We start from the raw sequence: 48,776 nt of genomic DNA, 5'->3' as shown, positions 1-48,776 counted from the left end.
CCTACGACATCTTTGCCGCCCACTGGCCGCATGCCGGCGACGAGCCGCTGGCCCGCACGATCAACAAGGTGACAAAATACGTGGCGACGTCGCGTCCCGAGGGGCTCGACTGGCACAATACGGTGAGCCTTGGCGAGGATGCGGCCTGCGCGCTGAAACCGGGGCTGGCGAGCGAGGGGCCGGGCCTGCTGCTGCAGGGCAGCAGTGTGCTGGCGCAAACCCTGCTGGCCCAGAACATGATCGACGAACTCAGCCTCTGGACCTTCCCGGTTTCCGTCGGGGGCGGCAAGCGCTTCTTCGGCAGCGGGGCGATGCCGGCGAGCTTCCGCGTGGTCGCGTCGGAGCAATCGGAGAGCGGCGTGCTGATGACGACCTACCGGCCGGCCGGAGAGATCGTGACGGGATCCTTCGCGGTCGATCCGCCAAGCGCTGAGGAACTGGCGCGGCGGCAGGTTCACGCAGCCGGCGACTGACCTTCCGGAAGGATCAGCGGGAACGGCCCGCAGGACAAGCCCGCAAGCGGGCAAGACGAACACCGATGCAGTGCAGGACGCCGGGGCGGGTTCGCCGCCGGCACGGGGAGGGCCGTGCCCGGGATCAAGCCGGCGGCGTTCCCGTTCAACGAGGAGGAGCGAGAGATGAACACGCATGTGACCCCGAATGCGGCGGAGGCCGAGATCCGGTCGCTGGTCGCGGAATGGTCGGCCGCCCTTGAGGCCCGGGACACGGAAAGGCTGACGGCCGCCTATACGGATGAGACCGTGCTTTATGACGCGATCCCGCCGTGGCGCACCGTCGGCCGCGCGGCGATCAAGGCTGCCTGGGACGCCTGCATGCCGCATCTGCCGGAGCGCTTCACATCCCGGCATGATGAGCTTGAGGTCAAGGTTTTCGGCGACGTGGCGCTGATCCACGGGCTGCACAGGATGGTGCCGGAGGACGGCGAGCACCCTTGCGGCATGACCCATATCCGCATCACCTCGGTGCTCCGCCGGGCGGGCGGGCGCTGGCAGGTGGAACACGAGCATGTGTCGGTGCCCTTCGACCCGATGACCGGCCAGGTCGCCGCCATCACCGAAGTCTGACAACGGCCGAGAACTCCCGCCGAAACCGGCGGGACGGAGAAACGAGGAGAGAAAAGATGACAAGCGTGATTGAGAAGGCAGCCGAAAAGGGTGTCCACAGCCTCAGCCCGCATCTGGTCTGCAAGGGGGCGGCCGATGCAATGGAGTTCTACAAGACGGCCTTCGGAGCGACGGAGCTGATGCGGCTTGCCGGCGATGACGGGCGCATCCTGCATGGTTGCATGTCGATCAACGGCTCTTCGGTGATGCTGGTTGACGAGATGCCGGACTGGGGCGTTTTCGGTCCGAAAACGCTTGGCGGCACGCCGGTGACCATGCATCTCGTCGTCGAGGACGCGGATGCGGCGGCGCAGCGCGCGATCGATGCGGGCGCGACGCTGGTCATGCCGGTCGCCGACGCTTTCTGGGGCGACCGTTACGGCCTTGTCGAAGACCCGTTCGGCCATCGGTGGTCGGTCTCCACTCCCTTGCGCGAAATGACCGCCGAGGAGATCCGGGCGGCGGCCAAGGATGCCATGTGCGGCGAGGCGAGCGCACCCGCGTGACGCCCGGATCGCCTGAGACCTGACGACCCGAGGGGCGGGCGGTGCGCCATCCGCCCCTCGGGCCTCCGTTCTTTATTTTCAACACTGCCTTGTTTTGACCATGCTTGCGGTCTATATGTCTCTCATCGATCTTGCATGTCGAACTTTGTTCCTGGCGCCAAACGCGCCTTCGGCGATCTTCCTCTATCAAAATCGATCTGAACCGTTCGCCGTGTCCTATGCGCGGCGAGCACCTATCCGTTCGCGATTCGAAAAGGAAATCGTCATGAACACTGGTACCGTCAAGTTCTTCAATTCGGCCAAGGGCTTCGGCTTCATCGAGCAGGGCAATGGCCAGCCGGACGTCTTCGTCCACATCTCCGCTGTCGAGCGCGCTGGCATGCACAGCCTCGTCGAAGGCCAGAAGGTCAGCTTCGAGATCGTCAAGGACAGCCGCAGCGGCAAGAGCGCTGCCGAGAACCTTCAGGACGCATAAGGCGCAAGCCGCGTTTTGAAATCGCGCTTCTGATACCTGACCACGGATGTACTGGCAGGGATCATCGAGGCGCAGGAGAAGGCCGGGTTCGCCCGGCCTTTTTGCGTTTGGCGGACAGCTTTTCCGGGTCGTGACCTTCGTCACTGCCGGGACGGAAGCCGTCAGGCGGCAAGCGCCTCGGCATCGCTGCCAGCCGGCAGGCGGAGCGGACAGCCCGGATCGGTGACAGCGCGCCAGATGGCGTGAACCACATCGCCGGTCCTTGTGGGTTCCTCCGAGGCACTTTCCATGAAAGCGCTCATGACGGTCCCGATGAAAGGCCCGTAGGCCTCCGGTGCGTCAAGTGCCTCGGCCATCAAGGCCTTCGCGTTGCTGCCAAAGCTCGTCGAGGGGGCGCGTCCCGGCAAGACCAGTGTGGTGCGGATGCCAAGTGGCGCAAGTTCGAGAGCCAGGCACTCGGTATAAGCATTCACGGCCGCCTTGCTGGCCGTATAGACCGGCAGAAGCGGCAAGGGCTTCAACGTGACGCTGGACGAGACGTTGACGATGACGCCCGTGCCCCTTGTTCGCATTTGCGGCAGCACGGCACGGATCATCTCGAACGTGCCGAATGTGTTGGTCTCGAAGATCCGTCGGACAGATTGTTCCGACGTGCTTTCGAAGGCGGACAACCAGCCGACCCCTGCATTGTTGACCAGCGCGTCGATCTCGCCGGCAGATTCCACGGCGCGGGCGATGCTCCGGGTGTCGGTCACGTCCAGCGGCAGGATGCGCAAACGCTCCGAGGCGGGCAGAAGCGTCTCGTCGGGCTTGCGCATCGTGGCGAGGACGGACCAGCCCCGATCGAGAAAATGGCGCGCGGTTTCAAGACCGAAGCCCGAGGAACATCCTGTGATCATCACGGTCGTCATGGCGAAGTCTCCTGTTGTTGGATGGCTTTGATATCGACCAGATGAACCGGATGTTCTATGGATTATAGTCCTTGTTTGTTTATCGAAAGTCCGAAATGGCTGATCCGCTCTCCGAAGTCATCTCGCTTTTGCGACCGCAGGCGCCCCGTTCGAAGCTCGCTGAGGCGTCGGGGCCCTTCCGGGTGCGACGGGATGATGTCGACGAGGTGTTCTATTGCATGGTGCTGGCCGGGAGGCTTCGCCTCCAGGTGGATGGCAGGCCGCCGCAGGATCTTTGTGCCGGTGACTTTGTCCTCGTTCCGGCGGTCGCTGCCTTCACGGTATCAAGCCTCGATCCGCCTCCGCCACCGGGTCTCGTCAGCCGTCCCGTCGCCGGTGATGACGGGATTGTCCGGATCGGGGCTTCCCGGGGCCACGCCGAGGTCGTGCAACTGATCGGTCATTGCCGTTTTGCGAGCCCTGATGCCGGGCTTCTGGTTTCGCTTCTGCCGGACATGGTCATGGTGCGCGGCGAAGGTCGTCTCGCCACCCTGGCCTCGCTGGTCCGCGACGAGGCGCGCGCCGACCGGCCCGCCCGCGATGTCGTCCTGGAGCATCTTCTGCAGGTCCTGCTGATCGAGGCCTTTCGCGCGTCCACCCGCTCCGATGCGCCCCCCGGGCTGCTGAGCGGGCTTGCCGATGCCCGTGTCGGGCGGGCGCTGCGGGCGCTGCATGCCGCGCCGGATCATGGCTGGACGGTGACGGATCTCGCCAGCGAGGCGGGGCTGTCCCGGTCCTCCTTCTTCACGCGGTTCACCCGGATCGTCGGCACAGCGCCAATGGGCTATCTGCTGAACTGGCGAATGACCCTGGCAAAGCACATGCTGCGCTCGGGATCGCACGGCATCGGCGAAATCGCCGAGAGGGTCGGGTACGGCTCCGTCAGTGCATTCAGCACGGCGTTTTCGCGCCATGTCGGATGCCCTCCGGCACGCTTTGCAAAGACCCTGGCTGCCGCCGAGTGAGCGGAGACAGGTGCCGGAGGGCGCAGGTGCGTCAGCTGCTTACCGCCAACCAGCCCTTTCATGCGACAGGGCCGCAATGACGCCGCGCAGTTCTGCAAGGCCGCGCATGCGGCCGATCAGCGGGTAGCCGGGATGGGTGTCGCGGCCAAGGTCCGACAGCAGCGCATGGCCATGGTCGGGACGGAAGGGGATCTGCGCATCACGCCGGCCCGTCTCCCGCCGCCGGCGTTCCTCGGCCAGAAGCACGGCGACAAGCGCCACCATGTCGGTGTCGCCGGAAAGATGCGCGGCCTCTTCGAAACTGCCGTCCGGATCCTTCGTCACATTGCGCAGGTGGGCGAAATGGATGCGGTCCGCGAAGCGCGCGGCGATCGCCGGCACGTCGTTTTCCGGGTTGGCGCCGAGCGAGCCGGAACACAGCGTCAGGCCGTTCTCCGGCACCGGCAGGCAGTCGAGGATCCAGGCGACGTCGTCTTCGTCCGAGACGATGCGCGGCAGGCCGAGAATGTCGCGCGGCGGATCGTCGGGATGGACGCAAAGCCGCATGCCGAGCTCCTGTGCGGCCGGCACCACCTCCTTCAGGAAGCGGGCGTAATTGGCGCGGAGGGCGCCGGCGTCGATGCCGTCGTAAAGGGTCAGTGCCGCGCGCAGGGCCGGAATGTCGTAGCGCTCATAGGCACCGGGCAGGCCCGCCATGATCGCATGGGTCAGCCGGGTGCGGGTGGCTTCGTCCGAGGCGTCGAGCCAGGCGCGGGCGCGGGCGCGCAGTTCCGGCGGGTGGTCGTGTTCGGCGCCCTCCCGCTCCAGCATGAAGAGATCGAGCGCGCAGATATGAACCGCCTCGAAGCGCAGGCATGTGCCGCCGCCCCGAACCGGGCTTTCGAGCTCGGTGCGGGTCCAGTCGAGCAGCGGCATGAAATTGTAGCAGATGGTGGTGATCCCCTCGGCCGCCAGATTGGCGAGCGACTGCCGGTAGTTGGCGAAAAGGGCGGAGAGATCGCCGTCGCCGCGCTTGATCCGCTCGTGCACAGGCAGGCTTTCCACCACGTTCCAGGCAAGGTCGAGACCGGAGGAGGCGATCAGCCCCTTGCGCGCGGCGATTGCCTCGCGTGTCCAGACCTCGCCATAGGGCACTTCGTGCAAGGCGGTGACGATGCCGCGTGCCCCCGTCTGCGCGATCTCGTCGAGCCCGATGCGGTCGAGCGGTCCGTACCAGCGCCAGCTTTCAAGCATGTGCGGCCTCGACCATGTGGCGCGCGCCGTGGCGGGCAAGCCCGGCATGGGCCTCCACCAGGGACGCGCGGAAGGCTTCGTTGCCGGCAAGGCTCGCGGGGAAGATTTCCCTGAAGGCGAGAAGTGCGGAGACCTTTGCGGCGCTGTCAGGCGCGCCGTCCAGCGCGGCGCGCAACCGGGGGGCGAGCGGATCGCGCACGTCGACGGGCTTGCCGAAAAGATCCGTGCCGCCGACATAGGTCATCCAGGCGGCGACGGCGAGGATGAGGCCGGACATGGGCCGGCCGGCGGCAAGGCCTTCGGCAAGCTGGGACAGGATGCGTTGCGGCAGCTTCTGCGAACCGTCCATGGCGATCTGCCAGGTGCGGTGGCGGATCGCCGGGTTGGCATAGCGGGTCTTCAGTGCGGTGGTGTAGGCGGCAAGGTCGGTGCCGGGGGGCGGTGTCAGGCCGGGGATGATCTCGTCGGTCCAGATCCTGTCGGCAAAGCGCGAGAAGGCGGGGTCGGCGATCGTGTCGGCGATGGTCTGGTGGCCCGCGAGATAGCCCAGATAGGCAAGCGCCGAATGGGTGCCGTTGAGGCAGCGCAGTTTCATCAGCTCGTAAGGCGCGACATCGACGACAAGCTCGACCCCGGCGGCGGCAAGATCCGGCCGCTCGCCGCGCACGAAATCGTCTTCCACCACCCATTGGCGAAACGGCTCGTGCAGCACCGGGCTTTCGTCCCGCCGACCGGTGATTTCGGCGACGCGGTCGAGGTCCTCCGGTGTCGTTGCCGGGACGATGCGGTCGACCATGGTCGACGGGAAACGGGCCTCTTCCGCGATCCATTCGGCAAGGGCCGGGTCGATGAGGCCTGCAAGCTCCAGAACGACGCCCTTCACCAGATGGCCGTTGTCGGGAAGGTTGTCGCAGGTGAGCACCGTGAAGGGCGGGATGCCGGCGGCACGGCGGCGGGCCAGCGCCGCGACGAGGAAGCCGACGGCCGAGACCGGGCGATCGGGATCGGCGAGGTCGGCGAGAATGTCGGGATGGGTACGGTCGAGCCGGCCGGTTGCCGGCTGGTGGCAGTAGCCCTTCTCGGTGACGGTCAGCGTGACGATCTTCACGCCCGCATCGGCCATCAGGGCGATGACGCCCTGCGGGTCTTCCGGCGCCACGAGCATGTCGGCCAGCACCTCGACGGTGCGGGCGGCGGGACGATCAGAGCCAAGCTCGAGCGCGGTATAGGCAAAGCCCTGCGGGGCGAGCCGGTCGCGCTGGTCGGGCCGCTTGAGCGACACGCCGGCAATGCCCCAGTCGCCGCCCGAGGCGGCCATCGCCTCGGCGATGTAGAGGGCGCCATGGGCGCGGAAGAAGGCGCCGAGGCCGAGATGGACGATGCCGGTCCCGGGCTTCGGCGCGCCGGACCGGGCAAGGCGGAGCAGGTCAGCGGGCAAGCCAGCCTCCGTCGACGGGGATCACCGCTCCGTGGATGTAGCGGGCGGCGGCGGAGGCGAGGAAGACGGCGGTTCCGGCGATGTCCTGCGGATCGCCCCAGCGGCCGGCGGGAATGCGCTCCAGGATGGCGGCGTTGCGGGCCGCGTCCTGGCGCAGGGCAGCGGTGTTGGCGGTGGCGATATAGCCGGGCGCGATGGCGTTGACGTTGATGTTCTTCGCCGCCCATTCGTTGGCGAGAATCTTGGTGACGCCGGCAACGCCGTGCTTGGCGGCGGTGTAGGAGGGCACGCGGATGCCCCCCTGGAAGGACAGCAGCGAGGCGATGTTGACGACGGAGCCGGCCTCGTCCCTGGCGAGAAGCTCGCGGCCGAAGGCCTGGGCGGTGAAGAACAATGCCTTCAGGTTGGTGTCCATCACCGCGTCCCAGTCGGCCTCGGTGAAGTCGGCACTGTCGGCGCGGCGGATGATGCCGGCATTGTTGACGAGGATCGTGTAGCCGGCACCGGTGAAGGTGTCGGTTGCCGCCATCGGGTCGGCGAAGTCGAGGATCACGCTGTCGGCTGATCCGCCGGCGGCCGCGATGGCGGCCACCGTTTCGTCGCAGGCGCGGCGGCCGGCGCAGGTGACGCTGGCGCCGGCAGCGGCGAGCGCCACGGCGATCGCCTGGCCGATGCCGGCATTGGCGCCGGTGACCAGCGCCTTGCGGCCGGCAAGCGAGAAGGGGGAGGCGGGCTGTGCGGCGGTCATTTCATGTCCGCCATGCTGACGAAGTCCATGTCGGTGTAGTCGACATTGTCGCCGGCCATCGCCCAGATAAACGTATAAGAGCCGGTTCCCGCGCCCGAATGGATCGACCAGGGCGGCGACAGCGCGCCTTCCTCGTTGGCGACGACGAGATGGCGGGTCTCCTGCGGCTCGCCCATCAGGTGCAGCACGCGCTGCTCCTCGGACATGTCGAAATAGAGATAGGCCTCCATCCGCCGGTCGTGGACATGGGCGGGCATGGTGTTCCAGACGGAGCCGTCCTCAAGCGTGGTGTAGCCGAGCACGAGCTGGCAGCTTTCCATCACAAGCGGATGGACGAACTGGTTGATGGTGCGCTTGTTGGACGTCTCGACGGCGCCGAGCTTGACGCAGTTGGAGTCCGACAGGCGGATGAGCCGCGCCGGCAGGGCCCGGTGCGCCGGGGCCGAGGTGATGTAGAAGCGGCCCGCGCCCGAGAAACTGACGGCACCGGTGCCCATGCCGAGATAGAGCACGTCGCCGCGCTCCAGCGTCCAGCTGTTGCCGTCCGTCGAAACCGTGCCGGGCTCGCCGATATTGACGATCGCCATCTCGCGGCGTTCCAGGAAGGTCGCGGTGCGGGTCTCCTCGACCTTGTCCAGCGTCAGCGTGCCGGTGCCCGGCACCGCGCCGCCCATGACGAAGCGGTCGTAGTGGGTGTAGACGAGACGGATCTCGCCCTCGCGGAACAGGCCGCCGACATGGAAGTGGCGGCGCAACTCGTCCGTGCCCATGGTCTTTGCATGGTCCTGGTGGATGGCGTGGCGGGTTTCAACGCTGAGCATGACGGGTCCTTGAAACAGGGGGCATGGCCCGCGAGATGCGCGGGCCACGAAACAGGGATGCGGGCGATCAGAGAAAATCGTCGCGACGGGGGGTGAAGCCGTCGATCAGACGGCCGCCTTCCAGACAGCGGCAGCCATGCACCGCGTCGGAAGGGATGACGAAACTGTCGCCGGGACCGACCTCGAACTCGTTGCCGTCCAGCGAGAAGACGAACCGGCCGCTTTCGACATAGGTCGACTGGATGTGCGGATGGTTGTGCAGTTTGCCTTCGGCGCCGGCTTCGAAGTCGAAGGCGACGACCATCAGTTGCGGGCTGTCGGAAAGGACCCGGCGAGTGACGCCCTTGTCGGGGGAAAAGGCGGGAAAGGTCTGAAGGGGTTGCATGGTCGATACTCCGGGGATCAGCGGAACAGGGCCGGCAGCCACAGCGACAGGCCCGGCACATAGGTGACGAGCAGCAGCGTGCCGACGGCGGCGAAGTAGAACGGCCAGATGGTGCGCACGGCCTGCCAGACGGTGATGCGGCCGACGGCGCAGCCGACGAAGAGCACTGCGCCGACCGGCGGCGTGCACAGGCCGATGCCGAGGTTGAGGATCAGGATGACGCCGAAATGGACGGGGTCGACGCCGAAGGCCTGGGCGACGGGCAGGAAGATCGGCGTGGTGATGACGATCAGCGGGCTCATGTCCATGAAGGTGCCAAGCAGCAGCAACAGCACGTTGATCAGGAGCAGCACCATGATCGGGTTTTGCGAGACGTCCTGCATGAAGGCGACGAGGGTTGCCGGCACCCTCAGATAGGCGAGCAGCCAGCCGAAGGCGGCGGCGCAGCCGATGACGAGCAGCACCATGGCGGTGGTGCGCACGGCGGCCGTGGTGGCGGCGACGAAGCCGGTCCAGCTCATCGTGCGATAGGCGATCGCCGTGACGAAGAGCGCGTAGACGACGGCGATGCAGGAGCTTTCCGAGGCTGTGAAGACGCCGGAGCGGACGCCGCCGAAGATGATGGCGATCAGGAGGATGCCGGGGATGGCGTTGACGAAGAGATAGCCGATGGCGCCCCAGCCCTGGAACCTGTCGATCGGATAGCCGCGCTTCCTGGCCACGTACCAGGCCGCGACCATCAGCGCGAGGGCGAGCAGCAGGCCCGGAATGATGCCGGCGGTGAACAGGTCTGCGATGGAGATGCGTCCGCCGGCGGAGATCGAGTAGATGATCATGTTGTGCGAGGGCGGCAGCATCAGGGCGATGATCGAGGAGACGACGGTGACGTTGACGCCGTAGTCGACGTCGTAGCCGCGCTCCTTCATCTGCGGGATCATCAACCCGCCGATGGCTGATGCGTCGGCGGCTGCAGATCCTGAAATGCCGCCGAAAAGGACCGAGGCGGTGATGTTGACCTGGCCGAGGCCGCCGCGCAGGTGACCGACAAGCGCGCCCGCCAGCGCCACCAGGCGGCGGGCGATGTCGCCGCGCACCATCAGCTCGCCGGCGAAGATGAAGAAGGGGATCGCCATCAGGGCGAAGACCGAGACGCCCGAGTTCAACCGCTGGAAGACGACGACAGGAGGCAGTCCCAGGGACAGGATGGTGGCGAAGGAGGCGACGCCGAGGCAGAAGGCGACAGGCGTGCCGATCAACAACAGGAAAGTGAAGGTTCCGAAGAGGATCCAGAGCTCCATCGGGGTCAATCCTCCAGTTCGGTTTCGCCGAAGCGGGCGGTCGGCAGGCCGGCGGCCCGGCGCGCCAGGCGCTCCAGCGAGAAGAGCACGACGAGCACGCCGCCGGCGACGAGGGGTAGGAAGTCGAAGGCGCCGGAAATGCCGAGCGAGGGCAGCTTGTTGGCGGCGGTCTTCTCGGCGAGTTGCGCCCCGAACCAGATCATGCCGCAGCCGAAGGCGACGACGACCGCGTCCGAGACCGAATGCAGGATCAGCTTGACGCGGTCGGGCAGGACGTAGAGCAGCACATCGAAGGACAGGTGATAGCCCTCGCGAATGCCGACGGCGGCGCCGAGAAAGATGAACCAGCCCATGATCATCACCGAGGCGGGCTCGGTCCATGACTGGCTGTCGTTGAGCACGTAGCGGAAGAACACCTGCACGGCGATGAAGGCGGTCATCAGCACCAGCCCGGTGCCCGAAAGCCAGAGGGCGATCCGGGCCATGACGGCGGTGGTTCGGGCAATGCCCTTCAGTGTGTCCTGCAAGATCCCGTCCTCCCGGCGTGAAACGACCCGCGGCGGTGGCTCCGCCGCGGGCCCTTGCTCACAAACAGGTTATTCCGTCGCCTGAATGCGCGCGACCATGTCCTTCAGCTTGTCGGAGGTCACGTATTTCTCGTAGACCGGCTTCATTGCCTCGATGAACGGCGTCTTGTCGATATCGGTGATGATCTCGACGCCGGCCTCGCGGACCTTGGCCTCGGACGCTGCCTCGCGCTCGGCCCACAGCTTGCGCATGTGGGGGACGGAGTCCTTGGCCGCCTGGCGGACGATCGCCTGGTCCTCGGCCGAGAGCTTTTCCCAGGACTTCTTCGACATCACCAGGACTTCCGGAACGATCAGGTGCTGGTCGAGCGTGTAGTACTTGGCGACCTCGAAATGGCCGGAGCTCTCGAAGGAGGGCCAGTTGTTCTCGGCACCGTCGATGACGCCGGTCTGGATCGAGGAATAGACCTCGCCATAGGGCATCGGCGTGGCGTTGGCGCCGAGCGCGCTGACCATGTCGACGAAGAGGTCCGACTGCATGACGCGGAACTTCATGCCGGAGAGATCGTCCATGGAGGTGATCGGCTTCTGGCTGTTGTAGAAGGAGCGCGAGCCGCCGTCATAGAAGGCGAGGCCGATCAGGTCGTGATCGGCAAAGGCGGCAAGGATCTCCTCGCCGACGGGGCCGTCCATGACCTTGTGCATGTGCTCGACCGAGCGGAAGATGTAGGGCAGCGAGGGGATCTGGGTCTCCTCGATGATGTTGTTGAACGGGCCGAGCGAGACGCGGTTCATGTCGATGACGCCGAACTGCGTCTGCTCGATCGTGTCCTTCTCCTGTCCGAGCTGGGCGGAGTGGAACACCTCGATCCCGAGGCGGCCGTTGGTGCGCTCCTCGAGCAGCTTGCCCATGTGCTTGACGGCCTCCACCGTCGGGTAGCCGTCGGGATGAGTGTCGGACGACCGCAGCACCGTGTCGGCGGCCTGCGCGGACAGCGCGGATGCGGCAAGCAGCGCAACCGCTGCCGTCAGGTTCTTCCAATGCTTCATGCTCGTTCCTCCCTTGAGCAGTGACAACCGGGTCAGAGCTTGTAGGCGGCCTTGACCAGGGTATAGGCGAGGTCGCGGGCGACCTCGTATGCCTCGCTTTCGCCAAGCCGTCCGGAGACGACGAGGTCGGCGAGGAAAGCGGCATCGACCCGCCGCGCCACGTCATGGCGGGCGGGGATGGAACAGAAGGCGCGGGTGTCGTCGTTGAAGCCGACCGTGTTGTAGAAACCGGCGGTCTCCGTCGCCATCTCGCGGAAACGACGCATCCCTTCCGGGCTGTCGTGGAACCACCAGGGCGGACCGAGGCGCAGCGCGGGATAGACGCCGGCAAGCGGCGCCAGTTCGCGGGCGTAGGAGGTCTCGTCCAGCGTGAAGAGGATGATGGTGAGGCCGGGTTCCAGACCGACCGCGTCGAGCAGCGGCTTCAGCGCGTGCACATAGTCGGTGCGGGTGGGGATGTCGAAGCCCTTGTCGCGGCCGTGACGGGCCATGATCCGGTCCGAATGGTTGCGGAAAGCGCCGGGATGGATCTGCATGACAAGCCCGTCGTCGAGGCTCATGCGGGCCATCTCCGTCAGCATGTGAGCGCGGAAGCGGTCTGCCTCCTCCGCGTCGCAGCGACCGGCAAGTGCCTTGTCGAAAAGCGCGGCGGCGGCGGGCTGCGACAGGTTCTCGGTGCGGGCGTTCGGCACGCCGTGATCGGTCGAGGTGGCGCCGTGGGCCTTGAAGAACCCGCGCCGTATCCGGTGGGCGGCGAGATAGCCGGCCCAGCCGGTCGCGTCCTCGCCGGTCAGTTCGCCCAGACGGGCGACATTGTCGGCAAACCCTTCGAACTGCGGATCGATGACGGCGTCCGGACGATAGGCGGTGACGACCCGGCCGGTCCAGTCGCCATCGCGGATGGCGCGATGATGGTCCAGCGGATCGAGGGCCGATTCCGTCGTGGCGATGACCTCGATGTTGAAACGCTCGAACAGCGCGCGCGGGCGGAAGTCGGGCCGGGCGAGACAGTCGGCAATCTGGTCGTAGGTGGCATCGGCCGTTGCCGCCGACAGGGGCTCCCCGATGCCGAAGACATCCTGGAAGGCGTGATTGATCCACATGGCCGAGGGCGTGCCGCGAAACAGGTGGAAGTTCCCGGCGAAGAGGCGCCAGATCCTGCGCGGGTCCTGCTCGGTGTCGCCGCCGTCGATGCGCGGCACGCCGAGATCGGTCAGGGCGATCCCTTGCGAGCACAGCATGCGGAAGACGTAGTGGTCGGGCACGACGAAGAGACTGGCCGGATCGGGAAAGGGCTCGTTCAGCGCGAACCAGGCCGGATCCGTGTGGCCGTGGGGACTGACGATCGGCAGGTCGCGGATCGAGCGGTGAAGCGCGCGGGCAAGGCCGCGCGTCCGCTCATCCGCCGGAAACAGCCGGTCGTCGTCCAGTATCGGCATTCCAGTCCTCCCGGAAGGGTTTGCTGATGCCCCCTTCTTTTGAGGTGGTTATCAGACTAGTAATCTAATATGTTAGTCTGCAAGTTGAGTCAACGCCCTCCCGGCCGGCTACGACGAATTGTCAAACCGGCGGCCAGTCTGTAGGACGAGGCGTCCGCAGAAGGCGGGAAGGCGCTGCTCCCGCACACGTTCCCCCGGGGTTCAGCGCCGAGGGCGCGGCGGAACACCGGCGGGCCCGCCTTGCAAGACGGGACTGCGCCAGAGGGAGAGACAGGCGTATGACGGAACAGATCAAGCTTCGGGCGCTCGACATGTCGCGTGTGCCGTCGGTGACCGATCTCGTCTTTGCCGAGCTCTACAACCGGGTCGTCGACCTTGAGCTTCTGCCCGGCACCAAACTGTCGGAGGCGGAGGTCGCCAAGCGCATGGGTGTCAGCCGGCAACCGGTGCGCGATGCCTTTTACCGCCTGTCGCAGCAGGGCTTCGTCTCCATCCGGCCGCAGCGTGCGACCGTGGTGACCCCGATCTCCATCGAGGCGGTGCATCGTGCGCGCTTCATCCGCACGGCGCTGGAACTGGAGACGGTGCGCGCGGCGATGGCGAACATGGCAGCCTCCGACATCGCGGATCTCGAGGTGCTGCTGGGGAAGCAAAAGAAGGCAGTCGAGCGCGGCGACCGCTCCGGTTTCCATGCGTTCGACGATGCCTTTCACAGCAGGATTTGCGAGATCGCCGGCCACGGTCATGTCTGGGCGCTGATCCGCGATCACAAGGCGCATATGGACCGGGTGCGCTACCTGTCCCTGCAAAACGGAGCGCAACTGGCGCTGGACGACCACATCGAGATTTTCGATGCGCTGCGATCGGGCGACGAGGAGGCCGCGATCACACGCATGCGGGCCCATCTGGGGCGCATCGCCGGGATCATCGAGGAGATCCGGGCCGCACATTCGGAGTATTTCGACCCGGACGAAGTGTGAGCGACGCCATCACGGCCTGTGCTGTGGACAGACGTGCCAAATGAGGTCAGATTGCAGCACTTTCCGAAGGTTTCTTATTGCGGGCAATGGCAATGGTCGACAAAGCGGGCGCAGGACACGGTTCGGTGGTGTCCGAGGCACTGCGCTCCCTGAGGGCGGCGCTTGCAGGTACCGGCGGCCTCAGCCTGCTGATCAACCTGCTGATGCTGACCGGCCCGCTGTTCATGTTGCAGGTTTACGACCGGGTGCTGGCGAGCGGGTCCGTGCCGACCCTGGTGGTGCTCGGCGGACTGACGGCGGTGCTGTTCGTCTTCTTCGGCCTGCTCGAAATGCTGCGCGGACGCATTCTCTCCCGTCTCGGGCAAAGGGTCGATGCAAGGCTCTCGGCCATTGCCTACCGGGTGTCGAACCGGTTGCCGCTCGTGCTCGGCCAGCGCGGCGAGGTGGTGCGTCCGGTCCAGGATCTCGACGCGCTGCGCCATTTCCTGTCGGGCGCCGGACCGTCGGCGATCTTCGACCTGCCCTGGATGCCGGTCTATCTGGCGATCGTCTACCTGTTCCATCCCGTGCTCGGCTATGTGGCGGTTGCCGGTGCGCTGGTGATCTGCGCGCTGATTGCCCTGAACGAGGCCTTTTCGCGCGGGCCGGCGGCCGAGGCGGCGCGCGAGGGCGCGCTCAGGTCCGCCCATGTGGAGACGGGCCGCCGCAACGCCGAGGCGGTGCGTGCCATGGGCATGGGAGAGGCGCTGCAGTCGCGCTGGGAGGAGGCGAACGACCGCTTCCTGGTCAAGCAACGTATCGCGACCGACCGGATGACGCTCTTCGGCTCGACCATCAAGGCGTTCCGCTTCCTGCTGCAATCGACAATTCTCGGTGTCGGCGCCTGGCTCGCGATCGGCCAGGAGATCACGCCGGGCGTCATGATCGCCGCCTCGATCCTGACCTCGCGGGCGCTGGCGCCCGTCGAGCAGGCCGTTGGCCACTGGCGCGGTTTCGTCACGGCGCGGCAGGGCCTTGCCCGCCTGCGCCAGACGCTTGGCGACGAGACGCTGGCGGAGCCGCGCCTGACCCTGCCGCTGCCGGAGAAGAGCCTGAAGCTGGAACAGGTGTTCTGCGCGCCGGTGGGCCTGCGTGAACCGCTTGTGCACGGGGTCAGCTTTGCCCTCAATGCCGGCGACGGGCTGGGCATCATCGGCCCGTCGGGCTCGGGCAAGTCGACGCTGGCGCGCGCCATTGTCGGCGTCGTGCCGGCGATGCGCGGGGCGGTCCGGCTGGACGGGGCCGAGCTCTCCCAGTGGCCGGACGAGCGTATCGCCCGCTTCATCGGCTACCTGCCGCAGGACATCCAGCTGTTCGAGGGCACGATCGCGGAAAACATCGCTCGTTTCGACACGCAGGCCCGCGACGAGGACGTGATCGAGGCGGCGAAGCTCGCCCAGGTGCATGACATGATCGTCGGGTTGCCGGACGGTTACAACATGCAGATCGGCGGTGCGGGCCTGACCCTGTCGGGCGGCCAGCGCCAGCGCATCGCGCTTGCCCGGGCGCTCTATCGCAATCCCTTCCTGGTGGTGCTCGACGAGCCGAATTCCAATCTGGACGCCGAGGGCGAGGCGGCGCTTACCCAGGCGGTCGCGGCCCTGCGCCAGAAGGGCTCGATCGTCATCGTCATCGCCCACCGGCCAAGCGCGATTGCCGCTGTCGACACGATCCTGCTGCTGCAGGAAGGACGCGTGGTGACGCTGGGACCGAAGGCCGAAGTCATGAAGAAGATCATCGCGCCGGCGCGGCAGCAGGGGGCTGCCTGAGATGGCAAGCGGCGAAACGGGATCCGAGGCGACCAGCGACCGCGCCCTCACGCGCAGCATTCGCCGGCATCTCCTGATGGCGCTGGCCCTTGCCTTCCTGCTTGTCGGCGGCGTCGGGGCCTGGGCGGCCCTGACGGAGATTTCCGGCGCGGTGGTGGCCAGCGGCACGGTGGTCGTGGAAAGCAACGTCAAGGACGTGCAGCACCGCGAGGGAGGCATCGTCAAGGAAGTGCTCGTGCGCGACGGCGACAGGGTGGCCGCCGGCGACCTCCTGGTGCGCCTCGACGACACGGTGACGCGGGCAAACCTGGCGGTGATCACCCGCCAGCTTGTCGAACTCGGCGCACGTCAGGCCCGGCTCGTCGCCGAGCAGACGGGCGAGGAGGCAGTGGACTTCTCGAGCGGCGGGTATGAGGGACCGGGCCGGGCGGACATCGAGGAGAGCCAGCAGGCGCTGTTCGAGGCACGGCGCAGCGCGCTTGCCGGCCGCAAGCAGCAGCTGGGCGAGCAGATCGTCCAGTTCGAGCGCCAGATCGAGGGCTTCGCCGCGCAGCGCGACGGCAAGAGCGACGAGATCCGGCTGATCGAGGATGAGTTGCGTGACCTTGAAGACCTGCTCGCCAAGAAGCTGATCTCCCGCAACCGGGTAACCGCCCTGCGGCGCGACCGGGCGCGGCTGATCGGCGAGCGCGGCGGCTATGTGGCGCAGATCGCGCAGGCGCGCGAGGCGATGAGCGAGCGGCGCATCCAGGTGCTGCAGCTGGACGACGAGCGCCGGGCCGAGGTCCTGCAGGAACTCCAGGAGGTGCGTGCCCGCATCGCCCAGCTGGAGGAGCAGAAGATCGCCGCCGAGGACCAGCTCAGCCGCATCGAGATCCGCGCGCCGCGCGGCGGCTTCGTGCACCAGCTCGCCGTGCACACGATCGGCGGCGTGGTGGCGCCCGGCGAAACGGTGATGCGCGTCGTCCCGCAGACCGACCAGCTTGTCGTCGAGGCCAGGATCCCGCCGGTCAGCATCGACCAGATCGGCGCCGGGCAGACGGCGCGGGTCCGCTTTCCGAGCTTCGACCAGCGGGTGACGCCGGAGGTCAGGGCGCATCTGGCAAGCATCGCGCCGGACCTCAGCCGGGACGAACGCACGGGCACGGACTATTACACCGCCCGTCTGACCATCGACGAGGGCGAGCTTGCCAAGCTCGACGGCAAGGCCCTGCTGCCCGGCATGCCGGTGGAGGTCTTTGTCGAGACCCAGGAACGCACCGTGCTCTCCTATCTGGTCAAGCCGCTCGGCGACCAGATCGCCCATGCCATGCGCGAGCGCTGAACGGCGTTCTTTTCGGCTTTCGCGAGAAAGCGGCTCAGGTCACGCGGCCGCGCGCTGCGATGGCGATCTCCTCGATCGTGCCGTCCGCCCTCTTCAGAAAGGCGCTGTCGAAGAGGTTGGACACCACGCAGACATGGTTCGGCACGATATGGACGCGCTGGCCGACCGCGAGGCTGCCGGCAGGCACCTCCATGGTGCCGTGTTCCTCGCTGAGCGCGACGATCCTGGCTTGCGGATGGCCGATGACGGTGCCGTGGCCGGTCAGGCCGAGAAGATCCGAGGACACGGCCTTTGACCCGGCATCGACGATGGCGCGGGTCGGGGTCGGCAGGCTGACCACGGTCGCCTCGACGACGAGGGCACAATCCTCGAGCGCGCAGGCACCGCGTTCCACCAGCGAACGGTCGTTGTAGATATAGGTGCCCGCCCGGTACTCGGTGACGAGGCTCTTTTCGCCGCCCGGCGCGCCGGAGGCCCACATGTCGGGCGAGCCGCCCGACGAGATCTCCGGGCAGGCGATGCCGCGCCCGGCAAGAGCGGCCAGCGCCTCACCCATGAAACGCTCCACATCGGCCGCGCCTCCGGGAGCCGGATAGGTCATCAGTCCGGCGAAGGAAAGGCCCGGCGCTGTGTCGATCCGCGCGGCCAGCGCGGCGGCTTCTTCCGGCGTCTGCACGCCGCAGCGGCCTGCCCCGGTGTCGCATTCGACCATCACATGAAGCTTTGCGGGCCCGTCGGCGAAGGCGGCTGCGAGCCCTTCGATCGTGACCGCGCTGTCGGCGACGACGGCGAGACGGGAGAGGCGGGCGGCCAGCGCTTTCAGCCGGGCAAGCTTGGCGGGGCCGAGAATGTTGAAGGTGATGAGGATGTCGTCGAGCCCGGCATCGGCCATCACCTCGGCCTCGCCGATCTTCTGGCAGGTGATGCCTTTCGCGCCGGCCTCGACCTGTGCCCTGGCGAAACGGGGCAGCTTGTGCGTCTTGATATGCGGGCGCGACTTGACGCCATGGCTGTCCAGATGGGCCTGGAAGCGGGCGATGTTGCGCCGGACGACCGCCTCGTCGATGACGATTGCGGGCGTTTCGGCGATGAGGCTTTCGGGCGCTTCAGCGCACATGGAGGCGTTCCTGTCCGGTGTCGTTCGCATGCGGATCCTCGACGCGCGGCCAGATGGCGCGGGTGAGGTTGCGGTACTCGTTTTTCGCCGGATCGCTTGGATAGGGTCCGTCGACAGCCGCGTAGAGGATGTGCGAGGCGATCCGCGAGAAGGCATCGTGGAAGTGATTGGTCGACTTCACAACCAGGATTTTCCGTGAAAGCGGATCGATCCCCATGTTGGAAAAGGCATCGGGGCTGAAGATCTGCGAGCGCACCGTGTTGAGCACCACGGAAATGCCGGCGACGCGGATGGTGACGGAATCGCCGAGCGGCACGACGCTGGTGCCGAAGCTCTGCACCGCGTCGCGCACGACCCTTTCCACCAATACCTCGGCATCGATCGGCTCGCCGGCGGCCGCCGACATCTTGCCGCCGAAGCGCAATGGCAGCCGCGCGCCCTCGCCGGCGGAAATGCAGGTGCGCACGGCAATCGGATCCCAGATCGAGGCAAGCGCGGCGTCGGTGACGCCGCGTGCCATCATCTCGCGCAGGACAATGGTGGAATCGCCGGGCACGCCGCCGCCCGGATTGTCCCACACATCGGCGATGACGACGGGGGCGCCGCCTCGCCCGGCGGTGAGCTTCGCTGCGGCATCAAGGGCCGCCGCGGGGGTCAGAAACTCCGGCCGCGTGCGACCGCGGAAGGAGTAGAGCTCCATGCCGAGGCGCTCTGCCAGCCGGTCTCCGGCAGACGCATCGTCATCGGTGACGACGACGATGCGGGACCCGAGATCGGGCACGTCCGAGGCCATGAAGCCGTGAATGGCGGAGACGGAGAGAATGCCGTCATGCCCCTCCAGCGCCTTCATCCGGTCGACGAAACCGCGCATTGGCTCGCGACTGGTCGGCAGCACCTCGATCATGCGGCAGTCGAAGACCGAGATGCGCGGGCGGACCTCTCCGGTCGAGGTGCGATGGGCAAGATCGACGAGGCTTTCCGCCGCGATGACGAAATCGGTATGCGGGAACTCCTTGAAGACGACAATGATGTCGGCATTGTCGGTGCGTTTCGCGCTGAGATGGCTGTGCGGATCGAAGGTGACGCCGATGATGGCGTCGGGGCCGACAATGCGGCGGACGCCTTCGATGATCTCGCCTTCGCAGTCGAGGCAGTTTTCCGCCACCATGGCGCCGTGCAGGCCGAGCAGGACAATGTCGAGCGGCATGGCCGCGCGCACTTCCTCGAACATCTGGTCCCTCAGGAACTCCCAGGTGCGGCCGTTGACGATGCCGCCGGGCTCGGCCCAGGTGGCGGTGCCCTCGATCACCTGCCAGTCGTACTGGCGGGCGCGTTCGCGCGCGACCGGGAAGACGGCGCTGCAGAGCGTCGGGGTCGGCGGATGCGCTCCGGGAGGAGCATAGAAGCTGTCCTTGAAGTCCTGCAGGTCGGTGCGAAGCGGCGAGAAGGTGTTGGTCTCGGTCGCAAGCGATCCGACGAAGACACGTTTAGGCACGGCCATCAGGCGGCCTCCCCGAGAAGCTGGCCGGCATGGTGGCAGGCGGTGGATTGTCCCTCGCCCATATCCGCGATTTCCGGCCGGGTGGTGCGGCAGACATCGGTGGCGAAGGGGCAGCGGGGATGGAAGGCGCAACCGGGAGGCGGCGCGGCGGCATTGCCCGGCTCGCCGAGATCGGCGACAGGCTGGCGTCCGGGGCGGATGCGCGGGATGGAGGCAAGCAGCAGGCGCGTATAGGGATGCGCGGGCCGGTTGAACAGCAGGGCCTTGGGCGCCGTCTCGACGATGCGGCCGAGATACATGACCGCGACCCGGTCGGAAATGTGCCGGACGACGCCGAGATCATGCGAGATGAACAGCATCGAGATGCCGCTTTCGCGCTGCAAGTCCTTGATCAGGTTGAGCACCTGCGCCTGGATCGAGACATCGAGGGCGGAAACCGCCTCGTCGGCGATGACGAGGCGCGGCTCGACGATCATCACCCTGGCGATGCCGATGCGCTGGCGCTGACCGCCGGAGAACTCGTGCGGGTGGCGGTGCATCACCTTGGGATCCAGGCCGACCTTGGCGAGCGTGTCGGCGATGCGGGCGCGGATCGCTTCGCGTCCCTTCGCCAGTCCGTGGATGCGCACGGGCTCTGCCAGGGTCTGCTCGATGGTGAGGCGCGGGTTGAGCGAGGCGAAGGGATCCTGGAAGATCATCTGGATGTCGCGGCGTAGCGGCCGGAAGGCCGAGGGCGACAGGGGCAGGATGTCCCTGCCGTCAAGCAGCGCCTCGCCGGAAGTCGCCGGCTCCAGCCTCGTCAGGGTGCGGCCGACCGTCGACTTGCCGCAGCCGCTTTCGCCGACAATGCCGAGCACCTCGCCTTTCGCGAGATCGAAGGAGACCCCGTCAACGGCCTTCAGAACGCGGGCCTTGCCACCGAACAGTCCGGCCTTGCGCAGGGGGAAATGGGTCTTCAGGTCCCGGACCCGAAGAAGGGGTGTCGCGGTGTCGCTCATGCGTCCTGCTCCAGTGGATAGTGACAGCGAACGAGGTGGGAGGGCGCGATCATATCGAGGCCCGGCACGACCTCGTCGCAGCCCTTGCCGGCGCGTGTGCAGCGCGGATGGAAGGCGCAGCCGGCAAGCGCTTCGTCCAGCATCGGTACGCGGCCGGGAATGGCGGTGAGCCGGTCGACGTCCTCGTCGGCCTCGGGGATCGAATCGAGAAGGCCGCGCGTATAGGGGTGACGCATGGCGCTGAACAGTTCGGCGGAGGCGGCACTTTCCACGACGCGGCCGCGATACATGACGGCGATGCGGTCGCAGGTCTCCGCGATGACGCCGAGGTCGTGCGAGATCAGCATGACCCCCATGCCGGTCTCCGCCTGAAGGTCGACGATGAGCTTGAGGATCTGTGCCTGGACGGTGACATCGAGCGCCGTTGTCGGCTCGTCGGCGATCAGAAGGCGCGGCGATCCGGCGAGCGCCATGGCGATCATCACGCGCTGGCGCTGACCGCCCGAGAGCTGGTGCGGGTAGCTGTCGAGGCGACCGGCGGGATCGGGAATGCGGACCATGGTGAGCAGTTCCAGTGCCCGCTGGCGTGCGGCGGACTTCGATATCTTCCTGTGTTCGCGGATCGTCTCGACGATCTGGTCGCCGATCCGGTAGACCGGATTGAGCGAGGTCATCGGCTCCTGGAAGATCATCGACATCTCGTTGCCCATGATCGCCCTGCGTTCGCGCGCCGGAAGGCGCAGGAGGTCGCGCCCCTGGAACAGGATTTCTCCGGCCAGCACGCGCACCGGCGTGCCCTCCAGCAGCCCCATGATGGCGAGCGAGGTGAGGCTCTTGCCGCAGCCGCTCTCTCCGACGATGCCGAGCGTCTCGCCCGCATCGAGCGTCAGCGAGAGATCCTCGACCACCGTCAGCAGTCCCTCGCCGGTGGCGACGGCCAGCGTCAGGCCGCGCATGTCGAGCAGTCTTTCAGACCTGTTTGCCATCGCCTCAGACCCCCTTGATGTCGTTCTTGAAGCGCGGGTCGATGCTGTCGCGCAGCGCGTCGCCGACGAGGTTCATGGAAAAGACCGAGAGAATGATCAGCGCACCGGGGAAGAGCAGCAGCCAGGAGGCACGTGTGACGTAGATGCGCGATTCCGACAGCATGTTGCCCCAGCTCGGCACTTCCGGAGGCAGGCCGAGGCCGAGAAAGTCGAGAGCGGCGGCCTGGAGCTGGGCGAAGGCGAAGATGAAGCTCGCCTGGACGAGCAGCGGCGAGACCAGGTTGGGCAGGATGTGGCGGAACAGGATGCTGGCATTGCCGGCGCCCGAACAGGTGGCGGCGTCGACGAAGACCTCTCCCTTCAGCTTCAGTGTCATGCCGAACAGGATGCGGGCGGTGGTCGTGGCGTAGACGATGCCGATGACGATCACCGTGTTGACGACACTGCGCTCCAGAAGCGTCATCAGAACGAGGGCGAGCAGCAGCGCGGGGAAGGCCATCAGCACGTCGACAACGCGCATCAGGACGCTGCCGAGCCGGGTGAAATAGGCCGACAACATGCCGGTGAGCCCGCCGGCGACAAGCGCCACGAGGACGGAGCCGATGCCGATGACGATCGCCATGCGCGCGCCGTAGATGCTGCGCGAGAAGGTGTCGCGGCCGAAATGGTCGGTGCCGAACAGGTGTTCCGCCCCGGGCGGGGTGAGGCGCACGACCGGGTCGATCTCGAGCGGATCGTAGGGGACGATCAGCGGCGCGAAGATGGCGGCGAGGACGACGAGGCAGAGCCAGGCGAGGCCGAGACCGGCCAGCGGGCGGCCCCGGAAGATGCGTCCCGTGACGGCGAGCGCGGTCATGCCGAACCTCCTTGCGTCAGGGTTGAAGGGGCAGGTGCGCGAGGGGCGGAGAGGCGGGTCATTTCAGCGACACTCTCGGATCGAGCCAGGCATAGGCGAGATCGACCAGCAGGTTGATGACCATGTAGAGCACCACGATGATCAGGATGACGCCCTGGATGACGGGATAGTCGCGCCGCAGGATCGACTGGACGACAAGGCGGCCGATGCCGGGCAGCGAGAAGACGGTTTCGGTGACCACCGCCTCCGAGACGAGGGCTGCGAAGGTGAAGCCGAAGGCGGCGGCCACGGCGATCAGCGCGTTGCGGAAGACATGCTTTGTCGCGACCTTCCAGGGCGCGAGGCCCTTTGCGCGGGCGGTGCGGACATGGTCCTCGCGCTGCACGTCGAGCATGGAGGCGCGCACCAGGCGGATGATCAGCGCCGCGTTCGGCGCGGCGAGCGTGAAGCTCGGCAACAGCAGGTAGCGCAGGTTGGCAAGGCCGCCCTCGTCGGAAACCGAGGGGAACCCGGACGAAGGAAGCCAGCCGAGCGTCACGGAAAAGATCAGGATCAGGTAGAGGCCGAGCCAGAAGGTCGGGACGGAGGCGAACAACATGGCGCCGCCGGAGGTGACCTGGTCGATCCAGGTGCCGTGGTTCGTCGCCGCTGCGACACCGATCGGCACGCCCAGGAGCACGATCCAGACCATCGTCATGACCGCCAGCAGGACCGAGGTTTCGGCGCCATCTGCAATCACGCTGGTCACCGGCGTGCGAAAGAAGATCGAGGTGCCGAAATCGCCCTGCAGCACGTTGCCGAGCCATAGCAGGTATTGTTGATAGAGCGGCTGGTCGAGACCCATTTCGCGGGTCAGCGCGTCGATTTCCTCCGGCGTGGCACTGTCGCCGAGCAATACCGCTGCCGGATCGCCGGGGATCAGGTGAACGAAGAGGAAGACGAGCAGGGAGGCGGCCAGCAGCGTCGGCACGAGCGCCAACAGTCTCCGCGTCGCATATCCGAGCATGAGCGTATCTTTCCGCGATGTGTCGGGGGGCGGCCAAGTCCGCCCCCGGCCCTTGCATGAGTGTCGTCCGACGGACGGTTTTTCGCAAAGACCGGAGGGGACCGGGAGGAAGCCTCTTACTTGGAGACGTTCCAGAAGTGCGGCCAGATCAGGGTCGCTTCCCCGAGGCCTTCAAGACGGGGCGAGGCGATGTTGTAGGTGTAGATGTCGCCCGTCTTCATTGTCGGGACCTGCTCGTAGATCAGGGCCTGGATCTCGGACCAGAGCTTCTGGCGCTCGGCCGGATCGGAGGAGGCGGTGAACTTCGCCTTGAGCTCCGCCTTCTCCGGAGTTGTCCACCAACCGGGATAGTTGTCGTTCATGACCGAGATCAGGATCGGGTCGGGAACGAAGCCGTGGTGGGTGAAGAACAGGTCCCACTGGTCCGGTTCGGCGCGCTTCTTGATGAGCGTCGCCCAGTCATAGACCTGCAGGTCGATGTTGAAACCGGCCTGGGCGAGCTGCTTGGTGTAGACGATCGCCATGTCGTAGTGGAAGGCGTAGTTGGTCGAGACCATGAACTTGATCGGCTCGCCATTGTAGCCGGCCTCGGCCGCCAGCGACTTGGCCGCGGCCGCGTCGCCCTTGCTGAACTTGTCCGTGCCTGCATCGGTGTACCAGACATTGCCTTCCGGCTGGAACGAGCCGTTGGCGCGCCACAGCTTTTCCGGGCCGATGGCGACCTGAAGGGCCGGCGTCTTGTTCAATGCTGTCTGGATGGCGCGGCGAAGGGCGAAGTTCTCCTTCAGCGGACCGTCCTTGGAATTGAGGAAGACGAGGCCGAAGATCGGGCCGCCATTGAGGATCGTCTTGACGTCCGGATTTGCGTCGAGATCGGCGAAGAGATCGCCGGGGATGTTTTCCGCGTAGTCGTAGTCGCCGGCCTGCAGGCCGCTGACGCGGGTGCCGACATCGGGAACCGGGATGAAGCGCAGGGCGTCGAACTCGGCCTTGCGGGCGCCGCCATAGCCGTTCGGCCCGCCTTCGGGCGAATCGTAGTCGTCGAAGCGGACAAGCTCGACATGGCGGTTCGGCTACCATTCGCCGAAGCGATAGGGGCCGGTGCCGATATACTGTTCGGGCGCGATGGGCTCCTTGCCGGCGCCTGAAACGACGGAGGCCGGATAGATCGCCGGGCCGCCATTGATGAAGGCCATCAGGTTCTTCCAGGGACCGAAGGGCTCCTTCAGGCGGAGGGTGACTTCAAGGTCGCCGGTCGCCTCGACGCTCTCGACATTGGCGAACAGAAGGCTGCCACGCGAGCCGTGCTCGCCCCAGCGCTGCAGCGAGGCGACGACATCGGCCGAGGTCATGTCCTCGCCATTGTGGAAGGTGACGTCCTTGCGCAGGGTGATGACGATGGTCTTGCCGTCATCCTCGATGCGGTCGCTCTCGGCAAGCAGCGGCACGGGCGCGTTGCTGGCATCGAACGTGTAGAGCCCCTCGAACATGTGATGGGCGATGGTGGTCGCGAGATCCGAGGTGATCACGTGCTGGTCAAGGCTGGGCGGCTCGCCGATCGTGGCGTAGCGCAGCGTGCCGGCGGCAAAGGCCGTGCTGGCCATCGACGTCGCAAGGGCGGCGGCGAGTACCGTTTTCCAACGATTCTTTCGAAACATTTCACTCCTCCGGTGCAAGGGACCTCTGGCGGCTCCTGTGGTGTCGGGCCGGATGATCCGCCATCGTCCGACATGTCGGGGCGCGGCGGGTCATCCAACGATCGCCGGCTCTGTGGGCGGCTGCTCGTTATGTAAAAAATTTTCATAAATTGCGAAAACTGTCAAATGGGAATTTGGAAAATCTGCTAAACTGCGGTATGTAATGAAAGAAATTTTCATATCGAATGGAGACGCAGCATGACCCTTGGCATTACTCGCTATGATACGGCCGATCTGGCGGCGGGCGGACAGAAGCGCCCTTTCGCGAAGGCGGTGCGTGCCGGAGACTTCGTCTATGTCTCCGGCCAGGTGCCGGCAGAGGGCGGCGAGATCATCACCGGCGGCATCGTCGCGCAGACGGAAAAGGTGGTGGAGAACATCAAGTCCGTTCTGGCGCTGGCCGGTTGCGGGCTGGAGCATGTCGTCAAGGTCAATGTATGGCTCGACGATGCGCGGGATTTTTCCAGCTTCAACGCCGTGTTCGAGCGGCATTTCATCGACAATCCCCCCGCCCGCTCGACGGTCCAGTCGCCGTTGATGGTGGATGCCAAGGTCGAGATGGATGTCATCGCCTACAAACCCGAATAACCTTGCACCCGACGCGCGTCGCTCCGGCGCGCGGCAGGAGGGCGGGGAGGCCGTGACCAAGGTCATCGACATCATTGCGCAGTTGCGGCGGCTGGACGGGGCATTCGCCAAGCGCGAGCAGCGGGTGGCGGATTATGTGCTCGCCAACCTGGAAACCATCGCCTACCAGCGGCAGAGCGAGATCGCGGCCGGGGCAGGGGTTTCGGATGCCACCGTCAACCGCTTCTGCCAGACGCTCGGCTGCGACGGGTTCAAGGACTTCAAGATCCGCTTCGCACAAAGCGTCGCCGTGTCGCTGCAATATCTCGGCGGACCGGGCAATGACAGCTCGGTCTCCGACCAGCTCGTCGCACAGGTTTTCGGGGCGCTGGTCGACACGCTCAACACGGCGCGCGGACAGCTCGACAGCGCGGCGATACAGGCCGCCATCGACCTGCTTGCCGGGGCAAGGCGCATCATCTTCTTCGGCGTCGGTGGCGGTTCGGCGAATGTGGCGCGGGAGGGCGCGAACCGCTTCTTCCGCCTCGGTATCCCGGCGGAAGCGCATTCGGACGGCTACCTGCAGCGCATGCTTGCCTCGACACTGGAGCGGGGCGACGTGGTCTTCGCGGTCTCGGCCAGCGGCTCGCCGGCGGAGCTGCTCGACAGCGTGGCGATCGCCCGGCAATACGGAGCCCAGACGCTGAGCCTGACCAAGGCGGGTTCGGATCTGGCTCTGGCGACGGACATCACCATCGGCGTCGACCTGCCGGAAGACCAGGACATCTTCAAGCCGAGCGCGTCGCGGCTGGCCTTTACGGCGATTGTCGACGTTCTTGCCGCCGGCGCTGCCCGCAAGCGTCCGGAGCGGGTGAAGGAGTATCTTCGCCGCATCCGAACCTCGCTGATGCCGCTGTCCAAGGATGTCGGTCCGAAGCCGATCGGCGACTGACGCGACGTTTTCCACCGGCTTGCGCTGCGCCGCAGCAAAAGTGTGATTGAACAAATTTACGGCATGCGCATAATATGGGCATGCGCGACCCGCTTTCCATTCTTGTGATCGATGCAAACAGGATCCGCTCGTCCATCATCGAGCAGGGCCTGCGCGATGCCGGCCATGAGCGGGTGATCGTCGTCGACAACATGGACGGCCTTGTGCGGCGGATCACCGAGATCGACCCGGATGTCATCGTCATCGATCTGGAAAACCCCAATCGCGACCAGCTCGAGCACATGTTCCAGGTGTCGCGCGCGGTGCGCCGGCCGATCGCCATGTTCGTCGACCGGTCCGAAAGCGGCGTGATCGAGGCAGCGGTCGACGCGGGCGTTTCCGCCTATGTGGTCGACGGGCTCAAGCGGGAGCGGGTGAAGCCGATCCTCGACATGGCGATCAGCCGGTTCAAGGCGTTCAGCCGGCTGTCCCAGGAGCTGGAGGAGGCGCGCACGGAACTTGCCGACCGCAAGACCATCGAGCGGGCCAAGGGCATCCTGATGCGCAACCGGGGGGTGAGCGAGGACGAGGCTTACCGCCTCCTGCGCAAGGCGGCGATGAACCAGGGGCGACGGATCATCGAGGTGGCCGAAGGGCTGGTCATTTCAAGCGGACTTCTGGAGACGTAGGACACGCGATGAACCGATCCGATGGCGACACGGTGACTGCCGGCTTCATTCCGCTTCTCGACAGCGCGCTGCTGGTCGCGGCCGCCGAACGGGGCTTTGCCGCGGAAGAGGGCGTCGATCTGCGGCTCGTGCGGGAGACCTCGTGGGCGAATATCCGCGACCGCATCGCCATCGGCCATTTCGACGTCGCCCACATGCTGGCGCCGATGCCGATCGCCGCCTCGCTGAACATCACCTCGCTTGCCGTGCCGATGCTGGCACCGATGACGCTGGGGCTCGGGGGCAACGCAATCACGGTGTCGACGGGGCTCTGGCATGCAATGGAGCAGGCCGGTGCGGCGGCGGACGGCGATCCGGCGTCGGCCGGACGGGCGCTGGCCCGGGCGATCACCGCAAGGCCGGCGGATGCGGCGCGCCTGCGTTTCGGCGTGGTCCATCCCTTTTCCGGTCACGCCTACGAGTTGCGCTACTGGCTGGCCGCCTCGGGCATCCATCCGGATCGTGACGTGGAAATCACCGTGCTGCCGCCGTCATTGATGGCGGACGCGCTGAAGGCCGACCGGCTCGACGGTTATTGCGTGGGCGAACCGTGGAACACGGCCGCCGCTCTTGCAGGAACCGGACGGATCGTCACCACCAAGGCAGCGATCTGGCCGGGCAGTCCGGAAAAGGTGCTGGGCGTGACCCGCAAGTGGGCGCAGGCCAACGGCGCAACGCTGGCGACGCTCATCCGGGCGCTGGCGAAGGCTGCGGTCTGGTGCGGGGACGCGGCCAATCATGCGGACCTTGCGGCGCTTTTGAGCGGGCCGGACTATCTCGATTGTCCGGCCGAATGGTGTCGGCCGGCGCTGGGCGGACGTGTCGCCCTGTCGCGTGATACGGTGCTGTCGATGCCCGATTTCCTCTCCTTCACGGCGCCGGGCGCCCTGCAGCCCTCCACCGATCACGCGCTGTGGTTCTACAGTCAGATGCTGCGCTGGGGGCAGGTGGAGCACGATCCGCGGCGCGAGGCGATTGCCCGCGAAACCTACCGGCCCGATCTCTTCGCCGCGGCCGTGCCGAAGACCGTAGTGCCGGGCGCTGACGCGCTTCCGGGCCAGGCAGAACCGCCGCAGCGCTTCTATGACGGGGTCGAATTCACCCCGCAGGACATTGCCGGCTATGTTGCAAGCTTTCCCATCCGCGCCTGACGCCTCCCGCGCTTGAAACGTCATTGCCTTGTTTTGTGCGTTGCACAAGAATTGGTCAGATGCCCTGCCTCTTTGCCTCGCCTTTCGGCGCTGCGCTGCCTGGCCTGCTCCTGGGCTCTTCCGGAAAATCCAGTTGAATCAATGTCCCCGGCGATTTCGTCCGATTGGCATGTCTCCTGCATTGAAGTAACCGGGCCAAAGATGGCCACGACATAACGCGTCCAAGGACGGACGCTTCGGCAAAGCCGCCGTTGAGAACGACCAGCGCCCTCCCGCGCCGGTGTCTCGACGGCGGCTTTTTTGTTGGTGACGCGGGCAGGCCGGGGGCGTGCCACGCGCAGGAGGGAGAACAGTCGTGATCCATATCCCGCTTTCCATCACGCGACAGGCGATGACCGGGCTTCTCGGCCTTGCCGTCGTGGCGGCGACACCGCTTGACGCCCGGACCGAGATGCTGCTGCCGGAAAAGGACGAGCTGAAGTTCGGCTTCATCAAGCTGACCGACATGGCGCCGCTGGCGATTGCCTACGAGAAGGGCTTCTTCGAGGAGGAGGGCCTGTTCGTGACGCTTGAGCCGCAGGCCAACTGGAAGGTGCTGCTCGACCGTGTGATAACCGGCGAACTCGATGGCGCCCACATGCTGGCCGGCCAGCCGCTGGCCGCGACCATCGGCTTCGGCACCAGGGCGCATATCGTGACGCCGTTCTCGATGGACCTGAACGGCAACGGCATCACCGTGTCCAACGAGGTCTGGGAGATGATGAGGCCGCATCTGGAGATGCAGGCCGACGGCAAGCCGGTGCATCCCATTCCCGCCAGCGCCCTGAAGCCGGTCGTCGACAGTTTCAAGGCGCAGGGCCGGCCCTTCAACATGGGCATGGTGTTTCCGGTCTCGACCCACAATTACGAGCTGCGCTACTGGCTCGCCTCCGGCAACATCCATCCCGGCTTCTATTCCACGTCCGACATCTCCGGGCAGATCAAGGCCGACGCGCTCCTGTCCGTCACCCCGCCGCCGCAGATGCCGGCAACGCTCGAGGCCGGCACGATCAGCGGTTATTGCGTTGGCGAGCCGTGGAACCAGCAGGCGGTGTTCAAGGGCATCGGCGTTCCGGTGATCACCGATTACGAGATCTGGAAGAACAATCCGGAGAAGGTCTTCGGCCTGACCAAGGAGTTCACCGAGGCCAATCCGAACACCACGATTGCCCTGACCAAGGCGTTGATCCGCGCGGCGCGCTGGCTTGACGAGAACGACAATGCCAACCGGATGGAGGCGGTCGAGATCCTGTCGCGGCCCGAATATGTCGGCGCCGATGCGGAAGTCATCGCCAATTCGATGACCGGCACGTTCGAATACGAGAAGGGCGACAAGCGCGACGTTCCGGACTTCAACGTCTTCTACCGCTACTACGCGACCTATCCCTACTATTCCGATGCGGTCTGGTACCTCACCCAGATGCGCCGCTGGGGCCAGATCGGCGAGCACAAGCCCGATGACTGGTATGCCGAGGTGGCAAAGAGCGTCTACCTGCCGGACGTCTACCTGAAGGCGGCGCGGATGCTGGTCGAGGAAGGCCATGCGGAGGAGGGCGAGTTCCCCTTCGAAAGCGACGGCTACCGCGCCCCGACACCGGCCACGGATGTCATCGATGCCATCCCCTATGACGGCCGTACCCCCAACGCCTACATCGACAGCCTGCCGATCGGTCTGAAGGGCAACCAGGTCGTCGACGGCAACGAGGTGGTCGGCGGCTGAGGCCGCCCGCGCCCGGCCGTCGGCGGTGCCGCCTGGCCGGGTGTTCTCCCAGCATCTCGCGCAAGGACAAGGACTTCACGACATGGCAAATGCCGAAACCGCCACCATCGATGCCCCGGTCGTCGGCCGCCGCCGCGCACGGCTGCTTGCCGGCCTTGGCCGCGCCGCCGGCTGGCTCGATGCGCTCGGCCTCTCCTTCCTGGTGCCGCTTGCCCGGCTGGCGCTGGGTGACAGCCCGCGCGAGCAGCTCGGGCAGTTGAAGCGCGTGCTGGTCATCCCGATGATCGGCATCGTCGCCTTCCTCGTCGCCTGGGCGGCCTTCGCCCCGAAGATCCAGACGTCGCTCGGTGCCGTGCCAGGGCCGGCTGCGGTGTGGGAGCAGGCAGGCAACCTTTGGGACGACCACCTGCGGGAACGCGAGAAGGCGGCCGCCTTCTACGAGCGTCAGGACATGCGCAACGCCAAGCTGGAAGCCGCCGGTCAGCATGACCGGGTGAAGTGGCGCAGCTATACCGGCAAGCCGACCTATCTCGACCAGATCGCCACCTCGCTGGTTACCGTGGGCCTCGGCTTCGTCATCGCAACGCTGATCGCCGTGCCGCTGGGCATCGCCTCGGGCCTCTCGCGAACCGTCAACGGCGCGATCAATCCGCTGATCCAGATCTTCAAGCCGGTGTCGCCACTGGCCTGGCTGCCGATCGTGACGATGATCGTCTCTGCCCTTTATGCGGACCCGGCCGACTGGCTGCCCAAGTCGCTGCTCATTTCGGCGGTGACGGTGACGCTGTGCTCGCTCTGGCCGACCCTGATCAACACCGCGCTGGGCGTTGCCTCGGTCGACAAGGACCTGATGAATGTCGGCCGGGTGCTGCAACTGCCCACCCGCAAGACGGTGATGAAGCTGGTGCTGCCCTCGTCGCTGCCGCTGATCTTCACCGGTCTGCGCCTGTCGCTGGGCGTCGGCTGGATGGTTCTGATTGCGGCCGAGATGCTGGCGCAGAACCCGGGGCTGGGCAAGTTCGTCTGGGACGAGTTCCAGAACGGTTCCTCGCAGTCGCTGGCGCGCATCATGGTGGCGGTGTTCACCATCGGGCTGATCGGCTTCGCCCTCGACCGGGTGATGTATGCGCTGCAGCGCGCCTTCACCTTCTCCGCGACACGGTGAGGGGCGTCATGACGATTCTCGAGATTTCCAGGCTTTCCAAGTCCTTCGGCGAGGGCAAGACGCGCAAGGACGTGCTCGCCGATATCGACCTCAAGGTTGGCGAGGGCGAGTTCATCGCCATTGTCGGCTATTCCGGCACCGGCAAGACGACGCTGATCTCGCTGCTCGCCGGTCTCGTCGAGCCCGATCAGGGCGGCGTCATCTTCAAGGGGCGCGAGATCGACGGCCCGGGTCCGGAGCGCGGCGTCGTCTTCCAGTCCTATTCGCTGATGCCGTGGCTCTCGGTCTTCGGCAACGTGATGCTGGCCGTCGATAGCGTGTTCGCGAATTTGCCGAAGGCGGAGCGGATCGCGATCGCCGAGAAATACATCGCGATGGTCGGTCTTGCCCATGCCCGCGACCGCAAGCCGGCGGAGCTTTCCGGCGGCATGCGCCAGAGGGTGTCCGTCGCCCGTGCGCTTGCCATGCGCCCCGAGGTGCTGTTGCTCGACGAACCGCTGTCGGCGCTCGACGCCCTGACCCGGGCGAAACTGCAGGACGAGTTCGCGGCGATCTGCAACGAGGAAAAGAAGACCATCGTCCTCATCACCAATGACGTGGACGAGGCAATCCTGCTCGCCGACCGGATCATCCCGCTGGTTCCGGGCAGCCCTGCGACACTGGGACCGGCATTCGCCGTGCCTTTCGCCCGCCCGCGCGACCGGGGCGAGCTCAACCACGACGACGCCTTCATCGCGCTGCGTGCCGAGGTTACCGCCTATCTGATGGAGGCCGGCGCGGGCCGCGATGCGGGCGCAGCGCGCGATCTCGTGCTGCCAAACGTGGTGCCGATCGGCCAGCGGCCGGGGAGGTCCGCGAAGGGGCGTGCCCCGAACGATCCGGCGACCGATACGCCGCCGGCGGCCTATGGCCAGGCATCCGCTGGCGCACGCATCGAGCGCTATCTCGAATTCAGCCAGTTGAAGAAGGTCTATCCGACGCCGAAGGGGCCGCTCACCGTGGTCGACGGCTTCGAGCTCTCCATGGCCAAGGGCGAGTTCGTCACGCTGATCGGCCATTCGGGCTGCGGCAAGTCGACGGTGCTGTCCATGGCCGCCGGCCTCAACCCGATCACCGAGGGAACGGTGATCCTCGACGGCACCCATGTGACGAAGGCCGGTCCCGACCGGGCGGTGGTCTTCCAGGCGCCGTCGCTGGTGCCGTGGCTGACGGCCTATGACAATGTCGCGCTCGGCGTCGACCAGGTCTATCCGCATGCGAGTTCGGCCGAACGCCGGGACATTGTCGAATATTACCTTGCCCGCGTCGGACTTGCCGACAGCATGGACCGGGCGGCGAGCGATCTCTCCAACGGGATGAGGCAGCGGGTGGGCATCGCCCGGGCCTTCGCCTTGTCGCCAAAGCTCCTTCTGCTCGACGAACCCTTCGGCATGCTCGACAGCCTGACCCGTTGGGAATTGCAGGACGTCCTGATGGACGTGTGGGCCCGCACGCGCGTGACCGCGGTCTGCGTCACCCATGACGTCGACGAGGCCATCCTGCTCGCCGACCGGGTGGTGATGATGTCGAACGGGCCGAACGCCCGCATCGGCAACATCATGGAGGTGGACCTGCCGCGACCGCGCTCGCGCAAGGCACTGATCAACCACCGCGACTACTACGCCTATCGCGAGGAACTGCTCGATTTCCTGGAAGCCTACGAGGGCGGCGCAAATCCGGGGCCGGAGCAACTCAGCGCCATCACCGCCAAACGGGCGTCGCGGATTGCGCGCCAGAAGGCTGCCGCCGAAGCGGCCGAATAGGAGGAACCGCCATGACCGTCAAACAGAAACTCGTGGTGGTCGGCGCCGGGATGGCGTCCGGCCGGATGCTGGAAAACCTGCTGGAAGCGGCGCCCGATGCCTATGACGTAACGCTGTTCGGCGCCGAACCTCGCGGCAATTACAACCGCATCATGCTGTCGCCGGTCCTGTCCGGGGAAAAGAGCTACGAGCAGATCATCACCCATGATGCGGCCTGGTATGCCGCAAACGGGATCGACTGCCGCTTCGGCGAGACGGTGACGCGGATCGACCGGTCCGCCAAAACCGTGACGACGACGGCGGGCGAGACTTCCTATGATAAGCTGGTGATCGCCACCGGCTCGGCGCCCTTCATCATTCCGATTGCCGGCCGCGACCTGCCGGGCGTGCGCGCCTTCCGCGATCTCGACGATGTAGAGGCGATGGTGGAGGCGGCGGCGCGACCCGGCGCGAAAGCCGTGGTGATCGGCGGCGGGCTGCTCGGGCTCGAGGCTGCGGCGGCGCTCCGCTCGCGCGGCATGGAGGTGGTGGTCCTGCACCTGATGGGACACCTGATGGAGCGGCAGCTCGATCCGGCCGCCGGCCACCTGCTGCGACGGGAACTGGAAGGGCGCGGCATCACCGTCCATACCGAGGCGCAGACCAAGGCGATCCTTGGCGAGGACCGCGCCGAGGCGGTGCTCCTCGACGACGGGACGGTCTATCCCGCCGATCTGGTGGTGATGGCCGTCGGCATCCGCCCGGAAGTGCGCATCGCCGTCGATGCCGGGCTTGACGTGGAGCGCGGCATTGTCATCGACGACCGGACCCTGACCTCCGATCCGGACATCCTGGCGATCGGCGAATGCGTGGAGCACGAGCGCGTCTGCTACGGTCTGGTGGCTCCGCTCTACACGATGGCGGGCGTCGCGGCCAGGACACTGCTCGGCACGGAGGCTGCCTTCCGGCCGCTGGAGACGGCGACACAGCTCAAGGTAACCGGCGTCAGTCTCTATTCCGCCGGAGACTTCGCCGATGGCGAGGACCGCGACGAAATCGTGCTGCGCGATGCCGCGGCCGGCGTCTACAAGCGCCTGGTGCTGAAGGAAAACCGCATCATCGGCGCGGTGCTCTATGGCGAGGCGGGGGACGGCCCCTGGTTCTTCGACCATATCCGCAACCGCACCGACATTTCCGACATGCGCGAAACGCTGATCTTTGGTCAGTCGTACCAGGGAGGTGCCCCGCTGGACCCTACGGCGGCCGTTGCAGCCTTGCCGCCTGAGGCGGAAATCTGCGGCTGCAACGGCGTTTGCAAGGGAACCATCGTCACGGCCATCGAGACGGGCGGGCTGACCACGCTCGACGAGGTGCGCGCCCATACCAAGGCGTCGGCGTCCTGCGGCACCTGCACCGGGCTGGTCGAGCAACTGATGCAGGCCACGCTCGGCGAGGCCTTCGCGGTGCAGACGGTCAAGCCCGTCTGCGGCTGCACGCATCTTGGTCACGACGAGGTGCGCAGGCTGATCAAGGCAAAGGAGCTGAAGAGCATTCCGGCGGTGATGCAGGAGCGCGAATGGACTTCGTCGGGCGGCTGCGCCAAGTGCCGTCCGGCACTCAACTACTATCTCGTCTGCGACTGGCCGGACGAATATGCCGACGACTACCAGTCGCGCTTCATCAACGAGCGGGTGCATGCCAACATCCAGAAGGACGGAACCTATTCAGTCGTGCCTCGCATGTGGGGCGGGGTGACCTCGGCGGCGGAACTTCGCGCAATCGCCGACGTGGTCGACAAGTTCGACATCCCGACGGTCAAGGTCACCGGCGGCCAGCGCATCGACATGCTCGGCATCCGCAAGGAGGACCTGCCGGAGGTCTGGTCCGACCTGGGCAAGGCGGGCTTCGTCTCGGGTCACGCCTATGCCAAGGGTCTGAGGACCGTGAAGACCTGCGTCGGTTCGGACTGGTGCCGTTTCGGCACGCAGGATTCGACCGGGCTCGGCATTGCCATCGAGAAGTTCATGTGGGGCTCCTGGACCCCGGCCAAGGTGAAGATGGCGGTGTCGGGATGCCCGCGCAACTGCGCCGAGGCGACCTGCAAGGATGTCGGGGTGATCTGCGTCGACAGCGGCTTCGAGATCCATTTCGCCGGAGCCGCCGGTCTCGACATCAAGGGCACGGAAGTGCTCGGCCATGTCGCGACCGAGGAAGAGGTGATGCGCCACATCGTGGCACTGGTGCAGATGTACCGGGAGCAGGGCCACTATCTGGAGCGCATCTACAAATGGGCCAAACGCATCGGCCTCGACGAGATCCGCCGGCAGATCATGGACGAGCCGGAACGGCGCGAGGCCTATTACGAGCGTTTCGTCTTCTCGCAGAAATTCGCCCAGGTGGACCCGTGGTCGGAGCGCGTCTCCGGCAAGGACAAGCACGAGTTCAAGCCTCTGGCGACGCTGGAACTGGAGGCTGCCCAATGACGGCGATGACGACGGACTGGATCGAGATCGGCCAGCTGGAAGACGTCCCGCGCGAAGGCGCGCGGCTGATCAGGACGCCGTCAGGCTGCATTGCCGTGTTCCGCACGGCGGGCGACGAGGTGCATGCGCTCGATGATCGTTGTCCGCACAAGGGCGGCCCGCTCAGCCAGGGCATCGTCCACGGCACGTCGGTGACCTGCCCCTTGCACAACTGGGTCTTCGACCTTTCCACCGGTCTGGCGCAAGGCGCCGACGAGGGGCGGGTCGCGACCTATCCGGTGCGCGTGCGGGACGGGGTGCTGCAGATTGCCGCCGGCAAGCTTGTGGCGGAGGGATGACGAACCATGCCGGATAGCGTGCGCACGACCTGTCCCTATTGCGGTGTCGGCTGCGGGGTGATCGCCACCCGGCAGGACGACGGCCGGGTGAGCGTTGCGGGCGATCCCGGGCATCCGGCGAATTTCGGCCGGCTCTGTTCGAAGGGGTCGGCGCTTGCCGACACGCTTGCCGATCCGGACCGGCTTCTCTTCCCGGAAATCGCGGGCAAGCGGGCGGACTGGGACGAGGCGCTCGACCTTGTCGCCGCGCGCTTTGCGGAGACGATCGCCGAGCACGGGCCGGACAGCGTTGCCTTTTACGTGTCCGGGCAGATCCTCACCGAGGACTACTACGTCGCCAACAAGCTGATGAAGGGATACATCGGCTCGGCCAATATCGACACGAACTCTCGCCTGTGCATGGCCTCGTCGGTCGCCGGTCACCGTCGTGCCTTCGGTTCCGACACGGTGCCGGGAACCTATGAGGACCTGGAGGAGGCCGATCTCGTCGTGCTCGTCGGCTCGAACCTCGCCTGGTGCCATCCGGTTCTCTACCAGCGGCTGGAGGCGGCGCGCGCGCGGCGTCCGGAGCTGAGGCTGGTGGTGATCGACCCACGCCGCACGGCGACGGCGGCGAGCGCCGACCTGCATCTGGCGCTGGCACCCGACACGGATGTGGCGCTTTACAACGGATTGCTTGCCGCCCTGGAGCGCGCAGGGCGTATCGACCGCGCCTATGTCGCGGAGCATACGCACGGGCTGGAGGCGGCGCTCGACATCGCGCGCGGCTTCGACATTGCGTCGGTTTCGGCGGCAACGGGGCTTGCGAGCGCGGACATCGGCCGCTTCTACCAGTGGGTGGCGGAAACACCGAAGACGGTGACGGTCTACAGCCAGGGGGTGAACCAGTCGGTTGTCGGCACCGACAAGGTGAATGCAATCCTCAACACCCATCTGGCGAGCGGTCGCATCGGCCGGCCCGGCTGCGGACCTTTCTCCGTGACGGGCCAGCCCAACGCCATGGGCGGACGCGAGGTCGGCGGCCTTGCCAACATGCTGGCCGCCCACATGGCGATCGAGAACCCGGCGCATCGCGGCCTCGTGCAGGATTTCTGGAAAAGCCCGCGCATCGCCGAACGTCCCGGGCTGAAGGCGGTGGAGATGTTTCAGGCGGTGCGCGAGGGGCGCATCAAGGCGATCTGGATCATGGCCACCAATCCGGTCGACAGCCTGCCGGACGCGGATGGCGTAGGTGAAGCCCTCGCGGGTTGCGACTTCGTCGTCGTCTCGGACGTCACCCGGCGCACGGACACCGTGCCGTTTGCCGACGTGCTGCTGCCGGCCGCCGCCTGGGGCGAGAAGGACGGCACCGTGACCAATTCCGAGCGACGGATCTCGCGCCAGCGCGCCTTTCGCGCTCCGCCCGCCGAGGCGCGTCCGGACTGGTGGGCGTTGACACAGGTTGCCAGGCGGATGGGCTTCGCCGAGGGCTTTGCGTATCGGCGGCCCGCCGACATCTACCGCGAGCATGCGGGGTTGTCGGCCGAGCGGAACGATGGGGCCCGCGACTTCGACATCGGTGCGCATGCGGCGATCAGGGCCGCGGAATACGACGCGCTCGAACCCTTTCAGTGGCCGCTCCGCGCCGATGGCGGGGGCACGGCGCGGTTCTTCGCGGACGGCGGCTTTTATACGCCGGACGGCCGTGCGGCGATCTGGCCGGTCGAATACCGGGCGCCCCGGATGCGCGAGCGGCGCTATCCGCTGGTGCTCAACACGGGGCGCATTCGCGACCAGTGGCACATGATGACGCGCACCGGCCTGAGCACGCGGCTTCTGACCCACATGGCCGAACCCTTCTGCGAGATCCATCCGCGCGATGCGGCGCGTGCCGGCATCGCCGATGCAACCCTTGTCCATGTGGAAAGTCCGCAAGGGCGGGTCCTGCTGCGTGCCCTCGTCAGCGACCGGGCGCGGGAAGGGTCGGTCTTCGTGCCGATGCACTGGAGCGACCAGTTCGCGGCCGCCGGCCGGATCGATGCGTTGGTGGCGCCAGACACGGACCCGGTGTCGGGTCAGCCTGGGTCGAAATTCACGCCCGTTGCGCTGCGTCCCTTCGCGGCCGGCTGGTACGGCTTCGCCGTGCTGCGCGAGAGGCCGCGAGAGCTTTCCGCCGACTACTGGGCCATCGCCCCGGTCGAGGGCGGCTGGCGGGTCGAGATCGCGGGAACCGGAGCCGTGGACGCCGGGCAACTTGCGGCGATGTTCGGCATTTCGCGTGCACCGGGCGCGGACCGGCTCACCTACCGCGATACGGCCAGCGGCGAGGAGCGGCTAGCCTGCTGGGACGGCGGGCAGCTCACCGCAGCGGTGTTCACGGCCCCCGTTCCCGTCGCCGTGTCGCGCTCCTGGGCGTGCGGGCTGCTTGCGGCCGGGTTCGCGTCGCCGCGCGACAGGGCCATGGTGCTGGCCGGGCGGCCGGGCGGCGACAGGCCCGACGAGGGCGCCATCGTCTGCGCCTGCCGCAATGTCGGGCTGAACCGGATCGCGGCGGCGATCGCGGCGGGTGCGCGCGATGTGGCGGCGGTCGGAGAGGCGGTCGATGCGGGAACGCAATGCGGGTCGTGCCGCTCCGAGATCGGCGCGCTCGTGGCGAGGTTCAGAACCCTGGAGGATGCGGATGAGCAGATCGCGGAAGCCGTCTGAAGCGGAGAGGCGGCGGGTGCCGCCGCGCATGGGGCGGCTTGCGTGCCTGCCCGTCTTCCTGCCGCTCGAGGGCCAGAAGGTGCTCGTTGCCGGCGGCTCGGACGCGGCCGCCTGGAAGGCGGAGCTGCTGGCGGCCTGCGGGGCGGACGTGCATGTCTTCGCGCCGACCTGCGGAGCGGTCATGGCGGCCCTGATTGCCGAGGGTGCCGCCGCCGGATCCCTCGTGCATCACACCGTGGCATGGAGCCCGGAGCGGCTTCACGGCATGGCGCTTGCCGTGGCGGACGCGCAAGACGAGGCGGAAGCGGCGGCATTTGCTGAGGCTGCGGCCCTTGCCGGCGTTCCCTGCAACGTGATCGACAGGCCGGACCACTGCCAGTTCCGGTTCGGTTCCATCGTCAATCGCTCGCCGGTGGTCATCGGCATCTCGACGAGTGGCGCAGCGCCCGTTCTCGGGCAGGCGATCCGCCAGCGGATCGAGACCTTGCTGCCGCTGTCGCTTGCCGGCTGGGCAGAGCTTGCCACCGGACTGCGCGGCCGGGTGATGGACGTGCTCGCGCCCGGTGCCGGGCGGCGTGCCTTCTGGGAGGGCTTCGTGCGGCGCGCCTTCGCCGGTCCCCTCGATGCGGTGGCGGAAGCCGGTGTCCGCTCGTTGCTGGCGCGTATCGCGGCGTCACCGGACATGGCGCGGGGGCGGGTGACGCTGGTCGGCGCCGGACCGGGGGACGCCGGTCATCTCACCATGAACGCCATCCGGGCTCTGCAAGCCGCCGACGTGGTGCTCTACGACACCGGGGTCTCCGGGGAGGTGCTGGAACTGGCGCGGCGCGAGGCAAGGCGCATGCTTGTCGGTTCGGTGACGGGTGAGGGCGAGGCAGGGGGCGAGGGCGCTCGGCTCGCCGCGACGCTGGCCGGTCAGGGACGGGAGGTGGTGCGGTTGGTGCCGGGTGATCCGCGTGAGGCGAAGGGCTGCGGGCTGGCCGGTGACTTGCGGGCGCTTGGAGTGAGCGTCGAGATCGTCGCCGGCATCCGGGAAGGCGGCATGGAGACGGGTCTGGAAACGGGCCGGATTGCCGGAAAAGCTCGGACGGAGGCCGGCCAGGTCCTGTCTGGTTATCCGGTTTCGTTATAGCGCCTTCGAATATTGGTATTTGATTGACATATCACTCTGCCGTCTCCTGAACTGCGAAATGCGTGTGGACGATCGTCGGTAAATCGCCCGAGAAACGGTCGCCGCAAGCCAGTTCAGTGCGGGAGCCCCATCAATGTCGAGACTGTCGGCCTTCAATTTCCAGAAATGGATCGACGAGCACAAGCACCTGCTGAAGCCGCCGGTCGGCAACCAGCAGGTCTGGAAGGACGCAGACCTGATGGTCACCGTCGTCGGCGGGCCGAACAAGCGCACCGACTATCACGACGATCCGGTCGAGGAGTTCTTCTACCAGCTCAAGGGCGACATGCTCCTCAAGGTGTATGACGGCACGGAGTTCTACGACGTGCCGATCCGCGAGGGCGAGATCTTCCTGTTGCCGCCGCATGTGCGCCATTCGCCGCAGCGCCCGCAGGAAGGCTCCATCGGTCTTGTGGTCGAGCCGGCACGCCCGGAGGGCGCGCTCGATGCGATCGAGTGGTACTGCTTCGAGTGCCAGCACCTGGTGCACCGCTCCGAGCTCGACCTTGAGTCCATCGTCGACGACCTGCCGCCGGTCTACAAGGCGTTCTACTCGTCCGAGGAAGCACGCACCTGCCCCAATTGCGGCACGGTTCATCCGGGCAAGGAACCGCCGGAAGGCTGGGTGAAGCTCTGAACGCCGGCAGCGCCGGCTGCCTCTTCAAACTCCAATCGTTTTCATCAGCATCGTGCCGGGCGCCCGAAGGGCCTTCCCGGCGAGGGAGGAGCATGACATGAAATCCGTATCTCATCTGGTTCGCCTGGTTCCCGCAGCAGCCCTGGCGTTTTCGCTTGGCATGGGAGCTGCCCAGTCGAAGGAGTTCCGGCTCGGCCTGATCACGCCGCCGCCGCATATCTGGACGGTGGCGGCAACGGCCTTCGGCGATGAATTGAAGTCGGCGTCCGGCGGCAAGCACAGCGTCACGGTGTTCCCCTCGCAGCAGCTCGGCAACGAGGCGCAGATGATGCAGCAGCTGCAGACCGGCGCGCTCGACATGGCCTTCCTGACCATTGCCGAAGTGTCGAACCGGGTGCCCGATTTCGGGGCCTTCTACGCGCCTTACCTTGCTGACGATGTCGCCCATGCCGGCCGCATCCTGCGTTCCGACGTGGCCAAGGAGCTTCTGACGGGTCTGCCGCAGAAGGCCGGCGTCGTCGGTATCGGCTATTCCATGGGCGGCCTTCGCCAGATCGTCAGCCGCGACCCGGTGACGAGTGCCGCCGACCTTGCCGGCAAGAAGCTGCGGATCACGCCGTTCGAGCCGATCAAGGACTTCTACAACGCGCTTGGCGCCGCCTCGACGCCGATGCCGCTGCCGGCCGTCTATGACGCGCTCGCCAACGGCCAGGTCGACGCCATCGACATGGACGCGGAGCTGATCTGGGCGCTCAAGTACTATGAGCATGCCGACACGATCCTGATCTCCAACCACATGATGTTCCCGATGGTGGGGCTGGTCTCTGCCCGCGTCTGGCAGACGCTGCCGGAAGAGGACCGCGCGATGATCGGCAAGCTGATGGCGCGCCATCTCGACGGGGCGATCGACACCTATGTCCAGAAGGAAGGCGACTGGCTGCTCTCCGTCGAGGGAACCGGCCGGACCATTGTCGAGGCCGATGCGGTGTTCTTTGCCGATGCGATCGGCAAGTGGGAAGCGATCTGGAACGAGAAGGCCCCGGTCCTCAAGGACCTGCGCAAGGTCGCCGAGGAAACGCGCTGAGGCATGGCCGGGGCGCCCCCTTGCGGGGGGCTCCGGTTGTCGTGTGAAATGGCTCCGTGATCAGGGCGCGGATTGGCCGCCACGGTGGTTTGTCCGCGCTTTTTCATGACGGACCCGCGCGGGCGCGGGCGACGGGAGACAAGGGATGCTTTACCGGCTGTCCGCCCTGTGGGCGCGTGCGGAGATCTCTCTCGCCGCGCTTCTTGCCGCACTGGTCACCGTCCTCATCCTCGTCAACGTCGCGACACGCTCGGCCCGCATGGCGATCTACTGGATCGACGAGGCGGCGATCTACGCGATGATCTGGATGACCTTCCTCGCCGCGTCCGCCGCCGTCCACCAGCGTACAGCCGTTGCCGTGACGCTGATCCCCGACATGCTGAAGGGGCGTTCCAGGGCCGGGCTCACCGTCGTGCTCGATCTTGTGGCGCTGGGCTTCGGCCTCGCCATCGCGTGGTTCTGCTGGATCTGGTTCGACCCGGCGGGCTTTGCCGCCACCGGCTTCGATGTCGAGGCATTTCAGGGCGCCACCTTCAATTTCATCTACGCGGAGCCGACAACCACGCTCGGCATCCGCAAGGCCTGGGTCTGGCTGATCATGCTGATCTTCTCCTTCGGCTTCGTGCTGCATGCGCTGGCCAACCTGTCGCGCTCGCTGCCCGCCGTCCTCAACGGGGGCGACGACGCTTCCGCGGGAGATGCCGCATGACCGGCGCGGTCTTTCTGGTCCTGCTCTTCGCCGGCGTCCCGATCAGCCTGGTGCTCTGCCTGTCGGCGGTCTGGTATATCCACGCGAGCGAAAACACCGTTCTTTATGCCAGCTTCGCCCAGCAGCTGTTTTCAGGTGTGGAGAGCTACGGCCTGCTCGCCATTCCGCTGTTCATGCTGACCGGCGAGTTGATGAACGAGGGCGGGCTGACGCAGCGCCTGATCCAGGCCGCGCGCGTCTTTGTCGGCGGGTTTCGCGGCGGGCTCGCCTATATCAACCTGCTCGCCAACATGTTCATGGCGGCGATCATCGGGTCGGCTGCCTCGCAGATCGCGGTGATGTCGCGGGCGATGGTGCCGGCGATGGAGGCTGAGGGCTACCGGCGCGAATTCGCCGCCGCGACGACGGCCGCCGGCGGGTTGCTGTCGCCGATCATTCCGCCGTCGATGTTGTTCGTCATCTATGGCGTGCTCGCACAGATCCCCATCGGCGACATGTTCATGGCCGGCATCGTCCCGGGACTGATCCTGTCCGCGTCTTTCTTCGTCATCGTCACGCTGGTCGGTCTGCGCGAGGGATTCCCGCAAGGGCGCTGGATGTCGTCGCCGGAAGTGCGTGCCGCGCTGATCGACTGCCTGCCGGCCTCGCTCATTCCCATCGCCATCGTCGGGGGCATCCTGCTCGGCATTGCCACGCCGACGGAATCGGCCGCCGTCGCCTCGCTGGTGGCGCTGGTGATCGGCCGGTTCGTCTATGGCGAGCTGAAACTTGCCCGGCTCGCGGCGCTGTTCGTGCGCACCGCGACCAATTCGAGCCTGGTGATCTTCCTGATCGCCGCCGCCAATGTCTTCGGCTGGGTGATCATCTATGAGGCGATCCCGCAGAAGCTCGCGGCCCAGATCATCACGCTGACCGAGGATCCCTTCGTCTTCCTGCTGATCGTCAATCTGGTGCTGTTCGTGATCGGCATGGTGATCGACGGGATTGCCGCGCTGATCCTGGTGGTGCCGATCCTGCTGCCGATCGCCCAGCAGCACTACAATGTCGATCCCTACCAGTTCGGGGTGATCGTCTGTCTCAATCTGGTGCTGGGACTGTTGACGCCGCCGGTCGGCGCCGGGCTCTACATCGCCTCGGCCATGAGCGGTGCGCGGCCGATGGCGATCTTCCGCGCGCTCTATCCGTTCCTCGCGGCGGTGGCGCTGGTCCTGCTGCTGCTCAGCTGGGCGCCGATCCTGTCGACGGTCCTGATCAGGTAGGCGGCCTCTTCAGAAACTTCCCGCGACGGCGCGCAACTGCTCGAGGAAATAGCTGACGGCGGGCGTCAGGCCCTTGCCCTTGCGATAAGAGACGCCGACGGGTCCGATGGGGATCGGCACGTCCCAGGGCAGGCGGGCCAGGATGCCGGCGGCGATGTCGTGGTCGACGACATGGCTCGGCAGCATGCCGATCATGGTCGAGTTGGCGAGCAGGCTGCGATTGGCGAGGAAGGAGACGGATTCCACCGCATTGATCGGCGAGGACAGGCCATGGTCGAGAAAGACCAGGTCGATCTGCCGGCGCAGGGTGGTTTCCGGCGGCGGCAGGATCCAGCCATATTCCATCATGTCGGTGAAACCGACGCGCTTGCGCGATACCAGCGGATGGTTGACGCCGGTCACCGCGATCACCTTTTCCTCGTAGAGGCGCTCCTGCAGCAATTCGTCCCGGTGGCGGTGCGTGGGAAGCCGGCCGACGACAAGATCGAGTTCGCCCGAGCGCAGCGCCGGCATCAGCACCTCGTTGGTGCCTTCCTGGATCTTGATGGAAAGGTTGGGTTTTTCCGCCAGCACCCTGGTGATCGTCCGGGGCAGGAGAAGCGAGGAGGCGGCAAGCAGCGTGCCGATGACGATGCGGCCGCTGGACCCTTCGGCGAGGTCGTCGAGCTCCTGCGCGGCGTGGGAGATCTGGGCAAAGATCAGCTTGCCGTGCCGGGCGAGCGCCTCGCCGTAAATGGTCGGCACCACGCCGCGATTGGTGCGCTCGAACAACATGACGCCGAAGTCGGCCTCAAGGTCCTTGATCAGCTTGGTGGCGGCCGGCTGGGACAGGTTCAGTTCGCGCGCCGCATGCAGGATCGAACTGTGCCGTTCGACGGCGACCAGCAGGCGAAGCTGCTTCAGCTTCAGCCGCGTGAGAATGCGTTCGACGATGCGGAAATGCTTCTGGGTCGGTTCGCTCATCGGACCTTGCGCCGTTGCGCGAGCCGCCGCCGCCGGGCGGTCGCCGCTTTCAGGCGGTAGCCGATCCATGTCGGTCACGCAACCAGGATCGGGGTCTCGAGCGACAGCGCGGCATGGATCATGCTCATGGCCGTGAGCGCGGACGACTTCGGATTGTCGGCCAGCGGCCGGCCCTGCAGGCGCAGCGTGAACGTGCCGAACTCGCCCTCCGCTTCCAGTTCGTGGCAGTTGGCGGTGCAGGCCGGGTCGGCGATCAGTTCGACCTCGGTCGCGTCGAAGCCGATACCGGCCAGGGCAATGCTGGCGGTGACATTGGCATTCTTCGGGTAGAGCTGTGCTGCCTCGCGGGCGGAGCCGCGAAAATGGGTGCGCGCGGCATCGAGGCGGTCGAGGTCGAGGATGGTTTCCGCCGGTGTGCCGCGCCAGCTCGCCGGCGGCTTGCGGCCGCGATAGGTCACCCGGGCAAGACCGCCCTCGCGCGCGGAGGCCAGAACGTCGAGCCCGCCGATGGCGCCGGCGGCGATGCGCAGCCTGGCGTTGCCGTCCCGGGCGGCGGCGGCCAGCGTGTCCCTCAACGTGTCATCGGCCAGCGCGCCGGCTGACACGCTGGTCAGGTCGATGCCCTGGCGGAGGATCTTCTCGCCATGGGCGATCAGCCCGCTATGGCCGGCGCAGTCGAGCACCAGGTCCGGGCGTGCGGACAGTTCGCAGATGTCGCCGACAACGGTCACGCCATCGCCCATTGCCGCGCGCGCCGCATCGAGACCCTTCGCCCGGCCGATGACCCCGGCAAGGCGGATGCTCTCGCGGCCGGCAAGCGCGGCCGCGACATGCCGCGCGATGGCGCCGTATCCGATGATGGCGACGAGCTTCATTCACTGCTCCGGTGTTGCTGGGAACCTCATGCAATTCTGCGGCAGGCCGAGGAGGTTTGATATCCAATATACGGATAGCAGATTTGAAACATGATATTTGCCGCGATATCTGAAGGGCGTCACTCTCCGGCAAACCCCATCCGGGCCTGTTCGTGGTCCAGCCTCAGAAAGCGGGTAGCTTGCCGTGACGATCGATATCGCAGGCCATGTGGTGGCCGGCCATACTTCCGCTGATGATGCGCCTGTCCGCGGTGAAGCGCAGATCGGTCGTGCGGTGCGGCGGCGTGAGGACGACGCCCTGGTCACCGGACGCGGCCGATATGTGGCCGACGTGCCGCTCGACAACCCGTTGCATGTCGCCTTCGTGCGCAGTCCGATGCCGACAGGTGCGATCCTTGCCTGCGACGGCGCGGCCGCGCTGGACATGGCGGGCGTTGCCGGTTTCGCCTGCGGCGAGGATGTCAGGCATCTCGGCCGGCTCAGCGTCAATCCCGTTTTGACGATCGAGGGCGAAGCGCCGTTTCCGGTGCTCGCCGACGGTCATGTCGCCGCCGTCGGGCAGCCGGTCGCTGCCGTCTTCGCCGAAAGCCGGGCGCTTGCCCAGGACGCGGCGGACATGGTGATGGTCGATATCGACGATGCGGGCGAGGGCCTGTCTCCGGAGGGCGACACACGCATCTCGGGCGACTGGCGGCAGGGCGATGTCGAGGCCGCGATGGCGTCGGCCGCCCATGTCGTCGAGGTTCGCGTCGAGCATCCGCGCCTGGCGCCCTCGCCGCTGGAACCGCGCGGCATCGCGGTCGCGTTCGATCCCGCGACGGAAAGCGTCACCGTCTGGCACTCGACGCAGACACCGCATCGCGCACGGCGGGAACTGTCCCGTATCCTCGGCGTCGAGGAGGCGCGCATCGCGGTCGAGGCACCGGATGTCGGCGGGGCTTTCGGCATGAAGGCGTCGCTCTATCCGGAAGAGGTTCTGACCGTGTGGGCGGCCTTCCGCTTTCGCCGCGACATGCGCTGGATCGCCTCGCGAGCTGAGGACCTGCTGTCGGCCAGCCACGGGCGCGGGGCAACCAGCCGGGGACGGCTGGCGGTGGATACAGAGGGGCGTTTTCTCGCCCTTTCCGCCGAGATCGAGTGTCCGCTCGGGCACTGGCTGCCCTCGAGCGCGGCGATCCCGCCGTGGAATGCAGGTCGCATCCTGCCGGGCGGCTATGCGCTTGACGTCATCGATGTGCGGTCGCGCGCGCGGCTTTCCAACAGCGCTCCCGTCGGCATCTATCGCGGCGCGGGCCGGCCGGAGGCGAACTGCCTGATGGAACGGCTGGTCGACGAGGCCGCCGCGGCGACCGGTCTCGATCCGCTGGAGATCCGCCGGCGCAACCTGCTTTCTCCCGAGAGCTTTCCGCATCGCACGGCAAGCGGGGTGACGCTCGATTCCGGTCGCTACGGCGCGCTGCTCGACACGCTGGCGGAAGAGGCCGGCTATGCGGACCTGCGCGAGGCGGTCGCCGGACGCCGGGCGCAAGGGGAGATCGTCGGCCTGGGGCTCGGCTTTTACATCGAGCCTTGCGGCACCGGCTGGGAAAGCGCCCGGGTGACGTTGCATCCCGATGGCCGTGCCGAAGTGGCGGCCGGCGGCAGCAGCCAGGGGCACGGACGCGAGACGGCCTTCGCCCAGATCGTTGCCGACCGGCTGGGGCTGCCGCTGGAACGGGTGGCGGTCCGGCACGGTTCGACGCAGGACTGCCCGACCGGGATCGGTGCGCTGGCGAGCCGCAGCACGGCGATCGGCGGCGGTGCGCTCGTGACAGCCTGCGACGAGGTGCTGGCGAAGCGTCAGGCCGGCGAAGACGCGGATGCGCCGGTGAGTGCCGAGGTGGTCTACGAGACCGAGGGCGAAGCCTGGGGCTACGGCGCCTATCTGGTGCTTCTGTCTGTTGACCCGGATACAGGCATGCCGACCATCGAGCGCGCCCACTGCGTCGACGACATAGGCACGGTGATCAATCCGATGATGGTCGAGGGGCAGATCCGCGGCGGCTTTGCACAAGGGCTTGGCGAGGCGCTGATGGAGCGTGTCGTTTATGACGGCGACGGCCAGCTCGTGACGGGCTCCCTGATGGACTACGCGCTGCCGCGCGCCTCCGACATGCCGCCGCTTGCCATCGGCAAGACGGTGACGCCCTCGCCCTTCAACCCGCTCGGCGCCAAGGGGGTCGGCGAAGCCGGCACGATCGGGGCGCCGGCGGCCATCCTCAACGCCGCCATCGACGCGCTGCGTCCGTATGGCGTCACCGACCTTGCCATGCCGCTCACCGCCGAAAGGCTGTGGGAGGCGCTTCGTACCGCCCGAAAGAGGTGACCAGATGAATTATTCCCGGCTTGATGCCAAGGACCATGCCCGTGCCAACATGAAGGGCATCTGGGCCGCCGCGCTCAATCCCTTCAACGAGGACTTCTCGTTCAATGAGGCGGGCCTGAGGGCCAATATCCGCCACTGGGTCGACGATCTCGGCATTGCCGGACTGTTCATCGCCGGCAAGCAGGGCGAGTTCTTTTCCATGTCGCTCGACGAGCGCAAGCGCAATTTCGAGATCGCGGTCGAGGAGACGGCCGGCCGGGCGGGAACGATCATGTCCTGCTCGGACCAGAATTTCGACACGGTGCTCGAACTGGCGAAACATGCCGAGGCGGTCGGTGCCGACTATATCGTCGTGCATGCGCCGGTCCTCAACTTCGTTACCGACCAGGACGACACGGTCTACGAATATTACAAGGCGATCTGCGAGAAGGTGAATATCGGCATCGCCATGTGGAGCCATCCGGACTCCGGCTATCTGATGAGCCCGGAACTGTGCGCCCGCGTTGCCGAACTGCCCAATATCGTGGCCATCAAGTACAGCGTCCCGCGGCCCATGTATGTGAAGCTCACCGAGATGGTCGGCGACAAGATCCTGGTCTCCACCGCGTCGGAGGAGGAGTGGCTCGACAACATTCTCGAGCTTGGCTGGCAGCTTTACCTGTGTTCCTCGCCGCCCTACCTGCTGCAGAGCGCGAAGGATCGCCGCATGCACGATTACACGCAGGCGGCCTTTGCGGGCGATGCCGCGCGGGCGCGGGAAATCAAAGCCAGCCTCGATCCGGTGCGCAAGGCATTGAGGGGCACGCGCCCGGGCGGCAAGCCGCAGGCGCACCAGAAATACTGGCAGGAGCTGCTCGGCCAGGTCGGAGGGCCGGTGCGCCCGCCGCTGCTTC

At 66.6% G+C, this 48,776-nt stretch carries 43 protein-coding genes and 1 pseudogene; 25 read left to right on the top strand and 19 right to left on the bottom strand.

The annotated features are described in order from the left end of the window. The 4 genes from ACN0T5_RS13145 to ACN0T5_RS13130 all read left to right on the top strand — a co-directional run. The coding region (locus ACN0T5_RS13145) for a dihydrofolate reductase family protein (RefSeq protein WP_417769054.1) at positions 1-473 on the top strand (473 nt) is incomplete at its 5' end. Positions 474-638: 165 nt separating this feature from the next. Further along, positions 639-1,085, top strand: coding sequence for a YybH family protein (locus ACN0T5_RS13140; RefSeq protein ID WP_417769053.1), 447 nt, complete (start codon positions 639-641; stop codon positions 1,083-1,085). A gap of 56 nt (positions 1,086-1,141) precedes the next feature. Further along, positions 1,142-1,630 (top strand): VOC family protein, encoded by a 489-nt coding sequence (locus tag ACN0T5_RS13135; protein ID WP_417769052.1) that lies wholly within the window; start codon positions 1,142-1,144, stop codon positions 1,628-1,630. A 265-nt stretch (positions 1,631-1,895) separates the two neighbouring features. Beyond that, positions 1,896-2,105 carry a cold-shock protein gene (locus tag ACN0T5_RS13130; protein WP_306029541.1) on the top strand — a complete coding sequence of 70 codons (210 nt, stop codon included), beginning with the start codon at positions 1,896-1,898 and terminating at the stop codon, positions 2,103-2,105. 161 nt (positions 2,106-2,266) lie between these two features. On the opposite strand, the gene ACN0T5_RS13125 is transcribed toward ACN0T5_RS13130, so the two are convergent. Beyond that, positions 2,267-3,016 (bottom strand): SDR family oxidoreductase, encoded by a 750-nt coding sequence (locus ACN0T5_RS13125; RefSeq protein WP_417769051.1) that lies wholly within the window; start codon positions 3,014-3,016, stop codon positions 2,267-2,269. Between the two features lie 95 nt (positions 3,017-3,111). Between ACN0T5_RS13125 and ACN0T5_RS13120 the strand changes: the two genes are divergently transcribed. Further along, entirely contained in the window at positions 3,112-4,020 is a 909-nt protein-coding gene (locus ACN0T5_RS13120; RefSeq protein ID WP_417769050.1) for an AraC family transcriptional regulator, read from the top strand. A 39-nt stretch (positions 4,021-4,059) separates the two neighbouring features. Here ACN0T5_RS13120 and uxuA read toward each other — a convergent pair whose 3' ends face one another. From uxuA to uxaC, 9 genes are all read right to left on the bottom strand, one after another. Next, entirely contained in the window at positions 4,060-5,253 is a 1,194-nt protein-coding gene (uxuA, locus tag ACN0T5_RS13115; protein ID WP_417769049.1) for a mannonate dehydratase, read from the bottom strand. Next, positions 5,246-6,691 carry a mannitol dehydrogenase family protein gene (locus ACN0T5_RS13110; protein WP_417769048.1) on the bottom strand — a complete coding sequence of 482 codons (1,446 nt, stop codon included), beginning with the start codon at positions 6,689-6,691 and terminating at the stop codon, positions 5,246-5,248. Before ACN0T5_RS13110 ends, uxuA begins: the two co-directional genes overlap by 8 nt. Beyond that, entirely contained in the window at positions 6,681-7,439 is a 759-nt protein-coding gene (gene kduD, locus ACN0T5_RS13105) for a 2-dehydro-3-deoxy-D-gluconate 5-dehydrogenase KduD (protein ID WP_417769047.1), read from the bottom strand. The genes ACN0T5_RS13110 and kduD overlap by 11 nt, the downstream gene beginning before the upstream one ends. Further along, positions 7,436-8,260, bottom strand: coding sequence for a 5-dehydro-4-deoxy-D-glucuronate isomerase (gene kduI, locus ACN0T5_RS13100; RefSeq protein WP_417769046.1), 825 nt, complete (start codon positions 8,258-8,260; stop codon positions 7,436-7,438). Before kduI ends, kduD begins: the two co-directional genes overlap by 4 nt. Positions 8,261-8,327: 67 nt before the next feature. Next, complete coding sequence (locus ACN0T5_RS13095) at positions 8,328-8,645, bottom strand: cupin domain-containing protein (RefSeq protein WP_417769045.1); 318 nt, start codon at positions 8,643-8,645, stop codon at positions 8,328-8,330. Positions 8,646-8,662: 17 nt separating this feature from the next. Further along, positions 8,663-9,943 (bottom strand): TRAP transporter large permease, encoded by a 1,281-nt coding sequence (locus ACN0T5_RS13090; protein ID WP_417769044.1) that lies wholly within the window; start codon positions 9,941-9,943, stop codon positions 8,663-8,665. Between the two features lie 5 nt (positions 9,944-9,948). Next, entirely contained in the window at positions 9,949-10,428 is a 480-nt protein-coding gene (locus ACN0T5_RS13085) for a TRAP transporter small permease (protein WP_417769057.1), read from the bottom strand. 111 nt (positions 10,429-10,539) lie between these two features. Beyond that, positions 10,540-11,520, bottom strand: coding sequence for a TRAP transporter substrate-binding protein (locus tag ACN0T5_RS13080; protein WP_417769043.1), 981 nt, complete (start codon positions 11,518-11,520; stop codon positions 10,540-10,542). A gap of 32 nt (positions 11,521-11,552) precedes the next feature. Beyond that, the gene (gene uxaC / locus ACN0T5_RS13075; protein WP_417769042.1) at positions 11,553-12,959 is read right to left on the bottom strand and encodes a glucuronate isomerase; all 1,407 of its coding nucleotides are present in this window, start codon (positions 12,957-12,959) and stop codon (positions 11,553-11,555) included. Between the two features lie 278 nt (positions 12,960-13,237). On the opposite strand from uxaC, the gene ACN0T5_RS13070 reads away from it, so the two are divergent. The 3 genes from ACN0T5_RS13070 to ACN0T5_RS13060 all read left to right on the top strand — a co-directional run bounded on the left by ACN0T5_RS13070 (position 13,238) and on the right by ACN0T5_RS13060 (position 17,071). Next, positions 13,238-13,939 (top strand): GntR family transcriptional regulator, encoded by a 702-nt coding sequence (locus tag ACN0T5_RS13070; RefSeq protein ID WP_417769041.1) that lies wholly within the window; start codon positions 13,238-13,240, stop codon positions 13,937-13,939. A gap of 92 nt (positions 13,940-14,031) precedes the next feature. Then, positions 14,032-15,747, top strand: coding sequence for a type I secretion system permease/ATPase (locus tag ACN0T5_RS13065; RefSeq protein ID WP_417769040.1), 1,716 nt, complete (start codon positions 14,032-14,034; stop codon positions 15,745-15,747). A gap of 1 nt (position 15,748) precedes the next feature. After that, entirely contained in the window at positions 15,749-17,071 is a 1,323-nt protein-coding gene (locus ACN0T5_RS13060) for an HlyD family type I secretion periplasmic adaptor subunit (protein WP_417769039.1), read from the top strand. Between the two features lie 34 nt (positions 17,072-17,105). On the opposite strand, the gene ACN0T5_RS13055 is transcribed toward ACN0T5_RS13060, so the two are convergent. The 7 genes and pseudogenes from ACN0T5_RS13055 to ACN0T5_RS13025 form a co-directional block, all read right to left on the bottom strand. Further along, a complete protein-coding gene (locus tag ACN0T5_RS13055) occupies positions 17,106-18,188 on the bottom strand; it encodes a D-TA family PLP-dependent enzyme (protein ID WP_417769038.1) in 1,083 nt (360 codons plus the stop codon). After that, a complete protein-coding gene (locus tag ACN0T5_RS13050) occupies positions 18,178-19,689 on the bottom strand; it encodes a M81 family metallopeptidase (RefSeq protein WP_417769037.1) in 1,512 nt (503 codons plus the stop codon). Before ACN0T5_RS13050 ends, ACN0T5_RS13055 begins: the two co-directional genes overlap by 11 nt. Beyond that, positions 19,689-20,687, bottom strand: a complete 999-nt coding sequence (locus tag ACN0T5_RS13045) for an ABC transporter ATP-binding protein (RefSeq protein ID WP_417769036.1) — start codon at positions 20,685-20,687, stop codon at positions 19,689-19,691. Before ACN0T5_RS13045 ends, ACN0T5_RS13050 begins: the two co-directional genes overlap by 1 nt. Beyond that, positions 20,684-21,673 (bottom strand): ABC transporter ATP-binding protein, encoded by a 990-nt coding sequence (locus tag ACN0T5_RS13040; protein WP_417769035.1) that lies wholly within the window; start codon positions 21,671-21,673, stop codon positions 20,684-20,686. The genes ACN0T5_RS13045 and ACN0T5_RS13040 overlap by 4 nt, the downstream gene beginning before the upstream one ends. 4 nt (positions 21,674-21,677) lie before the next feature. Further along, positions 21,678-22,529 (bottom strand): ABC transporter permease, encoded by an 852-nt coding sequence (locus ACN0T5_RS13035; RefSeq protein ID WP_417769034.1) that lies wholly within the window; start codon positions 22,527-22,529, stop codon positions 21,678-21,680. A 58-nt stretch (positions 22,530-22,587) separates the two neighbouring features. Then, positions 22,588-23,535 carry an ABC transporter permease gene (locus ACN0T5_RS13030; RefSeq protein ID WP_417769033.1) on the bottom strand — a complete coding sequence of 316 codons (948 nt, stop codon included), beginning with the start codon at positions 23,533-23,535 and terminating at the stop codon, positions 22,588-22,590. 116 nt (positions 23,536-23,651) lie between these two features. Further along, a pseudogene (locus ACN0T5_RS13025) lies at positions 23,652-25,025 on the bottom strand (ABC transporter substrate-binding protein). Positions 25,026-25,430: 405 nt separating this feature from the next. Between ACN0T5_RS13025 and ACN0T5_RS13020 the strand changes: the two are divergent. The 15 genes from ACN0T5_RS13020 to ACN0T5_RS12950 all read left to right on the top strand — a co-directional run bounded on the left by ACN0T5_RS13020 (position 25,431) and on the right by ACN0T5_RS12950 (position 43,680). Beyond that, positions 25,431-25,820, top strand: a complete 390-nt coding sequence (locus ACN0T5_RS13020) for a RidA family protein (RefSeq protein ID WP_417769032.1) — start codon at positions 25,431-25,433, stop codon at positions 25,818-25,820. Positions 25,821-25,872: 52 nt separating this feature from the next. Continuing rightward, complete coding sequence (locus tag ACN0T5_RS13015) at positions 25,873-26,751, top strand: MurR/RpiR family transcriptional regulator (protein ID WP_417769031.1); 879 nt, start codon at positions 25,873-25,875, stop codon at positions 26,749-26,751. Between the two features lie 80 nt (positions 26,752-26,831). Then, entirely contained in the window at positions 26,832-27,419 is a 588-nt protein-coding gene (locus ACN0T5_RS13010) for an ANTAR domain-containing response regulator (protein ID WP_417769030.1), read from the top strand. Positions 27,420-27,427: 8 nt separating this feature from the next. Then, on the top strand, positions 27,428-28,609 hold the full coding sequence (locus tag ACN0T5_RS13005) for a CmpA/NrtA family ABC transporter substrate-binding protein (protein ID WP_417769029.1): 1,182 nt from the start codon (positions 27,428-27,430) through the stop codon (positions 28,607-28,609). 391 nt (positions 28,610-29,000) lie between these two features. After that, complete coding sequence (locus ACN0T5_RS13000; RefSeq protein ID WP_417769056.1) at positions 29,001-30,368, top strand: CmpA/NrtA family ABC transporter substrate-binding protein; 1,368 nt, start codon at positions 29,001-29,003, stop codon at positions 30,366-30,368. An 82-nt stretch (positions 30,369-30,450) separates the two neighbouring features. Beyond that, entirely contained in the window at positions 30,451-31,533 is a 1,083-nt protein-coding gene (locus ACN0T5_RS12995; protein ID WP_417769028.1) for an ABC transporter permease, read from the top strand. Between the two features lie 8 nt (positions 31,534-31,541). Continuing rightward, positions 31,542-33,335, top strand: coding sequence for an ABC transporter ATP-binding protein (locus ACN0T5_RS12990; RefSeq protein ID WP_417769027.1), 1,794 nt, complete (start codon positions 31,542-31,544; stop codon positions 33,333-33,335). An 11-nt stretch (positions 33,336-33,346) separates the two neighbouring features. After that, complete coding sequence (nirB, locus tag ACN0T5_RS12985) at positions 33,347-35,797, top strand: nitrite reductase large subunit NirB (protein WP_417769026.1); 2,451 nt, start codon at positions 33,347-33,349, stop codon at positions 35,795-35,797. Positions 35,798-35,802: 5 nt separating this feature from the next. Continuing rightward, complete coding sequence (gene nirD / locus ACN0T5_RS12980) at positions 35,803-36,135, top strand: nitrite reductase small subunit NirD (protein WP_417769055.1); 333 nt, start codon at positions 35,803-35,805, stop codon at positions 36,133-36,135. 6 nt (positions 36,136-36,141) lie between these two features. Continuing rightward, positions 36,142-38,820: a molybdopterin-dependent oxidoreductase gene (locus tag ACN0T5_RS12975; protein ID WP_417769025.1), complete on the top strand. Its 2,679-nt coding sequence runs from the start codon at positions 36,142-36,144 to the stop codon at positions 38,818-38,820. Beyond that, a complete protein-coding gene (locus tag ACN0T5_RS12970) occupies positions 38,795-39,952 on the top strand; it encodes an NAD(P)-dependent oxidoreductase (RefSeq protein WP_417769024.1) in 1,158 nt (385 codons plus the stop codon). The genes ACN0T5_RS12975 and ACN0T5_RS12970 overlap by 26 nt, the downstream gene beginning before the upstream one ends. A gap of 133 nt (positions 39,953-40,085) precedes the next feature. Further along, positions 40,086-40,628, top strand: coding sequence for a 3-hydroxyanthranilate 3,4-dioxygenase (locus ACN0T5_RS12965; protein WP_417769023.1), 543 nt, complete (start codon positions 40,086-40,088; stop codon positions 40,626-40,628). Between the two features lie 97 nt (positions 40,629-40,725). Continuing rightward, positions 40,726-41,712: a TRAP transporter substrate-binding protein gene (locus ACN0T5_RS12960; RefSeq protein ID WP_417769022.1), complete on the top strand. Its 987-nt coding sequence runs from the start codon at positions 40,726-40,728 to the stop codon at positions 41,710-41,712. Between the two features lie 145 nt (positions 41,713-41,857). Beyond that, positions 41,858-42,421, top strand: a complete 564-nt coding sequence (locus ACN0T5_RS12955; RefSeq protein WP_417769021.1) for a TRAP transporter small permease — start codon at positions 41,858-41,860, stop codon at positions 42,419-42,421. Beyond that, positions 42,418-43,680, top strand: a complete 1,263-nt coding sequence (locus ACN0T5_RS12950) for a TRAP transporter large permease (protein WP_417769020.1) — start codon at positions 42,418-42,420, stop codon at positions 43,678-43,680. Before ACN0T5_RS12955 ends, ACN0T5_RS12950 begins: the two co-directional genes overlap by 4 nt. 9 nt (positions 43,681-43,689) lie before the next feature. On the opposite strand, the gene ACN0T5_RS12945 is transcribed toward ACN0T5_RS12950, so the two are convergent. Both ACN0T5_RS12945 and ACN0T5_RS12940 read right to left on the bottom strand, forming a co-directional pair. After that, positions 43,690-44,643, bottom strand: coding sequence for a LysR substrate-binding domain-containing protein (locus ACN0T5_RS12945; RefSeq protein WP_417769019.1), 954 nt, complete (start codon positions 44,641-44,643; stop codon positions 43,690-43,692). Positions 44,644-44,717: 74 nt separating this feature from the next. Further along, a complete protein-coding gene (locus ACN0T5_RS12940) occupies positions 44,718-45,518 on the bottom strand; it encodes an aspartate dehydrogenase (protein ID WP_417769018.1) in 801 nt (266 codons plus the stop codon). Positions 45,519-45,702: 184 nt separating this feature from the next. Here ACN0T5_RS12940 and ACN0T5_RS12935 point away from each other — a divergent pair, with 184 nt between their 5' ends. Further along, complete coding sequence (locus ACN0T5_RS12935; protein WP_417769017.1) at positions 45,703-47,883, top strand: xanthine dehydrogenase family protein molybdopterin-binding subunit; 2,181 nt, start codon at positions 45,703-45,705, stop codon at positions 47,881-47,883. Between the two features lie 4 nt (positions 47,884-47,887). Further along, positions 47,888-48,776: dihydrodipicolinate synthase family protein (locus ACN0T5_RS12930; RefSeq protein ID WP_417769016.1), on the top strand; the 889-nt coding region annotated here is incomplete at its 3' end.

This window comes from Stappia sp., from assembly GCF_048261845.1.
Taxonomy (GTDB): Bacteria; Pseudomonadota; Alphaproteobacteria; order Rhizobiales; family Stappiaceae; genus Stappia.
The sequence above is the reverse complement of the archived record's forward strand: the minus strand, read 5'-3'. Positions and strand labels throughout refer to the sequence as shown.

Excerpts from the sequence above, each read along its gene's own strand:
- ACN0T5_RS13060 (WP_417769039.1), top strand. The coding sequence starts at position 15,749 with ATGGCAAGCGGCGAAACGGGATCCGAGGCGACCAGCGACCGCGCCCTC.
- ACN0T5_RS13040 (WP_417769035.1), bottom strand. The coding sequence starts at position 21,673 with ATGGCAAACAGGTCTGAAAGACTGCTCGACATGCGCGGCCTGACGCTG.
- ACN0T5_RS13140 (WP_417769053.1), top strand. The coding sequence starts at position 639 with ATGAACACGCATGTGACCCCGAATGCGGCGGAGGCCGAGATCCGGTCG.
- nirD (WP_417769055.1), top strand. The coding sequence starts at position 35,803 with ATGACGACGGACTGGATCGAGATCGGCCAGCTGGAAGACGTCCCGCGC.
- ACN0T5_RS12950 (WP_417769020.1), top strand. The coding sequence starts at position 42,418 with ATGACCGGCGCGGTCTTTCTGGTCCTGCTCTTCGCCGGCGTCCCGATC.
- ACN0T5_RS12995 (WP_417769028.1), top strand. The coding sequence starts at position 30,451 with ATGGCAAATGCCGAAACCGCCACCATCGATGCCCCGGTCGTCGGCCGC.
- ACN0T5_RS13055 (WP_417769038.1), bottom strand. The coding sequence starts at position 18,188 with ATGTGCGCTGAAGCGCCCGAAAGCCTCATCGCCGAAACGCCCGCAATC.
- ACN0T5_RS13090 (WP_417769044.1), bottom strand. The coding sequence starts at position 9,943 with ATGGAGCTCTGGATCCTCTTCGGAACCTTCACTTTCCTGTTGTTGATC.
- ACN0T5_RS13030 (WP_417769033.1), bottom strand. The coding sequence starts at position 23,535 with ATGCTCGGATATGCGACGCGGAGACTGTTGGCGCTCGTGCCGACGCTG.
- ACN0T5_RS13005 (WP_417769029.1), top strand. The coding sequence starts at position 27,428 with ATGAACCGATCCGATGGCGACACGGTGACTGCCGGCTTCATTCCGCTT.
- ACN0T5_RS12975 (WP_417769025.1), top strand. The coding sequence starts at position 36,142 with ATGCCGGATAGCGTGCGCACGACCTGTCCCTATTGCGGTGTCGGCTGC.
- ACN0T5_RS13135 (WP_417769052.1), top strand. The coding sequence starts at position 1,142 with ATGACAAGCGTGATTGAGAAGGCAGCCGAAAAGGGTGTCCACAGCCTC.
- ACN0T5_RS13125 (WP_417769051.1), bottom strand. The coding sequence starts at position 3,016 with ATGACGACCGTGATGATCACAGGATGTTCCTCGGGCTTCGGTCTTGAA.
- ACN0T5_RS12990 (WP_417769027.1), top strand. The coding sequence starts at position 31,542 with ATGACGATTCTCGAGATTTCCAGGCTTTCCAAGTCCTTCGGCGAGGGC.
- ACN0T5_RS13045 (WP_417769036.1), bottom strand. The coding sequence starts at position 20,687 with ATGAGCGACACCGCGACACCCCTTCTTCGGGTCCGGGACCTGAAGACC.
- ACN0T5_RS13065 (WP_417769040.1), top strand. The coding sequence starts at position 14,032 with ATGGTCGACAAAGCGGGCGCAGGACACGGTTCGGTGGTGTCCGAGGCA.
- ACN0T5_RS13020 (WP_417769032.1), top strand. The coding sequence starts at position 25,431 with ATGACCCTTGGCATTACTCGCTATGATACGGCCGATCTGGCGGCGGGC.
- ACN0T5_RS13085 (WP_417769057.1), bottom strand. The coding sequence starts at position 10,428 with ATGGCCCGGATCGCCCTCTGGCTTTCGGGCACCGGGCTGGTGCTGATG.
- ACN0T5_RS13070 (WP_417769041.1), top strand. The coding sequence starts at position 13,238 with ATGACGGAACAGATCAAGCTTCGGGCGCTCGACATGTCGCGTGTGCCG.
- kduD (WP_417769047.1), bottom strand. The coding sequence starts at position 7,439 with ATGACCGCCGCACAGCCCGCCTCCCCCTTCTCGCTTGCCGGCCGCAAG.
- ACN0T5_RS12960 (WP_417769022.1), top strand. The coding sequence starts at position 40,726 with ATGAAATCCGTATCTCATCTGGTTCGCCTGGTTCCCGCAGCAGCCCTG.
- ACN0T5_RS13080 (WP_417769043.1), bottom strand. The coding sequence starts at position 11,520 with ATGAAGCATTGGAAGAACCTGACGGCAGCGGTTGCGCTGCTTGCCGCA.
- ACN0T5_RS12965 (WP_417769023.1), top strand. The coding sequence starts at position 40,086 with ATGTCGAGACTGTCGGCCTTCAATTTCCAGAAATGGATCGACGAGCAC.
- ACN0T5_RS12945 (WP_417769019.1), bottom strand. The coding sequence starts at position 44,643 with ATGAGCGAACCGACCCAGAAGCATTTCCGCATCGTCGAACGCATTCTC.
- nirB (WP_417769026.1), top strand. The coding sequence starts at position 33,347 with ATGACCGTCAAACAGAAACTCGTGGTGGTCGGCGCCGGGATGGCGTCC.
- ACN0T5_RS13050 (WP_417769037.1), bottom strand. The coding sequence starts at position 19,689 with ATGGCCGTGCCTAAACGTGTCTTCGTCGGATCGCTTGCGACCGAGACC.
- ACN0T5_RS13000 (WP_417769056.1), top strand. The coding sequence starts at position 29,001 with ATGACCGGGCTTCTCGGCCTTGCCGTCGTGGCGGCGACACCGCTTGAC.
- uxuA (WP_417769049.1), bottom strand. The coding sequence starts at position 5,253 with ATGCTTGAAAGCTGGCGCTGGTACGGACCGCTCGACCGCATCGGGCTC.
- kduI (WP_417769046.1), bottom strand. The coding sequence starts at position 8,260 with ATGCTCAGCGTTGAAACCCGCCACGCCATCCACCAGGACCATGCAAAG.
- ACN0T5_RS13095 (WP_417769045.1), bottom strand. The coding sequence starts at position 8,645 with ATGCAACCCCTTCAGACCTTTCCCGCCTTTTCCCCCGACAAGGGCGTC.
- ACN0T5_RS13010 (WP_417769030.1), top strand. The coding sequence starts at position 26,832 with ATGCGCGACCCGCTTTCCATTCTTGTGATCGATGCAAACAGGATCCGC.
- ACN0T5_RS12940 (WP_417769018.1), bottom strand. The coding sequence starts at position 45,518 with ATGAAGCTCGTCGCCATCATCGGATACGGCGCCATCGCGCGGCATGTC.
- ACN0T5_RS13035 (WP_417769034.1), bottom strand. The coding sequence starts at position 22,529 with ATGACCGCGCTCGCCGTCACGGGACGCATCTTCCGGGGCCGCCCGCTG.
- uxaC (WP_417769042.1), bottom strand. The coding sequence starts at position 12,959 with ATGCCGATACTGGACGACGACCGGCTGTTTCCGGCGGATGAGCGGACG.
- ACN0T5_RS12970 (WP_417769024.1), top strand. The coding sequence starts at position 38,795 with ATGAGCAGATCGCGGAAGCCGTCTGAAGCGGAGAGGCGGCGGGTGCCG.
- ACN0T5_RS13120 (WP_417769050.1), top strand. The coding sequence starts at position 3,112 with ATGGCTGATCCGCTCTCCGAAGTCATCTCGCTTTTGCGACCGCAGGCG.
- ACN0T5_RS13130 (WP_306029541.1), top strand. The coding sequence starts at position 1,896 with ATGAACACTGGTACCGTCAAGTTCTTCAATTCGGCCAAGGGCTTCGGC.
- ACN0T5_RS12955 (WP_417769021.1), top strand. The coding sequence starts at position 41,858 with ATGCTTTACCGGCTGTCCGCCCTGTGGGCGCGTGCGGAGATCTCTCTC.